Raw genomic sequence first — 43,124 nt, forward strand, 5'->3', positions numbered from 1 at the left:
CGTGCGCGTCCACGCCGATGACGACCCCGTCGTCGGCGACGGGCAGCGCCAGCAGACACCACCCCACCAGCCGGCCCCCTGCGGGCGGTACGAAAGGGGTTGGAGACATCCCCGCACACGCGGGAGCCAAGGAGGCTCTGCTCCTAACGGGGGCCATCCCCGCACACGCGGGAGAACTCAGCAGAGGCCGAGGGTACGGCCTGCGGCCCCGCCGGGACCAGACCGGAAGGCGTCACCGCTTCCCGTCGCGACGCATCAGGATCGTCAGCGTTGTCCGGGCGTCACGCCGGCGCTGCGGGTTGGGGAAGAGGACGGAGGCGGCTGCGACCGTCGCGACGGCGCCTGTGTAGGCGAGGCCGGTGGCGGCGGACAGAGTGGCGGCCTCCTGGAGCACGGACTCCAGGACGGTCAGCAGGACGGACATGCAGATCCCCCTCGGGGCAGTCGCCCGGTGGTCTTCTCCGCCGGGCGCGGTTCCACAGGTATCCGTCCTCCGGAGGGTGTCCGGCGATGTCCGGAGAGCCGGACCAGTCGTATGTGCGCAGGTCAGAAGGGTAGAAAAATGATTCCGGAGAAGTCTTCGGAGAACAGCGGACCGAGCGGACCGAGCGGACCGAGCGGACCGAGCGGACCGGACGTCGACCGGGGGTCAGTTTTCGGGGACGCCCTCGGGAGGCTCGACGCAGCGGCGGGCGGGCGCCGGGTGTTGACGCTCAAGAGTCTCGCCGCTCTCGGGGGCCACGGGGTGAGCACCTCCAGCCTCAGCGAGTGGCTGCGGGGCAAGACCGTGCCCACGCCGGAATACGTCAGCTACGTGCTGGACGAGCTGATCCCTCACTTGGAGGACCACGCGGTAGACCGTTCGCCGGGCTACCCTCGGATTCCCAAGGGCTACTGGCAGGCTTGGCTCCGCGAAGCCCGAAACGCAAGCAAGAGCAGACAGGGCGGCCCGGGCCTCCGCGTGAAGGCAACGTCGCAGGGGCGTCTGCTGGGCGGACTCTCCCAAGCCCTCCGGGACGTCCTTCCCCTCGAGTTGGTCGGGAGGGAAGAGGAACTGGCCGACCTGGCGGCCTTCGCCACCGCTCCCGAGGGTGCACCCGCCTACATGTGGTGGCAGGCGGGCCCCTGGGCAGGCAAGACCGCCCTGCTGGCCTGGTTCGCCGCCCGCTGCCTGCCCGACGGGGTCGACGTCGCGCACTACGTCATCGCCGGGCGCTTGGGCACAGATCGCCGCGAGGGCTTCGTACGGGAACAACGGAAGCAGCTGACCGCCGGGGCGGACGGAAAGCGGATCCCGGCGGTGGACCGCAAGCGACCGGACCTCTACCCGCTGTACGAAGTGGCGGCGCGTGCCAGTAGGGAACGCCACCGTCGTCTCTTGCTGATCGTCGACGGCCTCGACGAGGACGCTGATGCCGGCCCGGACGGTCCGGGAATCGCGGGTTTCCTGCCCAAGGACCCCCCACACGGCATGCGCGTCATCGTCACCGGGCGGCCCAACCCGCGCGCTCCGGTGAGCCTGGCGCCGGACCATCTCCTGAGGGAGCCCGGCATCGTCCGCCGGCTGACCGATTCGCCCGCGGCACAGGCCATCCGGGACATGGCCATGGCAGAACTGCGCACCCTGCTGGCCGACCGCGACACCGGCCAACGTCTGCTGGGCCTGCTCGTCGCGGCGAAGGGCGGTCTCACCGCGGACGATCTGGGCGAGCTCATCGGCATCATCCCTTTCGACGTGCAGAACAAGCTCCGCAGCGTGGTCGGCCGTTCCATGGCACCCACCCGTACCGATCTCCTTCCACTCGACGCGCAGGCCGAGGCGTATGCCGAGGCCGGCCGGCAGACGTACGTCCTGGCTCACCGCGAGCTCCATGACACTGCACAAGCAGCCTTGGGCAGGCGCTTCCTCGCGGGGTGCACCGAAGACCTGCATGCCTGGGCCCGCGAGTACCAGGACGCGGGCTGGCCCGAGGACACCCCGAACTACCTCCTCACCGGCTACACCCGCCTCGTACGCGAGAGCAACAACCCCGAGCGGCTCACGGCCCTGATCCTGGACCCGCACCGTCAACTGCGTCTCGTCCAGCGCTCCGGCTCCGAGATCGCCCTCGCCGACCTCGACTTGCTGGCCCTGCCCGGCGCGGACCGTACGCCCACGCCGGCCGCGGCCGCGGCCGCCGCGGCCGCCCGGGACAGGTTGCTGGCACACGTACGGCCGCTGCCCGATTCCGTTGTACGGACGATCGCCCGGCTCGGCGACGCCCGACGGGCCAGGGCCCTGGCCGGCGCCTCAGGGCACTCCGCCGCCAAGGCCCTGAACATGGCCGCCGTGTCCCGCGTACTGCGGGGCATGGGACACGAGCAGGCAGCCGATGCCGCCCTGGAAGCAGGGCAGTGGGCGCGTACGGCGCTGCGGGAGGCCGGCCGCCACGGCTACGCCGCCGACGAGGGGGAGGCTGCAGCCGCGCAGGCAGCGCTCGCCTTGCTCGAGACGGGCCGGTGCGAGGAAGGTCTTCAGCTGCTCCGCTCCACGCGCGGGGTGGGCGCGGCTCGCAACGATGCCTGGGCGCAGGCCGCCCGACTGCTGGCACCGGAGCACCCGGACGCCGCCGCGGAGCTCCTGGACGAACTGGAGCAGCAAGCCGAGGAGCTGGCCGGCGAAGATCCGACTGAAGAGTACGCCGCAGCCGCCGCCGTTCAGCTCTGGGAGACCGTTGCGTCCGCGGCCCCCGGCCGCGCCGACCGCCTCCAAGACCGTGTCCTGGAGCACGCACGTGAGGTCTGGGACGGGGCGCCCAGCCTGGAGAACGCCGCTGTCGTCGCCGCCGCGGCCTCATTCGTGGCGCAGGCCAGACCGACGGAGGCCGAGCAGCTCGCGGATGCGGCCTGCCGACACGTCGAGACGGTGCTGCGCGCGGGCGCCGGCCCGCTGTCGCTGCCGGACGCGTTCCACGTCGAGTTCGGGTTCCGGCACACGCTTACTCTGCTCTCCCGGGCACTCACCGATGTCGGGGCACCGCCGGAGAGGGCCGCATCCTTGCCGAAGCTCGCGGAGTGGGTACTTCCTGCAGAGCCGGAAGACCGACTGGGGCAACTCGGCGTCCGGGATGAGGACGAGGCCGTCTGGGAAGCCGGAAGGCTCGCTGACGAAGCCTTCCGCCTGGCCGACCGGGGCGCCGACCCTGAGGCCGAGGCCCGCCTTGGGGAGGCACTGGCTCTCCTGCCGATGGCCGGGCCGGGCATGAGCCGCAGTCCCGTGTGGCTTGCGGACCTGGCGGCAGCGCTCGTTCGTACCGGCGCGGCCGCGGATGCCGAGTCGCTGCTGGAACTGGTGCATGCTCCGGCCGAACAGGTGCGAGCGCACGCTGCCATGGCCGCGGCCTACGCGGACTCGAGCCTGTCGGCCGAGGCGCGCCGGCACGCGCAGAAGGCAGTCCGAGCGGCAGCCTCCACAACCGCTCCCAGCGGGATCTGGGCCTACGCCGCGCTGGCCCTGGCGTGCGCAGGCGAGGCGGAGTCTGCCGTGGACCTCATCCGGCAGCACGGGCAGCCGGCCGACGGCAGCCGGCGGCTGGCCTGGCAGAAGACCGATCGATGCGTCCGCATCGCCGTGGCCGCGGAACTCGCGACTCTCCACCCACATACGTCGGCTGAACTACTGCTCCCGCTATTGAAGCGCCTGCGCGCCGCTCGCAACGCGATCCGAAGCCGTGGGGTGCTGACCGGGCTGGCCGAGCTCCTCCCAGCCGCTACCCACCTCCCGCCGCCTGAACAGCGACTGCTCCTCGACGAGTTGAGGGCGGCACGCACAGAGATGACGCGAAGCGGCTCGCAGGAGCAGCCCGAAGAGATCCTGGTGCACGCCTTCCTACGCCTCGGCGACGGAGAAGACCCCGGCCGTCAGTTGGACTGGCTGAGTTGTGACATGGCAAGCCGCGGATCGGAGCACTTCCCTACTGCCGCCCTGGCGGTGCTCCACGCGGCGCTGGGCGACACCGACACCGCAGAACGAGTGGCCGCGCTGCCCGCCGCCCCACAGCACCGTGCCGCGGCGCTGACCGCGGTGGCATCTCATCTCGCCCGAGTCCCCGTCCGCCCGCTCATCGGCCCCGAGCCGGCCCAAACGGACTCCTTCACCCGCACGGTCCAGCACCTGGCTCTGCGCGCCACCTCGAACGCATCGCCCGACAGCGTGGCGGCCACCAGGCTTCTCCACCGCACCCTGGCCACTGCCGGCTGGTTCCACGCCTTGCCGGTCCTTGCCCGTCTCGCCCCTGAAGCGGTTGCCGCCGTCCGAGACACGGCGGTCGTCCACCTTCGCGCCACCGAAAGCACCCAAACCCACTGACCAGGGAGCCCGTCGGCAACCGGGGCGGGACCGTACCGACCGAGGGAGTGGAGCCTCCGCCGCGTTCATTTCTGACATGCGCGACAGAGGTGGCTCGGCGGCTGGGTGTCGGAGACGTCGCCATGAAACCGAACAACCAAGCCCGCCACCTCGCCCATGCGGTGCGTAAGCCCCTGCTCGAATGTGCAAGTCTGCCTGATGAGTTGTTCGCCCCGTTGATGGCTGCAGCCGTATATGACCCGGATCCCAGCTTCTGCCGCTGGTTTCGTGGAGCCGGCGGTCTACGCGTTCGGACGTCGCCGTGTGATGGCGGCATGGGCCGAGTATCTGCGGATCGGCACGGATGCTGAGCGAGCGGGTGCCGTGCGGGCCTGGTACAGCGCCCATGTGCCCTTGCGCACAGACCGGTCCCCAGCCTACGGACCCGGCGGGGTACGTGATCCCGCTCTGGACGAGTCACAGGACATCAAGACCGCGTGGCTGGAGGCATCCATGCGGGCGTTCGCCGAAGCCACTGACCTTCGGGTGTGCCACCGTGTCCTGCTGGGCCTGCCGACCTCCCGCGCGGCATACCCGCCATCCCTGCACAAACCAGTTGAAAGCGCACTCGCATCCGCCCGAGTCCATCCGACCTACACATCCGTCGATGGGCCGCAGCAGCAGACCGCGAGGGAGTCTGAGAGCCGATTCTTGCCCCTCCTGGCAGTCAGGACATCCCTTGACATGGCAGGTCAGCAAGCCTGCTCCCGCATCCGCGGGGATGGGACGACCTGAGCCAGATCATGGCCGCCCACCGGCCGGCACCGCCCCGGATACAGGGCTTTTCAGGTCTTCATGCGAGCGAAGACGTGCTCGACCCGGGCTCGGACCTGCTTGTGGGACTTGTGGTGCGCCAGTAGGCAACGACGAGCAGGGCACGGTCCGGCAGGGACAGGCTCCAGGGGCGCCTGCTGGAGTGCTCGCCCGCGCCCTCACGCCGCACCGCGGCTATCAATTTGTTGAAGCACCGAGGGCTCAGCCCGGTAAATGGGGCTGTCCACGCCGGCTGCGCAGCCGTGATCACAGCAGTCACGACTGGATGGTCCAAACACCGCAGCGTCACGGTGCCAGCGCGTTGGCCACCCGGTCCAGGCGATCGGCAGACAGCGCAAAGCTGTTGACGGGGTTGCGGAAAGAGTGCGCGCCATCGTTCGGAGAGTCCGTTCTCGGCTGACGTCCAGCGTGCAGGGCCGGTAGCCCCTTGATCCTCCAGGAGAACAGCGGCGAGGGGTTCGGGGTCTTCCACACTGGTGCGGGCGCGTAGCGCGTCCGCCAGGCGGGCAACGGCATCGTCGGGCACCCCGTCGTCCCCGAACGCCGGCAGTAGGAGCAGCAGGCGGGCGTGCGGATCTGTGGTGCTGCCGCCGGGAAGCGCGTTCTCCGCGGCCGCGACGAGCTCGGGCCAGGACAGGCCCGGTCCCATGAAGTGCCTGTCGTCGCGAGCGAGAAGCTCGGCGCGGTCCCAGTCAGGATGATGGAGGAGTAGTCGGTGCCGGTGTCGTCCGTGAAGGTGCGGTAGACCACGTGCAGACGGTGATCAGCGGCGAGTGGAACCGTGAAGGTCGATCGCCGCGTACGCGGGGCCCAAACGCTCCGAATCACGGTCGGGTCGCTACCCGCAGTCGCCGAGGACGATCCCGGACGCTGCCACCGAGTACGCGGCGTACAGCTGTATGAGTTCTATCGGGATCGTCAGGACGCTGAACCACGCTCCTATATAGGTGATTACCCCTGGCCACGTTTCACCGGGCCGGATGCCGTACCGATTGCGGATGTGCTTGGCGAGCAGTATGCACACGGCCACTGCCGTCAGCCCGAGGGCCAGCCCGGCCCACGCGGCGACGTATTCAGTCGTCGGGAAGGGTGTGTGCCGGCAGACTGCCTGCTGTCGCTCGGCCCACGCGCTCTCGATGTCCTCCGTGTGCAGGGAACCGGCCGCACCGCCGGCGGTCATGAGTGGCACCAGCAGTGCCGCGATCACCGTTCCGGGCGTGACGGCGGGCTTCCCCGCGGTGGTGGTGGCGACGGTCGTGTCGGATGAGGGTGAGGTGGCCATCAGTACCAATTCGGTTGAGGTCGGACGATCGCGGCGCCGTGGGCCTTTGACGATCGTGGCCGGGTCACTCGAGGGCGACGACCTCGCTGTCGGCGGGTGCCCGGAGTTGGGTGACCGTCTCGAAGTCGTAGTAGGTGACCTCGTACGGCTCGGGGCCGGTCTCGGTCCGCTTCAGCAGATACGGGCGGCCCTGCGCGGCGATGTAGTCCGTGGCCGTTCCGCCGTTCGAGCCCGGGTAGGTGAGCATGAAGGCGGGCTGCCCGTCGACGGTGGCGGAGCCCCCTCGGGTGATGTGGAGGGAGTTGTCCTCCACCATGGTCGCCGGGTTGGACAGCTGGCACACGTACGCGGTGGCTTTGGCCTCCGAGTGGGTGGCGTCCACCTTGAGCCAGCGGTCGGCCGCCCGCTCGACCAGCAACTCCTTCTCGGCCTTGGTCCCCTTGAAGGCAGCCCGCAATGCATCCGCGTCATGCTTGGCGTAGACGACCTTGGGCGTGGCATGGATGTCCGTCCTGCCGAGGCCTTCGCCCTTGATGGTGCCCGCGCAGTCCACGTTGGCGAAGGAGAGCTCGACGGAAACGATCGTGCCCTCGCTGGTCACCGTGCCCCGGGCCTTCTTGAACGTGGCCGTCCGTGTGTACTCGGAGGCGAGCAGCTGGATCTCCGCAGGCGTCTTGTCGGCGTAAGGCTCCGTGCCCGCCGCCGTCGTGGACGCCGACGGCGTACGGCTGCTGCCGCCCGCAGCCGGCTTGGCCGTGCCGCCGCCGCAGGCCGTGAGGGCGACGGCGGCGGCGAGGCACACGCCGATCGAACCGACGTGGGAACGCGTGGACAAGGTGACCCCCTTGAGTCATGTGCAGGTCAAAGGGGGCCACGGTACACGCAGCCGCAGCACGGCCTGCGACGCGACCGGCGTCCCTCGGCCGACAGCCGTGCCCCCAGGCCCCTTGCGGCGCCCGCCACCGCCGACCGGCGGTCACGCCGATTGCTCTTCGCGCGGCGCCGGAGAGCCTGTCGCCTCTTGCCCCCGAACTGCCCTGCCGTCGGCCCGAAGTGCGGCATGATGCACACACGGGCCCGAAATGCCCGACCCCGAGAAAGCGCACAGAAACGACGCTCTTCAAGCCAAGAGTGCCAGGTCGCCGACCCCGATCCCCGCATGCGCGGGGATGACCCCTCGTGGGCGAAGTTCTCCAGCCGCACGCCGTTCTGCTCGGCGCACCGCGGGGATGGCCTGTCAGGTCGATCGGGGATCGAAGAGGCGGTCGGTGCATGGAGCGGGGGCGGGTGGTTCGGGCGGTCAGAAGCGGCTGCTGTGGACCGGGCCCGTGGAGTTCACCGGGGCTCGGGAGCCGGAGGCCAGCCAGAGCGGGGCGATGGCCGTGACGAAGTCGCGGAAGGCGGCGTCCCCGTCGGCGGGGCCTTCCCCGTCGCCCGGATCCGCCGACGGGTCCGCGGTGACGATGTCCCGGGCGATCTCCGCCTCCGGCCGGCTGTCGGCCGGGCCGCGGCCCTCGGTGCCGAGCTGCTCGCCCCAGGGCTCGGAGCCGACCTGGCGCTGGAGCGTGCTGAAGTCCGCGGGAACGGCCGCCGGTTCGGTCCAGCGGCTCGCGTGTTCGTACAGCACCTGACCGGGGGCACGGTCACGGAGCCCCGCCAGGACCTCCGGGTCGTGGTCGCTCAGGTCGTACGCCACGACGAGGGTGTCCGGGCGGCCGGGAGCGTACGGCTCCACCGGCAGGCCGAGCACCTCGGCCGCGGCCAGCGCCAGGATCCGGTCGGAGCGGCCGGGCAGTGCGCTCACGGCCGTGGGGCGGTGCCCGGCGATGTCGAGGGCCGTCGCGAGCCGGTCCAGCCCGCGGCGGCAGGCCTCGTAGCTGTCGCTGAGGTAGGCGTAGCGGCCGGTCATGACCTCGAAGCCGTACGGGGAGAGCGTGCCGAGCAGGGTGCCGGTGAGGGCGAACTGCCAGCCGCGCAGGTCCGTCCGGTCGAGCGGCGCCGTGCGGGAGGCGGCCTCGGCGCGGCTCACCATCCCGCGGAGCCGGTCACGGGCCCAGACCCAGGTGCTGTCGGCGGGCTCGGGCAGCCGGGCGGTGCGGTCGCGGGCGGTGGCGAGGTCGCCGGCGAGGAGGGAGTTGTAGGCCAGCAGGTAGCCGCCGGGCCAGGGTTCCAGTACGGCCTCGTGCCGGAGCAGCGCTTCGGCGGCCTCGGCGTGGCGGTCCTCGGCCTCGAACGCGGCGACGAGCTCGCTCAGCACGGGGCGGGCGCCGGGGGAGAGGCGCAGTGCCTCGCGCAGCGCGGGGATCGCAGGAAAGGCGATGCCGCGCTCGATGCAGAGGTAGCCGAAGTCGTAGAGGCGCCGGGCGTCGCCGGGCCTGCGGGAGGCCTTCTTCGCGGCGCGGGCCAGGTCGTCGAAGCCGACGGCCTCGGCCAAGGCGCGGACCTCTGCGGTCAGGTCGCGCAGCGGCGCCGTGTCGGCGAGCGGGCGCAGGGAGCGGACGGCTCCGGGTATGTCGCCGGCGCTCAGCAGGCGGTGTACGTCGTCGAATGAGTTCGTCATCACCGGTGATCATGTAGGGGAGGGGAGCGGGCGGCAACGGGATTTTCCGAGCGCGGTGAGCGCCTCCCTCCCGACGTGCACCGTCCGACGTGCACCGTGCAACCTGTACCGCGGGCAGCCGGGTAGCCGGGCAGCGACAGTAGGCTTCCGACACATGCCCCTCCTCGCAGCGGACGACGACGCGTTGATCAAGGCGCTGCAGCTTCGCGCATGGAACCCCGGCCTGTGCTTCGACACGGCGGCGGTCCCGGTCGCGTGGATGGCCGAGCGGTACGGCGAGGAGGCGGAGCGCAGCATCGGATGACGCCTCCCCGGACTGCTCCGGCGTGTCCACACCGAGGTCGGCGACGGGGGATTCGGCCCCGACGGCGGGCTCGCGTCGCTGACCGAAGGCAACCGGGCTCCCGGGCACTTCCACGACTGGCCGTGGACGGTCGGCGAACACGCACGCAACCGGGCGACGGGCGTGCCGCCCTGATGGCTCTTCCTCGCCGCCGGCGGCTGCACGATGGAGTCGCTGGCCGCGGTCGGCGGTTGGGAGGTCGAGTGGGGTGAAGGCCCTCACGACGGTCTGCGCTAGGCATCGGCCTCGCTGCAGGGATGGTTGCGGACCTGGGCCGACGGCGGCAACGTATGGGACGAATTCCTCGGCCACGACGCCGACCAGGACGCCGACCAGGACGCCTCTACCCGCTGCAGGCCTGCCGGTCCGCCGCTGCCGACGCCTATGCTGCGGTGGTGATCAAGCCGAACAAGCCCATTGAACTCGTCATGTTCGACTGCGACGGCGTGTTGGTCGACAGTGAGCGCATCGCCGCGCGCGTACAGGTCTCCCTCGGCGCCGAGCTCGGCTGGCCGCTGACCGAGGATGAGGTCGTGGACCGCTTCATCGGACGCTCACACGCCGCCATCCGCGAGCAGGTCGCCGCGCGGCTCGGCGAGGACACGGCCGTGATCTGGTCGGAGCGGTTCGAGCAGCTCCACCGCGAGGCCGTCGATGCGGGGCTGGCGCCGGTCGATGGCCTGCCGGAAGCGCTCGACGCGCTCAGCCTGCCGACGTGCGTCGCCTCCAGCGGCTCCCACGACAAGATGCGGCACACCCTCGGCCGCACCGGCCTCTACGAACGCTTCGCCGGCCGCATCTTCAGCGCCACGGAGGTCTCCCGCGGCAAGCCCGCCCCCGACCTGTTCCTGTACGCCGCCCGGCAGATGGGTGTCGATCCCGCGGCCTGCGCGGTGGTCGAGGACAGCCGGCCCGGCGTCGCCGCCGCCCGCGCCGCCGGCATGCGCGCCTTCGGCTACGCGGGCGGGCTGACCCCGGCCGGACGCCTCGAAGGCCCCGACACCGTCGTCTTCCACGACATGCGCGACCTGCCGACGCTCCTCGCTGCGTCCTGATACCGGCGGCCCCGGCCTGGTCAGCCGACCGGCTGCCGGGTCTCCGCGCGCACCTTCAGCGTGGTCTCCGCGATCCGGTTGAGGTCCACCGAACCGGGGGCCTGCTGGGCGAGTTCGGCACTGACCACGGCGACGCTGGCGGCGGTGTTGTCGTCCGCCCAGGCGCACATGGGCAGCGTGACGGCGGTCCCGCCGCCCTGGCGGGACGTCAGCACCTGGCAGGACAGCGTGACGTCCGAGCCGAGGGGCCTGATGTCCCGGACGGGCACGGCCACCGTGGCACCTTCGCCCTCGGCCGCACCGGCCATCATCTTCTTCCGCGCCGTCGCGGGGTCCTTGAACTGGCCGTACATCCCGGAGAGGGCGATGACGCCGGCCTGCGTCGGCGACTCGGAGGTGTAGCGGGCGATGGCGGGGTGCGGGTTGCGGACCTTGGGGTCGTAGGTGCCGTCGACCAGTTGCCTGCCCTTGGTCTGCGACGCGTCCTCCTCCAGCTGGTACTGGCCGCCCAGCAGGGTCTTGGGTACTGCGATCTTGTACTTGGCCTCGGGGAACCCGGCCCCGCTCGCCCGGTTCGCGGCCGCGGTGACGTTCTTCAGCACCAGTACCCCGACCGCGACCGCCACGGCCGTGGCCAGGCCCACCCACACGGGCTTCCCGGCTCGGCGGCCCGGCGGCTGCGGCTGCCCCCAGCCGCCTTGCGCCGGGTACGGGCCCGGGTGGGGGTACGGCGGCTGCTGCGGAGGGTACGGGTGCGGCCCGGGCGGCGGACCGTAGGGCTGCGGGCCGGCGGACGGGTGGGGCTGCTGCGGGGGCCCGTACGGGCCGGGGGAGTAGGGAGGCGGTGTCGTGCTCATGCCCCGACGCTACGTCAGCCCCGGGCCCCGCCACCGCCCGGGGCCCGGACTGCGTCCGCGGTGCGTCAGCCACGCCGTACGAGCCCTGCGTGTCCGGGTATGTCGGTACAGTCACCAACACCAGGAAGCCGGTTTCCGGCATACCGGTGGAACCGGCGGGGGTGGAGATGGAGCGCGGGGCGCTGATCGCAGGCCGCTACGAGCTGGTCAAGCGGCTCGGCCGGGGCGGGATGGGCGAGGTGTGGGCGGCCCGGGACCAGGTCCTGCACCGCGACATCGCGCTCAAGCTGCTCGTCCTGGAGGAGGGGGCCTTACCCGAACTGGCCCAACGCTTCGAGCGCGAGGCGGTCGCGGCCGCGCAGATCAACCACCCGAACGTGGCCGCTCTGTACGACCGCGGCGTGCACGAGGACATGCTCTTCCTCGTCATGGAGAAGGTCGACGGCATCCCGCTCAACGACCTCATCCGCTCCCGGGCTCCGTTGCCGCCCGGCGACGCGCTCGCGATCGCCGAAGGGATCGCCCGTGCGCTGACGGCCGCCCACCGGGCGGGCGTCATCCACTACGACATCAAGCCGCACAACGTGATGCTCACGGCGGACCACGACGTGAAGGTCGTCGACTTCGGGATCGCCGGCTTCCTGCAGACCGCCTTCAGCGTCGCGCACTCCTCCCAGCTGACACCTGCCGGTTCCCCGCAGTACGGCGCCCCCGAGCAGTTCCTCTCCGTACGGGGCGATGAGCGCTCGGACCTCTACGGCCTGGGCAGCGTGCTGTTCGCCATGCTCACCGGCCGGCCGCCGTTCACCGGGCACAGCGCCCTGGCCGTCATCCGGCGCAAGTCCGATGTGGAAGCTCCCCGATTGGACGCCGTGCGGGCGGGCCTGCCGCCGGAGTTGACGGCGCTCATTGCCGAACTCCTGGACCGCGACCCGGCACGGCGGCCCCAGACGGCCCAGGACGTGAGCGAGCGGATCGGCCGGCTGAGGGCGGCGGAGGCCCTTGTCCCGCCCGGGCGGGATGCGGGCCGCGGAACGCACGCCGCGGCACGGCCGCCGTCCTCCGCCGTCCGGGAAGGGGACCGTGACGTGCTGCTGGCCCGGGCGGCCTGCGCCATGAGGGCCGTACTGCGCCGGCGATCACCGCTGCCCACGGTTCCGGCCGCTCGCAGCATTCCGACCGCGCCCTCCTCCGGTCCCTTCCTGATCTCCTGGAGCGGCCGGGAGCCGCTGTCCACGTACGCGGCCAGACCGGGCGCGCGGAAGACCGCCCGGGCCTGGGTGGGCGCGGTGCTGTCGACGGCAGCGGCGGTCTCCTGCTTCTCCATCCCTCCCCACCTGGGACTCACCGCCCCCGGCGAGAAGGGCCCGTGGCCCGTCGTCCAGGTTTTCGGGGGCAGCGTCTTCTCGGCGATGGCGCTCTTCCTGTGGCCCCTGGTGGTCGTGCACACGCGCCGTGCGGTGCGGCACGGCCTCGCACGGATGGTCAGGTCGGGATGGGAGTTGGAGGTGGGGCCCAGTGGCATCGCGACCGTCAATGCCAGCGTCGGCAGGACGGAGTTTCCCTGGAGCGTGGTCCATTTCGTCAGCATCAGCACGGTCCGCGGCTCCCTTCCCCACCGCCGGTACACCGCAGTCCACGTCAGTCAGTACCCGGGCAGCCGGCTGCCGGTGATCCTCAGGCCGGCGGGCTGGCCGTACACCGATCCCGACACCCTCCCCGTCGAGCCCCACCAGAGCACTCCCATCTGCGTCCTGGGACCGATGACGGAACGTCAGCGCAGGCAGCTCATGGAAGCGCTGGCGGAGTTCGGAGGTGACCGGTGGGTCTCCGGCTTCACCTTCGCGACCCTCCCGCTCGACTCGCTCGGTACCCGCTCCACTCCCACGCCTGGAACCCTGGTGCAGCAGAATCGGTGAAATGGGCCAAAACCCGAGCGGCTCCCCATATCATCGCAGCTCAGCGAGCCTGCTCCCCGCCTCCGCGGGGATGGCCCCGCCATCCGGCACGCCGACCCTGCGCGGCTCCGCTGCTCCCCGCACCCGCGGGGATGGTTCTCCCGGCAGGCCGAGGGGGTGGCTCGAGGCGAGCTGCTCCTGATCTGGTGGGCGACTGCTGGGGTGTCCTGTTCGGTGGGATTGTGGGGGTTTGTTCTTTGCTGGGGATTCCGGCGCGCTGTGCGTTGGCTGTGAAGTGGCGGAAGGAGGGGGTCCGGGGTATGGGAGGTGTTCCGACAAGTTCTATATTCGTACGAACCATCCATGCGCGGCCCTGCTGCGGTTGATCAGGAGGGGTACGACCGCGATGGTCGAGACCGACGGCGCTCCCGGCGCCCCCGCGGAATCCCGCTCTTCCCGCAAGGCGCGCAGGAAGGCGCAGAACCGCAAGCGCCTGGGCGTCGGCGCCGCCGTCATCGCCGCGGGCGGGGTCGCGGCCACCGCCGCCGCCCTCGCGTTCGGCGGCACCTCGGATGCCGACGCCGCGCGCGACGCCCGGCTCGCGGCCCCCGCCTCCTCGGGCGGCGCGGCCGGCAAGCCGGGGGCCGGTAAGGGCCCGAAGGAGAACTGGGACGGCAAGGTCGAGGTGATCGGCGACGGCTCCACCTCCTACACCGGACCCCAGCCGGGACAGCTCAAGCCCGAGAAGCTCAAGCCCGGCGAGAAGCCGCCGCAGTTCGTGGTCTTCTCCTGGGACGGCGCCCTGGAGGGCGACGACCACCTCTTCTCGCACTTCCGCCAGGTGGCCCGCGAGAGCAAGGCCCACATGACCTTCTTCCTCACCGGCATCTACCTCCTGCCGGACGACAAGAAGACGCTCTACCGCCCGCCGCAGCACAACCAGGGCGCGGCGGCCATCTCGTACCCGACCCCTGCGCACGTGAAGTCCACGCTCGGGCAGCTGCGCGGCGCCTGGACCGACGGCAACGAGATCGGGTCCCACTTCAACGGGCACTTCTGCGGCCCCAAGGGTGGCGGGGACTGGAGCCCCGAGGAGTGGAAGAGCGAGATCGACCAGACGTACGCGTTCATGAAGAAGTGGAAGACCAACACCGGGTTCACCAAGGAGGCGCCCCTGCCCTTCGACCCGGACCGGGAGGTGGTCGGGGGGCGCGCGCCCTGCCTGGAGGGCCAGAAGAACCTCATCACCGCGATCAAGCCGTACGGCTGGCGCTACGACGCGAGCTCCTCGGGCGACTTCCAGATGTGGCCGTCCAAGCAGAACGACATATGGAACTTTCCGCTCCAGCTCGTCCCGTTGCAGGGCAAAGAGGTGCAGGTCCTCTCCATGGACTTCAACTTCCTCTACAACCAGTCCGGCGACAGCACCCAGGGCGACCCGGCGAAGTTCTCGGCCTGGCAGACCCAGACGCGGATGTCGTACATGAACGGCTTCAACCGCGTCTACAACGGCAGCCGGGCCCCGATGTTCATCGGCAACCACTTCGAGGACTGGAACGGCGGCATCTACATGAAGGCCGTCGAGGACGTGATGCGGGACGTCTGCCCGCGCCAGGACGTGCGCTGCGTGTCCTTCCGGGAGCTGTCGGACTGGCTCGACGCCCAGGACCCGAAGGTCCTGGCCCAGCTGCGCATGCTCGACCCCGCGCAGGCGCCGGACTGGAACGTCCTGATCAAGTAGCCCGCCCGGGCGGGTGGCGGGCCTGGCGGGCGGGGGCCGGCCGGGCCCCGGACCGCTTGGCCGGGCCCCGGCCCCGGCCCGCCCCGGCACCCGCCCGCCCTACTTGACCGCCTTGATGTAGTCCGCCCACAGGTCCACCGCCCGCGTGCTCCCGGGCGTCCCCTGCGGGTCCCCGCCCAGCCCGGTCAGCGGCAGCGGGATCAGGTCCGTCAGCGACATCCGGTAGACGACCACGGCCGTGGACTCCTGCTCGGTGCTGGCCACGAACCAGCCCGCCGCGTTCGCCGCCGTCGTTCCGGTCTTGCCCGCGGCGCCCGGGTGGGCCTTGGCCGCCGTCTTCGCCGAGCCCTCGGTGAGGGTCGCCCGCAGCGCGTCCGTCACCGCGCGGGCCGTCTTCGCCGACATCGCCCGCGTCGGCTTCGGCCCGTCCAGCGGCACCGCGGCGCCGCCGCGGGTGACCGAGCGCACCGAGTAGGGGTCGGTGTGCATGCCGTCCGCGGCGAAGGTCTGGTAGGCCGTGGCCATCCGGATCGCGCTGGGCGTGGAGTTCTCCCCGAGCGCGAACGTGGGGATCCGCGGCCCGAGACTCGCCCCGAGCAGCCCGGACCGCTCGGCGTAGGACTCCACCCGGTCGAGGCCCACGTCGAGGCCGAGCTGCAGCATCGGGGTGTTGATCGAGTCCGCCACGGCCTGGCGCAGGGTGACCTGGCCCCAGTTGCGGCCCCCGTCGTTGCGCCCCTTGACCACCTTGCCGCTGCGGTCCCAGTACGGGCCCTCGGGCGTCTGCACGGTCACCTGGTCGTTGCCGTCGTACGGACTGGACGGGGAGACGGGCGTACGGGCCTTGCCGCGCGTGCGCAGCACCCCGTCCTCGAGCGCGGCGGCGTACACGAGCGGGGTGAAAGCCGTCCCGGCGGGGATGGTCGTCGCATTCGACTCGTTGAAGCCCTGCTTGAGGTAGTCGGGCCCGCCGTACACGGCGAGGAGCCGCCCGTCGGGGGCGATGCTCGCCGCGCCGATCTTCGCGTACTTGTCCGTGTCGGGACGCTTCTCGGCGTCGAAGTCCTTCTGCGCCGCCTGGACAGCGGCGGTCAGGGCGGTCATGCGGGCCGGGTCGAAGGTGGTGTAGATCTGGTAGCCGCCGAGGTCGAACTCCTTCTCGTTGATGTGCCCGGCCTTGATCGTGTACTGCTTCGCCAGCTCCACCAGGTAGCCGGTCTGTGCGCCCGGCATGCCGGCCAGGGACTGGCTCGAGGGCTCCGGGAACGTCGTGTACGTGGCCCGCTCGGCCTTCGACAGCTGCCCCGTCTCCACCATGCGGTCCAGGATCCAGCTCCAGCGCTCCACGGCCCGGTCGTGGTTCTCCTTGCTGAGGGTGGGGTCGAACAGGCCGGCGCCCTTGAGGAGGGAGGCCAGGAAGGCGCCCTCGCTGGCGTTGAGCTGCGAGACGTCCTTGCCGTAGTACGCCTGGGAGGCGCGCTGGATGCCGTACGTGCCGCGCCCGAACCAGCTGGTGTTGAGGTAGTCCTGGAGGATCTGCTCCTTGCTCGTCCGGTTGTCCAGCTTCAGGGCGAGCAGGATCTCGGTGAACTTCCGGGAGAGGGTCCGGTCCTGGTTCAGGTAGGCGTTCTTCACGTACTGCTGCGTGATGGTGGAGCCGCCCTGGGTCTCGCCGCCCGTCACCGCGGCCCGCACCGCGCGCAGGAAGCCGGAGGGGGAGACTCCGGGGTCCGAGTAGAAGCTGGCGTTCTCGGCCGCGAGGACGGCTCCCTGGACCTTGGGGGGCACCTTGTCCAGGGGCATCTCCTGCCGGCTGACCCAGCCCGTGCGGGCCATCGTCGAGCCGTCGGCCCAGTAGTACACGTTGTCCTGCTGTGTGGCGAAAGAGTTGAGATCGTCGGGTATATCCGTCACGGCGTACGCGATCGTGACGAAGCCCGTCATGCCGATGAGCGCGTACACGCAGGCGCCCAGCCACTGGCGCCACGAAGGAACCCACCGGCGCCAGCCGCTGCGGCCCGGCCTCGGGTACGCGGGCCGCAGGCGGCGCAGCTGCGGACGCACGGCGGCGAGGGCCGGCGCCAGGGCCGAGAGGGCCGACGCGAGCGCCGTTCGGAGCGCCGGGGGGAGTCCCCAGCGCCGACCGGAATCCTTACGGGGCCGGCGGCGCGTGCCGGACGCCCTGCGGCGGCCCGACGGGGCGCCGTCGCCGCCCTCCGGGGTCACCTGACCGCCGCGTGACCGTCCCGTTCCGGACGTATCCTGCCTGCCCACTGCGAATGCCCCTCTGCCGTGCTTTTCCCGCACACCCTAGATGCACAAGCTGTGGGCCGTGACGGGTGGTGGGTCGCTTCGCGCCGGACCCGTCCGCGGCCGCGACCGGCGCCGGCCCGGCGGCGAAGCGGAGGCCGTCGGCGGCGTGCGCGGGGCGACTGCGGCCCGAGCGTAATCGCCGAAGCGGAACGCAAAGAAAACGTCGCCTACTTGTGCGAAGATTCCGTCCCCCGGTTCGTGTGGACCGGGTGACAAGGGGAAAAGTAGTGATACCAAAGAGGTTCAGGCTCGCCGCTGGTGCGGCCCTGACCGTAGCCCTGGTGTCGGGCAGCCTGTTCGCCTACTCCGCTACCGCGGAGCCCGGGCCCCACGACGCCGACCGCGCCACCGCCGACGCCTTCGGCCGCATAGCCGACGACGTGCTGTCGCAGCGCACCGACGCCCTCGTCGAAGACCAGGCAGGCCACCGCAATTCGGGGCATTCGGGGCATAACTCCTCGAAGGCGCGTCTGTCGGACCAGCTGAAGAAGGACGAGGCCGCGGCGATCCAGTCGCTGAAGTCCCGCAAGACGCGGCTGGCGGAGCTCGGCGAGGCCTACACCGATGCCGACACCACCGTCGCCGTGGACAAGGCCACGGTGGCCGGCGGCAAGGCGACCGTCCAGGTCACCGAGCACACCACGCTCACCTACAAGAAGGTGCGCGGGGACGAGCCGGCCAACACGGACTTCAAGACGAAGTACGAGCTGACGCTCACCAGCAAGAAGGGCGGGGCCTGGGAGCTGACCTCGATCAAGTCCCAGGACAGCGGTGTCGTCGCGGTCAACGAGCCCGTGGCGGCGGCGGTGGCGACCGTCAACGACGACGGCAACCAGTACCCGGACGGCACGCCCGCCTCCACCAAGTACCCCGCCCCGGCCAAGCCCAAGGCCATGACCGGCGGTGCCTACGACTACGCCGCCATGGCGAAGTACGCGGAGAAGTACTGGAGCAGCTACAACCCGGCGTACCGGAAGTTCAGCGGCGCCGGCGGCGACTGCACCAACTTCATCAGCCAGGCGCTGAACGCGGGCGGCTGGAAGCCGGTTCCCGGCTCCTCCTCGGACTACCGCAACTGGTGGTACGACAGCACCCGTCAGTCCGACTCCTGGGTCGGCGCGAACGAGTGGGCCTGGTTCACGCTGTCCAACCAGCGGGCCGCCAACCTGGCGAACGTCTACCAGGCGGACGTCGGTGACATCGTGCAGGTGGACTTCAACAAGGACGGGTCCAAGGACCACTCCATGATGGTGACGTACCGCAGCGGCGCCGGCATGCCGTACCTCACCTACCACTCCACCAACACGTACCGGAAGTCGCTCGCGAGCATCATCGCGTCCTACCCGAACGCGCGCTACTTCGCGTACCGCACCTGACCGGTGCCGTCCGGCCCCTCCTGCCGCGGAGCCATCCGGCAGGAGGGGCCTTCGCCGTATTCGGCGCCAACTGCCCGCGCCCCTCAGCCGGATACCAGCTCCGCGGCGAGGCGGCGGGCCTCTGCCAGCCAGGCCGCGCGCTGCGCTTCAGAGGAGTCGGTGACGGTACGGAAGACCCGGCGCCGGACGTCGGCCGCTCCGACGTAGGGCAGCACGCACGCCGACCAGATGCGCTCCAGCGGATCCCCGAACTCGCCCGCCTCGCGTTCGGCGGGAGTGTCGGAGGTGTTCAGCACCAGGGCCCGGCCGGCCCGCAGCAGCCCGGCGGGTTCCCCGTCGGCCGTGCCGAGCTTGTAGGCCACGCCCGGCACCAGTACCCGCTGGATCCAGCCCGCCAGGACCGCCGGGGGCATGCCCCACCAGTTGGGGTGGACGAACACCAGGGCGTCCAGCCCGGCCACCTCCCGGCGGTGCACCGCCACCTGCCCGTCGGCCGCGGCGCCCGCGTCCTCGACCGTCCCGGTCTCCGCGGCGGTCAGAGCGGGCGGGAACCCCTCCGCGCACAGATCGTGCGCGACGACCTCGCAGCCGTGCGCCGCCAGTTCCTCCGTCACGGCCGCGAACAACGCGTGGTTGAAACTCCCCGCCCTGGGATGTGCCAGGTACGCGCCGACCCTCATCCGCTTCCCGCTCATCCGCTTCCCCCTCTTCCGCGGCCCACCGCCCGGCGGCGCGGGCCGGTTCCTGCGCGCCCGCGCCTCCTTGACGCGCGGGGCGGTCCTGGGCGAGCGTACGCGCAGGCGCCCGGCGAGCGGAGGTCACCCGTGGGCGAGAACAAGCGGCGCATGCTGGCCGGCGACTGGTACCTCCCGGACGATCCCGAGCTCGCCGCCGAGACCCTGCGCCGCACCGAGCTCTGCGCGCAGTACAACGCCCCGGGACCGCTCTCGCCCGAGGAGCGGGACGCCCTCCTGCGGCAGCTGCTCGGCTCGGTGGGCGAGGGGGTCCGGATCCGGCCGCCCTTCCATTGCGATTTCGGCCGGTACATCCGGATCGGCGCCGGTACGTTCGTCAACTTCAACGCGGTCTTCCTCGACACCGCCCCGATCACTGTCGGCGCGGACGTCCAGATCGGACCGAACGTCCAGCTGCTGACGCCCGTGCACGCCCTCGACCCCGGGCTCAGGCGGGCCGGCTGGGAGCGCGGCCTGCCGGTGACCGTGGGGGACAACGTCTGGCTGGGCGGCGGTGTCATCGTCTGCCCCGGCGTCACCATCGGCGAGGACACCGTGGTCGGTGCCGGATCGGTGGTCGTCAAGGACCTCCCGCCCGGAGTGCTGGCCGTCGGGAACCCCGCCCGGACCGTCCGCGCCCTCGGCCCCGACGAGTCGGGGCCGGGCCGCCCGGCGCGGGGCGGTGCGGCACCGGGACCCTGACGGCTTGCGGGGGCGCGGCGCCTGTCCCCTTGCGGGGGCGCGGCGCCTGTCCCATAGTCCGAGGTATGGACGCGCGCGAGGCCGCGCTCCGGCAGGCGTACGACCACGCCCTGCGCTGGCTGGCCAGCCTGTCCGACCGCCCGGTCCCCGCCCGCGCTGCGGTCGACGAGATCGTACGCGCGCTCGGCACCCGACTGCCCGACGGCCCGAGCGCCCCCGCCGAGGTCGTCGACCTGCTGGCCACCGCCTGCGAACCCGGGCTCACCGCCTTTCCCAGCGGCCGCTTCCACGGGTTCGTGGTCGGCGGCACGGAACCGGCCGCGCTGGCCGCGGACTGGCTGGTCAGCGCCTGGGACCAGAACTGCGTGATGCGCGCCGCCTCGCCGGCCTACTCGGCCGTGGAGGACATAGCCGGCGCCTGGCTGCTCGACCTGCTCGGCCTGCCCGGCGGCAGCGCCGTCGGCTTCACCACGGGCGCGACGATGGCGAACTTCACCTGCCTCGCCGCCGGACGCGACGCGGTGCTGGCCCGCGCCGGCTGGAACGCCGCCCGCGACGGGCTCGCCGGTGCGCCGGCCGTGCGCGCCGTCGCGGGCCGGGACCGGCACATGGCCATCGACCTGGCGCTGCGCTACCTGGGCCTCGGCGCACCGGAGACGGTGCCGGCGGACGACCAGGGCCGCATCGAACCGGCGGCCCTGCGGCGCACCCTCGCGGCCGGGGCCGGGCGCGGCCCCACGCTGGTGGTCCTCCAGGCGGGGGAGATCCACACCGGGGCCTTCGACCCCTTCGCCGAGGCCATCAGCGCCGCGCGCGAGGCGGGCGCGTGGGTGCACGTCGACGGCGCCTTCGGTCTCTGGGCAGCCGCCTCCCCGGCCCTCGCCGGCCTGGTGGCCGGCTGCGCGGACGCCGACTCGTGGGCCACCGACGCCCACAAGACCCTGAACGTCCCCTACGACTGCGGGCTCGCGATCGTGCGCGACGCGGCCGCGGTCCGGGCGGCGATGGGCCTGCGCGGCGACTACCTCATCCAGGCCGACGAGGGCGACCCCATCGACAAGGTGCCCGAGCTCTCCCGGCGCGGCAGGGCCTTCACCGTGTGGGCCGCGCTGCGGTCCCTCGGCCGTTCGGGCGTGGCAGACCTGGTGGAGCGGCTGTGCCGGCACGCCCGTACCTTCGCCGCCGGCATCGCGGAGATCGACGGCGCCACGGTCCTGGGCGACGTCGTCTTCACCCAGGTGTGCGCCGAGTTCGGCAGCGAGGTCCGCACGGAGCGGGTACTGGCCCGGCTGCTGGAGGACGGCACCACGTGGATCAGCGGCTCCACGTGGCAGGGCCGGCGCGTCATGCGGATCTCGGTGAGCAACTGGTCGACGACGGACGAGGACGTCCGGCGGGCGCTCGACGCGATCCGGCGTGCCGCGGCCGTCTGAAGCGCGCAGGAGTCGGATGCCGCCGAGCGGGTAGGCGCGGGCCGTAGGAGAGGGGGCCGGTTCACGGAAGGACGTGCGCCATGCTGGTGCTGGGTTTGCTGCTCTTGGGGGTGACCGGGGCCTTCATCGGGCTGCTGGTCGCGGACAACACCGACGGCCCGGTGTACCACGCGACGATCCTCGGGCAGGGGATCGCCACCGTGAACAGCCTGGCCGTCTTCCTCGCCGGGATCGCGCTGACGCTGATCCTCGGCCTCTCCATCGCCATGATCATGGCAGGTGCCGCCCGGGCGCGCCGGCGTAGGCAACTCCTGCGGGGCGGCCGCCGGCCGGGGCCCGAACCGTACGAGGCGCACGGACGCGGCGACCTGCACGATGAGCGGCCGGACGCACCGGCGGAGCCGCGGAACGAGGGCGACACGGACGAGGCGGCAGCCGGGAGCCGGCGCTCCCGCAGGCGCCTGCGCTTCGGGCACTGAGGCGCCGGACGGAGGACGGAGGGCTTGCGATGGGGACCGCCGAGGTGACCGCCGCGCTGCTGCGCGAGCACGGGCGGACCTACGCCGACGAAGCCGGGATCACCCTGCGCGACAAGCCCGCCCCGCTGTACCAGCTCCTGGTGCTCACGGTCCTGTGCTCCATCCGGATCAGGGCGGAGACGGCCACCGCCGCCGCCCGGGAGCTGTTCGCGGCCGGACTGCGCACGCCCCGGGCGATGGCCGGATCCCGCTGGCAGGACCGCGTGGACGCCCTCGGGCGGGCGCACTACGTCCGGTACGACGAGAGCACCGCCACCGCCCTCGGCGAGGGCGCCGAGCTGGTGCTCGACCACTTCCACGGCGACCTGCGAAGACTCCGCGAGGCCGCTGCCGGCGACACCGCCCAGCTGCGCGCGCTCGTGCAGGAGGTGCCGAGGATCGGGCCGGTGGGCGCGGACATCTTCTGCCGGGAGGCCCAGGCCGTGTGGCCGGAGCTGCGCCCGTTCTTCGACGAGCGCTCCTGCGCGACCGCCGCCGACCTCGGGCTCCCGCACACGCCGGAAGGCCTCGGGAAGCTGGTACCGCCGAAGGACCACGCCCGGCTGGCGGCGGCCCTCGTACGGGTGAGCCTTTCCAAGGAGGCGGCGCAGGCCCTGAGGGACGGGCTTCAGACTGCGGGCACGTAGGGCCCGACTCGCGTGGCCGCCGCTTCCGCCGACACGATCAATGCGCGGAGGGACGGGTGATCGAGGGCGGCGGCCGCGCCCCGCCTCCGGCGCACCTCGGCATACAGGGACGATGCGAGGAGATCCTCTCGCGCGGCTCGCCACTGACTCGCGGAAGCGTGTTCCGGAGCCAGTTGCACCGCGCCCTCGAGGAAGTCCAGGAACAGGGGTTCGTCCATGTGCTCATGGCACGCCCTCATCCCGCGCAGGTGTACCGCGAGCGCGTAATGCGGTTCTCCGAGCCGCTCGAGGAGGTATGCCAACTGCTTCAGCTGGCGGAGGAAGGTGGCGGGTTCGTCAGACGGAACGTCCGACTGCGTCACGAAAGCCGCAAGGCCGGTCGCGAGTCGTCGCGCGTCTTCCGACCGCCGCAGGCTGGTCGCGGCAGCGATCCGGTGCAGGAGGAACGCGATCTCCCCGGACGTCGTCGCAGGTCCAGCCCGGGCCACCGACTGGAGTGCGTCCTCTGCTCGGCCGGAGCGGAGGAGGGCGATGATCTCACCTTCGACGATGTACTGGTACGTCTCCGGCGGTGCCGCCTCACGAAGGGCGACCGTTGAGGACAGTATGCGGTCCGGGTCACCGGATCGCAGATGGGCCTTCAGCTGGTCCAGCACGAAGACGTTCCAGAGGACTTCGGGCAGGTCCGGTTCGGCAGCCACCAGCGGCTGCCACATCTCGGCGTGAATGCGGCACGGGCCGAGACGCGCGGGTTCCCGGTCGCGCACATGCTCGGCGAGGCGGAAGTGGGGAAGGGATTCTTCGATTCTCCCGGTCAGTACGCGGAGCCGCCCGAGGTTGATCCACGGCTGCACGGCGCTTCCCAGAACGGATACGTCTCCTGATTCCGATGCCAACCGTGCCAGCCAGGCCAACTGGGTGCGGCAGAGTCGCTCGGCGGAACCGAGGTCGCCGGCGTTGGCCAACACGAGAGCGGCCAGGTTCATATGTGCCGCGGCCGATTTCACGTGACTTCGGTTCCATCCGTCACGACCGATGGACTCCAGGCCGGAGGAAAGGTCACCCGCCCAGACGTCGAGGGGCGTCCGGAGCTGACGCTCACAGTCGGTCATGAAGTCGACGTTGACCGTACCGTCCTGCTGGCGACGTGTTCTGTCCATGTACACCTACGTGTCCGATACGAGCCGGGTGGGGCCGAGCTGAAGGGGCGCGCTTCCCGTTCCGGGGAGCCCGTCCGCAGGACAGCTCAGGACATCCCAATCGCGGCTTTCCCATCCGCGCAGCCAGGTGCGGAAACGGTGGTTGTCGATGTCCACCGTGCCGTCCGGATTGATCTTCCCCACGGCGTTCCGCGGGTCGGTCAGTGCGACGGTGCACTTTCCGACGATGCCGTTGGCGCGGATCATCAGCGAGTTGGGGCGGGAGGCGTAGCAGACCTCGGGCGTCGGATGGATGGGGAGTCTGCTTCCCTCGGGCGAAACGATCCCCTCCAGATTCTCCAGGATGGCCGGCCAGCTGTCGTGACTGATCACTTCCATTTCTCCGTCACGCGGACCGCCGAGTCGCTCCACTGGCTTGAGGAGGACGGAGAACCGCGAGTCACCCAGGAAAACCTCCCGGATTTCGGTCAAGAAGTCCGGCATCGAGTGCACATTGGCCGGGGTCACGTGCACCCGGAGCACGACACCGACCGGTAGATCGCTGTCGCGGATCGCCAACAGGTTCTCCCAGATCCGGTGAAAAGATCCAGCACCGTTTGCCTGCACGCGCGTCCGGTCATGCAGGGGCTGCGGTCCGTCGAGCGACACCTGGTGTTCGCTGATCCCCAGCCGACTCAAGTGCTCCGCAGTCGAACGGTCGAGCAAATAGGCGTTGGTCGTCATGTCGGCCGAATACGTCAGGTCCGGCATCATGGCCGCGCGCTCGATGATATGAGTGGAGATGTCCTCGATCACCGGCAGGGCCAACAGTGGCTCTCCGCCGAACCACGAGACGGAGAGGGAGCGCAGGCCGTCGATGCGCCGGTCGATCAGGCGCTTGACGCCCTCGACGACCTGAGGCCCCATCCTGCCGATCGAGAAGTCTTCGTAGCAGTACGTGCATCTGAAGTTGCATTTCTCCGTGGGCAGCAGAATGAGGTGCAGGCTGTCATCGCGCAGCGAAGAAGTGAGCTCGTCTGCAAAGAGCTTCGCGCTTTTGCTGTGGGATTTCCTGCTGCTGTTCACTGCACTCCCTCTTCGCGTGGGTGCATCGGAAATGCCGTCGCGCTGAGAACCGGTACTCGCGTCCGGGTCTCAGCGCTCAGGCCCGAGATGGCCCCGAGTTCGACGTCACTTCGGACGGCACCGCGAACCGTTGGGCCTGCATCCCTGGTTGCATGACCTATTGGTCGGGCCCGCCTTGGCCGTATCGCTGACGGCCTCCGAGATCCTCCTGGCGACCTCCGGATTCTCTACGGAGACTCGGCCTTCCTCGTCGACGCTGATGTCCTCGGCGGTCAGTCCGGCCAAGGCCTCCGAAAGGCTCTTGTCGGCCACGTCTCTCTCCTTCCGACGTCGGAGCTACAGCCAAAACGCTAGGTCGGCTCCACACGGCCGGCGACGCGGATTGGGCCGTCGGGGTCGTCCCTCCGCTGGGGTTCTTGCACCGCGACGACAACTCCTAGCCGTTGGGTGCCAGCAATGCGGTCGTGCACGCCTCCGTGAGGTCCTCGGCGTGTGGGGGCAGGGGCGTGCCGGCGCGCAGGTGGCGGCGGACCACGGACAGCGGCAGGTCGATCAGGGCCAGGGCCACCCGGTCCCGGCCCTGCGCGTCCCCGGCCGGAACCCCGAGGGCCCCGGCGAGGCCGGCCAGGGAGGCGAACACCCGGGCGTTGCCCGCGTCCGCGCGGCGCCGGTGCTCCTCGGACCAGTCGGCGCGGCCGAAGTCCGCCGCGCCGTAGAGGAGGAGCGCGGCTTCCTCAGGATGCTCCCGGCTCCAGGTCACCACATACCGGGCGGCCGAGCAGGCGGCCCGCCGGGGCTCGGCGTCGCCGTCGAGGACGGCGAAATAGCCCTCCTGGAAGCGCTCCACGGTCCGCAGCCACACCTCGGCGAGGAGCGCCGGGCGGCCGGCGAAGCGGTGGTAGACCGAACCGCTCGGCGCGCCGACGGCCTTGGCGACCGCCGACATGGTCACGGCGGCCGGTCCGCCGGCGGCGGTGAGGCGCACGGCGGCGTCGAGGAGGAGATCGGAATCGAAGCGGGGTGGTCTCGCCATGAAACAGAGAGTACCCTCCAATTTATTGGAGAGAGCTCTCCAAAACTCGGGAAGCGGAAGGGAGGACGCATGGGCGTCCACAACGTGCACGAGCGCCTGCTGCCCGCGACGGAGGACGAGGTCGGGGCCCTCCTCGACGGCCTCGCGAGCGGGGACGGCGACCGGCTGTGGCCGGGCGGGGCCTGGGCCCCCATGGAGTTCGACCGACCGCTGGCCGTCGGCGCGGCGGGCGGGCACGGGCCGGTGCGCTACACCGTGGCCGGGTACGCGCCGGGACGCTGGATCCGCTTCGCCTTCACCGGGCCGCGGGGCTTCCACGGCTTCCACGAACTGGCCGTACTGCCCGCCGGCCCGGAGCACACCGTGCTCCACCACACCCTCACCATGACCACCGGTGGCCCGGCCCGCCTCACCTGGCCGCTGCTCTGGCGCCCGATGCACGACGCCCTCCTGGAGGACGCCCTCGACCGCGCGGAACTCTCCTGCACCGGCACGGTGTCCCGACCGGCCCGCTGGTCACCGTACGTCCGCCTGCTGCGCGCGCTGGGCCGGCGCGTCCTGCGCACCCGACGCCGGCCGGCCACCGGGCCCGCGGCTGCGTAGGTTCAGAAGGTCTCGTTCAGGGAGTCCGCCGGGCGGCTGCGCGCCGCCCGCGTCGCCGGCAGGGCCGCGGCCGCCACCGCGCCCAGGACCGCCCCGAGGACCAGCGCGGACAGCGCGGGCAGGGGCGGCAGGTGGGCGATGCCCGCACCGATCCCGCTCGAGGCGCCCTGCCGGTCCACGAGCCAGCGACCGGACAGCGCTCCCGCCGCCGTGCCCACCACGGCGGCCACGAGCGCGGTGAGCCCCGCGGCCGTCACGATCACCGCCCCGATCTGCCGGGGTGTCAGCCCGATCGCCTTCAGCGCGAGCAGGTCCCGGCCCCGCTCGCGTACGCCGGTGCCGATCAGCGTCAGCAGCTCGGTCAGCCCGATCAGCGCCAGCACCCCGATCAGGGCGGCGATCACCGCGCGGGCGGGCTCCAGCCGGTCCGCCGGATTGGGCGTCTCCCGGATCTCCAGCGCGCCGCCCGCCGCCCCGGCAAGCCTGCTGCTGACGGCCCGCGGGTCCGCGCCCTCGCGCAGCTCCACGGCGTGGAAGCCGGTCCGCAGCTGCGGATCGCCCTCGCGCAGTGCGTCGAGCGTCGTGGTGATGACGCGGCCGCCGGACTCGGGTTCGATGGTGCGGCCGACGAGGTGCAGGATCTGGGGGCGTCCCTCGACGGTCATCCGCACCCAGTCCCCGACCCGGACCCCGAGCAGATCCAGCAGCCCCTGCCCGGCCACGGCCTCGTCGGGCCCCTCGACCGCGCGCCCCTCCACCACCGCGGAGGGGTACGGGCGCCCGGCCGTGCCCAGCCCGCGGAGGGCGATGGTGCCGGTCTGGCCCGGTACGAGCGCCGCCGTCTCCGCGCCCGGATGGACCGCGGCCACGCCAGGGACCGCCGCAAGGGTCTTCTCCAGCTCCGCGTCCGAAGGCCCGGCCGGCTGCTCCGCCCGTACGGTCAGTGCCGCGGGCAGCCCCATGGCGGCGGGCCGGCTGCGGAACTGGTCCAGCGTCGACCACGACACGAGCGCGACGGTGATGAGCGCCAGCGGCAGGGCCAGCCGGAGCACCGCAGCCGGCGTCCTGCCGCGGCGGTGGAACGCGGCACGCCACCCCAGGACGAGGGCGGGGGAGATCCGCATCCCGAGGGCCCGCCTGCCGAGCGCGGTCAGCGGCGCGGCGGACGGCAGCGCCGCCCGGGCCACCGGCACCGGTGGGACGCGTCCGGCCCGCCAGGCGGCGAGCCCGGTGGCCGCCGCGATCAGCAGCAGCGCCCCGCAGGGGACGCCGACCATCAGCGCACCGTGGCCGGGCAGGCCCTGCCACAGCGCCGCCGCCTCCCCGATCCGCCCCGGTATCCGCGAGCCCAGCAGGGCGATCGCGGCGGTGCCGAGGGCCACGCCGAGGAGCGCGAAGGCCAGGTGCTGTACGAGGAAGCCGCGCACGACCTGGCCGGGCGTGAAGCCGATGGCCTTGAGGACGGCGATGTCCCTCAGCTGGCCGCGGACGCGGGCGGCGATCGCGCCGGATGCGGCGAGAGCCGCCGCGAGGAGCGCCCCGAGCCCGAACACGGCGAACATCTGCCCCAGGAGCCGGTCGTCGCCGCCGGCCTCGGCCCGCGCCTGCCGCCACGTGGTGACCCGGGCGACCCGGTCGGCACCGAGGACGGTCACGGCCCGCTGCACGAGGTAGTCGGTGTCCTGCGGATCGGCCAGGCGCAGCCCCACGCTCTGGCCGGTGTCCCCGTGGGCGATCGCGTCGAGGGCGGCGGCGGGCACCCAGCCGATGCCCGGGGCGCCGCCCGGCTGGTAGCGGGGCTCGGCCGCCTCCGCGATGCCGCTCACCCGCAGGGCGTGCAGGGCGCCGTCCGGCCCGGTGACGTGCACCGTGTCGCCCGGCTCGGCCCACAGCGCCCCGGCGACGGAACGTTCCAGCACCACGGTTCCGGCCTCGGGGGCCCCGCCGTCGCCCGGGCCGAGCCAGCTGCCCGCGGTGAGGAGCGGCCGCCCCGTCTGCGGAGGCTCGGCCGAGGCGGCGCGCAGCGTCACCCCGGCCCGCGCCCCGCGCGATTCGACGGTGGCCGCCGCCGTACGGAAGGGCCCGGAGACGGCGGTGACCCCGTCCAGGCCGGCCAGGGCGTCCGTGTGCGCCCCGCCGCGGGTGTGCAGCCAGATGTGCGCACCCCGGGACTGGTTGAAGATCCGCTGCCACGGGTGTGCGGCGTAGCTGAACAGGGCGCCGGCCAGCAGGAGCGAGGCGATGATCCCGGCGCTGGCCAGGACGACGAAGAGGGCTTCGCCGCGGTGCGCGCGGAAGTCGGCGTGCGCCCAGCGCAGCGTGGCCCGCACGGTCAGTCCTTCAGTTCCAGTACGCCGGACACGCCGCCGGCCGCCCCGCGCCGCCCGTCGCCCCGCCGCCCGCTGCCGGTCCGTCCCTCACCGGTCCGCCCGCTGCCGGTACGCCCGTCGCCGAGCGGCCGGTCGCCGAGCGGTGCGTCGTCGGCGATGCGCCCGTCGAAGAAGCTGATGACGCGGTCGGCGGCGCTGGCCATCCGGGCGTCATGGGTGACCATCACGATCGTCTGGCCGCGCTGGTGGAACCGCGAGAGCAGCCGCAGCACCTCGCGGGTGCCCTTGCTGTCGAGACTGCCGGCCGGCTCGTCGGCGAGCAGCAGGGCCGGATGGTTGACCAGCGCCCGCGCGAGCGCGACCCGCTGCTGCTCCCCGCCCGACAGCTCCCCGGGCATCGCCCGCTCGCGCCCCTCCAGGCCGAGTTCGGAGAGGAGTTCGCTGCGGGAGTCGCGGGCGGCCCTCGGGGAGGCGCCGGCGAGCAGGGCGGGCAGTTCCACGTTGTCGGCGACGGTGAGGTTCGAGACCAGGTTGAAGAACTGGAAGACGACGCCGATGCTGCGGCGCCGCAGCACCGCCCACCGCGCCTCGCTGTACCCGTCGACCCGCTGCCCGTCGAGCCACAGCTCCCCGCCGTCGGGCCGCTGGAGCCCCCCGAGCAGGTGCAGCAGCGTGGACTTGCCGGCCCCCGACGGCCCGGTGACGGCGACGAACTCGCCCGGCCGGACGGTCAGGTCGACCCCGCGCACGGCGTGCACCGGCCCGCCCTCGCCGTGGTGCGTCTTGGTCAGGCCCTCGGTGCGCACGACGGGCACGACGGGCGCCCCGGGCACGGCAGGAGCGGCGGCGGTGGTGGCGGCGTCGCTCATTCCAGCTCCTCCTGGCAGCGTTCCAGCCAGTCGAGGTCGGCCTGCAGGTGCAGCATGGCGCCCTCGATCAGCAGTTGGGAGATCTTGTTGTCGCGGTCCTCGGCCGCGGCCAGCTTCGACAGGTCCCGCATGGTGTTCAGGTACTGCCGCCGCTGCTTGTTGATCAGAGCGATCGGGTCGGCCAGACCCGACTGCGGCGCGAGGGCGAGCTTCATGAAGAACTCGTCCCGTACCCGCGGCTCCTCGGCGGTGTCCTCGAACCAGGCCAGCACGGCCTCGCGGCCGGCGTCCGTCAGCCGGTACGTGCGCTTGTTGGGCCGGCCCGACTGCTCGACGTCCTCGCCCTCGATCAGACCGCTCTTCTCCAGCCGGCCGAGGGTGACGTAGATCTGCCCGACGTTCGGCTGAGGGTACGCGGCCCCCAGGAGCTTCTCAAGGTCCTGCTTCAGCTCGTAACCATGGGCCGGGCCACGGGTGAGGAGTGCCAGGAGCGGCAGCCGCACTCGCTCCCCCTTCCTTCCCGCTCCGTAGTCAACCGTTCACCGGGCAGGGGCCGAGTCGCAGCGCCGTCCGGCCTTCCCACCTGGACCTCTAGTATCGCCCATGCCTAACGGGTATATATAGGCCCCAATGTTTCAGGGCCTCATGTTCGGCGGCCGGGTCGGCGCGCGGCCGGATCGTGCACGGGAGGAACCTATGCGGTGGATGCGTGCCGCGGGAAGAGCTCTCCTGGTCGCGGCGGTGGTGCTGGCGGGCCACGCCGGCTTCGGCGTCCGCGCCGACTCGGGAGCGGCCGACTCCGGGGCGGCCGCCTCCGCGGCGCGCGGCCCCATGACGCTCGTGACGGCCGGCGATCTCACCGGCTACCTCTCCCCCCTGCTCGACGACTGGAACCGGGGCCACCCCGGGGAGCGCGTCACCCTCGTCGAACTGCCCGAGTCGGCCGACGAGACCCGGGCCCAGATGATCAGCGAACTGCGCTCGGGCAGCCACCGCTTCGACGTGCTCAACATCGACGTGGCCTGGACCCCGGAGTTCGCCGCGGCCGGCTGGATCGCCCCGCTGGAGCGGAGGCGCTTCCCGCTGGACGCCTTCCTGCCGCCCGTGGTCGACACAGCGACCTTCGACGGCCGCCTGTACGCGGTCCCGTACGTCACCAACGCGGGCCTGCTCTACTACCGCAAGGACATCCTGGACCGGGAGGGCGAGGCGCCGCCGCGCACGTGGGCCGAACTGGCCCGCCAGGCCCGCACGCTCGCTCCCAAGTACGGGATGGACGGCTACGCCGGCCAGTTCCTGCCGTACGAAGGGCTCACCGTCAACGTCACCGAGGCCGTGCACTCGGCGGGCGGCTCCGTCCTGCGGGACGACGGCGCGCACGTGGCCGTGGACTCCGACGCCGCGCGCGCCGGCCTGCGCTTCCTCGCGGACGGCGTGCGCGACGGCTGGATCCCCCGCGAGGCGCTCGGCTACAAGGAGGAGGAGTCCCGGCGGGCGTTCCAGGAGGGCCGGCTGCTCTTCCTGCGGAACTGGCCCTACGTGTACGCCGATGCCGGCGCCGAGGGGTCCGAGGTGGCGGGGAGGTTCGGCGCCGTGCCCCTGCCCGGCCCGGACGGGCCCGGTGCCAGCGTGCTCGGCGGCTCCAACCTCGCGGTCAGCAGCCACGCCCGCCATCCCGCGTCGGCGGCCGATCTGATCGCCTACCTCACGAGCGAACCCGTCCAGCGGCAGGTCCTCACCCGGGGCGCGCTGCCGCCGGTGCGCGCCGCACTGTACGAGGACCCCGAGCTGGTCCGCGCCCACCCGTACCTGCCCACGCTGCGCCAGAGCGTGCTGTCGGCGGTGCCCCGCCCCAAGAGCCCGCGCTACGACCAGGTGAGCCTCGCCGTGCAGGCCGTGGCGCAGGACCTGCTGGCCGGGCGCCAGACGCCCGAGCAGGCGGTGGCGCGACTCACGCGCGAGCTCGCAGCCATCTCCCGCAAGGGCTGACCACACCGCTTTCGCCTCCTCCCGCCCCGGCACGCCCGAAGGGCCTCTACTTACATGTTAAGTAGAGGCCCTTTGCTTTGCATGGGGACGTCTCGGTACAAACCACCCCAGCTTTGGGCTGTTTCCAGGCACATCGTTGACACCTTCCAGTCACCCCTACTTAACATGCATGCATAACAGCGCACCTGACAGCGCACCTGATCAGGGCGCTCTCGCATTCAGCAGAAACAGGTCGACGCGAGATGCTCAGCACCCTTCCGGCCGACATCGGCCACCCCTCCCGCAACGCCACCACCCCTGACCCCTGGTGGCGCGACGCGGTGATCTACCAGGTCTACGTCCGCAGCTTCCTCGACAGCACCGGGGACGGCATCGGCGACCTGGCCGGCGTACGGGCCGGGCTCCCCTACCTCCGGAAGCTCGGTGTCGACGGCATCTGGCTCAGCCCCTTCTACCCCTCCCCGCAGCACGACCACGGCTACGACGTCGCCGACTACTGCGACGTCGACCCCGTATACGGCGACCTCGCCGAGTTCGACCGGCTGGTGGCCGACGCCCGCCGCCTCGGGCTCAAGCTGCTGCTCGACATCGTCCCCAACCACTGCTCCAGCGAGCACCCGTGGTTCCGCGAGGCGCTCGCCGCGGAGCCGGGCAGCGCCCCCCGCTCCCGGTTCCACTTCGCCCCCGGCCGCGGCCCGGACGGCGCGGAGCCGCCCAACAACTGGCGCGCCATGTTCGGCGGGCCCGCCTGGAGCCGGACCACCGGCCCCGACGGCGCCCCCGGCGAGTGGTACCTGCACCTCTTCACGCCCGAGCAGCCCGACCTGAACTGGCGCGACCCGGCCGTCGGCGACGCGTTCGAACAGGTGCTGCGCTTCTGGCTGGACCGCGGTGTCGACGGCTTCCGCATCGACGTCGCCGCCGGCCTGTTCAAGCACCCCGACCTGCCCGACTCCGACGACCCCGGCGCCGACGAACGGGCCCGTGACGCCGTCAACCAGCTCGCCTGGAACCAGCCCGAGGTGCACGGCGTGTGGCGCCGCTGGCGCGCGGTCTGCGAGGAGTACACCGCCCGCGACGGCCACGAGCGGCTGCTGGTCGGCGAGGTGTCCGTACCGACCGCACGCGAGCACGCCGAGTACGTCCGCCCCGACGAACTGCACCAGGCGTTCTTCTTCGACCTGCTCAGCGCGCCCTGGGACGCGGACGCCTTCCGCTCCACGATCACCGAGGCGATCCGCGACATCGCCGGCACCGGCTCCACCGTCACCTGGGTCCTCAACAACCACGACCAGGTCCGCACCGTCACCCGCTACGCGGGCGAGCCCGGCGTGGAGGGCAGCGGACTGGGCGCCGCCCGCGCCCGCGCCGCGGCCCTGCTGATGCTCGCCCTGCCCGGCGCCGCGTACGTCTACCAGGGCGAGGAGCTCGGCCTCCCCGAGGTCCTCGACCTGCCCGACGAGGTCCTCACCGACCCGATCTTCCACCGCACGGGCAGCCGCAAGCACATCCGTGACGGCTGCCGCGTGCCGCTGCCCTGGTCCGGGCACGCCTCCCCGTTCGGCTTCAGCCAGGGCGCGGGCGGCGCCATGCCGTGGCTGCCGCAGCCCGCCTGGTTCGCCGAGCACGCCACCGACCGCGCCGTCGCCGACACCCGCTCCTTCTGGCACCTCTACCGCGAGGGCCTCCAGCTGCGGCGCAGCCTGCCGCAGCTCGGCGACGGCACCCTGCGCTGGCTGGAAGCGCCCCCGCAGGTCCTCGCCATCGCCCGCGGCGAAGGCCTGGTCTGCGCCGTGAACTTCGGCACGGAGCCCGCACCCGCCCCGGTCGCCGGGCTCCCGCTGCTCGCCAGCGGGCCCTGCCCGGACGGTGTGCTGCCGCCGGCCACCGCCGCCTGGTGGACGGCGGACTGCCCGACCCCCTGAACCCGCCCCCGCCGGCGCGGTCCCTGCCAAGCCCCTCCGCCGCCGGTTCGCAGCTCCCGACCTCCTCGAAAGGGAACCCCTCATGCGACGACCCAGCACCACGCCCCGACGCACCGCGGCCGCCACGTCCGCAGCCCTCCTCCTCGCCCTCGCCGCCACCGCCTGCGGCGGCGGTACGACCGGACCCGCATCCGGCGGCGAACTCAGCGGCCAGACCGTGACCGTCGCCGGCGTCTGGACCGGCAGCGAGCAGAAGAACTTCAAGAAGGTCCTGGACGCCTTCACCGCGAAGACCGGCGCCAAGACGGTCTTCGTCCCCTCCGGCGACAACGTCTCCACCTTCGTCGGCAGCAAGATCGAGGGCGGCAATGCGCCCGACGTCGTGATGGTCCCCCAGGTGGGCGTCCTGCAGCAGTTCGCCAAGGCGGGCTGGCTCCAGCCCCTGTCCGACGGGGCCGCCACCACGGCCGGGTCCACCCTCGCCCCCGTGTGGAAGAACTACGGCACCGTCGACGGCACCTACTACGGCCTGTACTTCAAGGCCGCCCACAAGTCCACCGTCTGGTACGCCCCCGAGGCCTTCGCCCAGGCCGGCGTCGGCGAGCCCAAGAGCTACGCCGACCTGCTGAAGGCGGGCCGCACCCTCGCCGACTCCGGCCGCCCGGCCTTCGCGATAGCCGGCGAGGACGGCTGGACCCTCACCGACTGGTTCGAGAACATCTACCTCTCCCAGGCCGGACCGGAGAAGTACGACCAGCTCGCCCAGCACAAGCTCAAGTGGACCGACGACAGCGTCGTCAAGGCGCTGACCACCCTCGGCGAGCTGTTCAAGGACAAGCAGCTCGTCGCCGGCGGCGCCGAGACGGCCCTGCAGACCGACTTCCCCTCCTCCGTCCAGCGGGTCTTCGGCCCCGAGCCCAAGGCGGGCATGGTCTACGAGGGAGACTTCGTCGGCGGCGTCGCCAAGGACCAGTTCGGCAAGACGCCCGGCAAGGACGCCAAGTTCTTCCCGTTCCCGGCCGTCGACGGCGGCAAGGCCCCGGTCGTCAGCGGCGGCGACGCGGCCGTCGTCCTCAAGCAGGGCAAGAACACCAAGGCGGGCATGAAGCTGCTCGAATTCCTCGCGAGCCCCGAGGCGGCCGAGGTCTGGGCCGGCGCGGGCGGCTTCCTGTCCCCGAACACCAAGGTCGACCTCTCCGCGTACGGCGACGACACCGCCCGCGCCACCGCGCAGTCACTCGTCGCGGCCGGCGACTCGGTCCGCTTCGACATGTCCGACCAGGCCCCGGCCGCCTTCGGCGGCACCAAGGGCGCGGGGGAGTGGAAGCTCCTGCAGGACTTCCTGCGCGACCCCTCGGACCCGCAGGGCACGGCCGCCAAGCTCGAGGCCGAGGCCGCCAAGGCCTACGGCAACTGAGGCGGCCCACCATGGCTGACACCGCCACCGCCACCCTGACCGCCCGGGCCGCGGCGGACCCGCGGCGCCGGGCCCTGAGGAGGAAACGCCGCCTCGCGGTCGTCTTCGTCCTGCCGGCCCTGCTGCTGCTCGGTGCGCTCGTCGTCTACCCGGTCGTGTTCTCCATCGGCCGCAGCCTCTTCGACGCCAGCGGCGACCGGTTCGTCGGAGCCGGCAACTACGCGGCGATCGTCCGCGACCCGGCCACCCTCAAGGCGATCCGCAACAGCACTCTCTGGGTCGTCGTCGCCCCGACCCTCCTGACCGGCCTCGGGCTGCTGCTCGCCGTGCTCACCGAGAAGGTGCGCTGGGCGACCGCCTTCAAGCTGGTGCTCTTCCTGCCGATGGCCGTGTCGTTTCTCGCCGCGGGCATCATCTTCCGGCTCGCCTACGAGCAGAACCCGGACCGGGGCGTGCTCAACGCGGCGGTCGTCGCAGTCCACGACGCCTTCCACGACTCCGCCGCCTACCCGACAGCACGCGCCCGTGAACACCACGGGCTGGCGGGCCGGCCGGGAGGCCCGTACAGCACCGAACGCACCGTCCGCCCCGGCGGGTCGGTGAGCCTCGGCCTCGTCGGGGTGGCCCCCGAGGCCGTCCCGGCCGACGCCCGGGCCGCGGCCGCGCCGACGCCCGGCGCGGGCTCGATCACCGGCCTCGTCTACCTGGACTTCGCCCCCGGCGGCGCCGGCACCCCCGGCACGGTCGACCCGGGCGAGAAGGGCCTGCCCGGCATGACCGTCGAGGCCGTACGGGACGGGCGGGTCGCCGCGACCGCCACCGCCGCCGACGACGGATCGTTCCGCCTCACCGGACTGGCCGACGGCGAGTACACCGTCCGGCTGCCCGCCGCCAACTTCGCGGCCCCCTACCGGGGCGTGGACTGGCTCGGCCCGGCGCTGGTGACACCGGCCATCATCGGCGCGTACCTGTGGGTGTGGACCGGCTTCGCGATGGTCCTGATCGGCGCCGGCCTCTCGGCCATCCCGCGCGACGCGCTGGAGGCCGCCCGGATGGACGGCGCCAGCGAGGGCCAGATCTTCCGCAAGATCACCGTTCCGCTGCTGGCACCGGTGCTCACGGTCGTCTTCGTGACCCTGGTGATCAACGTGATGAAGGTCTTCGACCTCGTCTACATCATCGCGCCCGGACCGGTCCAGGAAGAGGCGAACGTCCTGGCCACCCGCATGTGGCTGGTCTCCTTCGGCGGCGGCAACGACCAGGGGCTGGGCAGTGCGCTCAGCGTGGTTCTCCTCCTGCTGGTGGTCCCCGCCATGGTCTTCAACATCCGGCGCTTCCGAAGGAGCGGAGCATGAGCAGCCACACCACCGTCGAGCGCGGACGGCCTCCGCGCACGGGGGCGACCAGGCCCGCCGGCCCGGGCGCGCCGGCCGTCCCTTCGCCGCCCGGACCGCGCCGCCCGCCCCGGCTGCGGCGCCTGCTCGGCAGCTCGGCCGTCCAGGCCGTACTGATCCTGGTCGCCCTGGTATGGATCACCCCTCTGGCAGGGCTGTTCCTGTCCTCGATGCGCTCCGAGCGGGACAACGCCTCCGCAGGCTGGTGGACCGCGCTTACCGACCCCTCCCGGTTGTCCCTCGACAACTACGGTGCACTGCTGAAGGATTCGGGCATCGCGGCGGCCTTCGGCAACACCGTCCTGATCTCGGTGCCCGCCACCGTCCTCGTCGTCGGCATCGCGGCACTCGCCGGATACGCCTTCGCCTGGCTGGAGTTCCCCGGCCGGGACGGCATCTTCCTGGTCGTGGTCGGGCTGCTCGTCGTCCCCGTGCAGATCGGGTTGCTGCCCGTGGCCAAACTGTTCGGCGCGATCGGGCTGTTCGGCACGATTCCGGGCGTGGTCCTCTTCCACGTCGCGTACGGTCTGCCGTTCGCCGTGTTCCTGCTGCGCAACTACTTCGCCGAGATACCGCGCGAAATGCTCGAGGCCGCCCGGATGGACGGCGGCAGCGAATGGCGGATCTTCTCCCGGCTCGTCCTGCCGCTCGGCCGGCCGGCCATCGCGAGCCTGGCCATCTTCCAGTTCCTCTGGGTCTGGAACGACATGCTCGTCGCGCTGCTCTTCGCGGACAGCGGCTCCCAGCCGCTCACGGTCGCCCTGCAGTCCCAGATCCGGCAGTTCGGCAGCAACATCGGCGTCCTCGCACCGGGGGCGTTCCTGTCCCTGGTGGTCCCGCTGATCGTCTTCTTCGCCTTCCAGCGCCACTTCGTCCAGGGCGTGATGGCCGGCTCGGTGAAGTGACTCAGGAGCGGGCGCGGGAGGCGAAGGCGGTGCACAGGAGTGCGATGCTCCGCTCGAACTTCTCGTCCTCGCTCCACCGGGGCAGCGTGGTCATGATCAGCGGGAAGCGTGCGCACAGCTCGGCGTGGAGCTCGGCCGAGACGGCGGGAACCCGGTGCTGCGTGCTCTCCTGCAGGACGAAGCCGGTGACGTGGCTCAGCAGCGTGTCGGCCGCGACCGCGCTGTCCTCGGGGGACAGGCCCGCGGTGTGGAAGGTCTCCAGGAGGCGTTCCATCAGCGACAGCCCGCCGGTGCTGAGCGCCTTCGGGCTGTCGGCCAGGAGGAGCGCGCCGCCCGGGTGTTCGCGGATGGTCCGGCGAAGGGCCGTGGCCTGCGCCGCGAGGGACTGCTGCCAGGTGGCGCCGGGCGGGAGGGCGTCCAGGGCGGCGGTGCCCGCGGCGTGGGCCCGGTGGCAGACGCGGTCGGCCATCAGGGTCAGGAGTTCGTCCTTGTTGCGCACGTGGTAGTAGAGGCTGCCCGCGTGGGCGTCCAGCCGCTCCGCCACCTGTCGCATGGACAGTCCGTGGTAGCCGGCCTGGGCGAAGACGGCCATGCCCGCGTCGACGATCCGCTCCTTGGTGAGCTTCATGGGAAAACCGTACCAGGGTTTTGAACGCCGTTTGAAAATGCGTGCTAACCTCGGCCCATCACTTTCGAACAGTGTTGGAAACGGGGGACCCGGGGATGGGCCAGCTGGTGTTCGGCATGACCACCGCCGCGCTGATGGTGCTGATGGTCAAGGTCGGTGTGGCCGCGGCGGGCGGGGGCGACTCCTTGCGCCGCGGCCCCCTCCCGTGGTCCGCCGTCGTCCTGACCGCCCTGGCAGTCGGTGGGGTGGCCCTGCAGTTGTCCTGGCCCGGCGCGATGGCGGCGCTGGACCACGACCCCGCCAAGACCGGCTGGTGGAGGGTGCTCACCTCGGTCTTCATGCAGAACGGCGGCGCCTTCGGGGCCCTGTGGAACGTGGCGACGCTCGCGCTGGTGGCCGTGCTCGCCCACCGGGTGTGGGGCGGCGGGCCCACCCTCGGCCTCTTCCTGGCCGGGGTGCTGCTGCCGGAGCACCTCGACCCGCTGCTCGGCATCGGTTCCGGCGCGGACGGCGCCACCGACCCGCGCAACTTCGCCGGCAGCTCCGGGGCCACGTACTTCCTCGCCGCGACCCTCGCCGGCCGGCTCGTGGCCGGCTCCGGCAGCGCGAAGGAGCGGGCCCTCGCGGCCGCCGTCCCGGCGCTCGGCCTCGCCATGTGGGCTGCTCAGGACAACGGTCACGGCCTGGTCGCCGGGTACGGGTTCGCCCTCGGGGCCCTCCTGTGCGCGGCCCTCTCCAGGGCGCCGCGCAAGGCCGCCGCCTGACCCAGCGGCAGGGCTTCGACTTCAAAAGTTGAAGCGCTGACGTCTTGGCAACGTTGCCATCTCGATAAGAATCCACTCCTTGACGTTGCTCAGAGTGCCCAGTTGACTGCGTCCACCTCGGCCGCACGGACACGGCCCCGTCAGGGAGGTTTATCTCATGAACACGCACATATGCCGTCGGGCCGCCGTCGCCGCCGCTGCTTCCGTCGCCCTCGCCGTTTCCCTCACGGCGTGCGGCGACTCGGACGAAGGCGATGGCAGACCCGGCGGCTCCGCTAAGGGCTACGCGGTCAAGATCGGTCTCCTGCTGCCGGAGAACCAGACCGCACGCTACGAGAAGTTCGACAAGCCGCTGATCGAGAAGGAAGTCGCCAAGCTCACGCGCGGCAGGGGCGAAGTGGTCTATGCCAACGCCAAGCAGAACGCGGCCACCCAGAGCGCCCAGGTCGACGCGATGATCACCAACAAGGTGAACGCCCTCATCATCGACGCCGTCGACTCCAAGGCCATCGCCGAATCCGTCAAGAAGGCCAAGGCCGCCGGAATCCCGGTCATCGCCTACGACCGCCTGGCCGAGGGCCCGATCGACGCGTACACCTCCTTCGACAACGAGGACGTCGGCAGGGTCCAGGGCAAGGCGCTCCTCGACGCGCTGGGCGACAAGGCCAAGGACGGCCAGATCGTCATGATGAACGGCTCGGTCACCGACCCGAACGCCAAGGGGTTCAAGACCGGCGCCCACTCCGTCCTCGACGGCAAGGTGACCGTCGGCCGGGAGTACGACACCGTCGAATGGAAGCCGGAGAACGCCCACACCAACATGACGGCCGCCCTCACGGCGCTCGGCAAGGGCAAGATCGTCGGCGTCTACTCCGCCAACGACGGCATGGCCGGCGGCATCATCACCGCCCTCAAGGCGGCCGGCGTCTCCCCCCTGCCCCCGGTCACCGGCCAGGACGCCGAACTGGCCGCCGTGCAGCGCATCGTCGCGGGCGAACAGTTCATGACCGTCTACAAGCGGTACGCGCCCGAGGCCGCCGCCGCGGCGGAGATGGCCGTCAACCTCGCCGTCGGAGAGAAGATCGACGGGATCGTCAACCAGCTCGTCGACAGCCCGACCAGCAGGGACGTGCGCTCGGTCCTCGTCCCCGGAACGGCGCTGACCAGGGACAACGTCAGGTCCACCGTGGTCGTCGACGGAGTCTGGACCGTCTCCGAGATCTGCACCGAGAAGCTCCGTGCCGCCTGCGCGGAGATCGGCCTGACGTAAGGGCGGCCTGACGTAGGGGTGGCCTCCCCGGCCGGACCCGCCTCCCCGGCCGGACCCGCCTCGGCCGGACCCGCCTTCCGGCCGGTCCGGCCGCCGTGAGAGGGTCGGCCGGGTCCCGCAGGCCCAACCGGGCGGGGACCGGGGCCGGAAGGAGACAGGGTGGCAGGCGGTACGACCACGGCAGTGGTGCTGGTGGCGGACGACGACGCCGCCATCCGGCGCTCGCTGGAGCGCGGCCTGCGCCTCAGCGGCTTCACCGTGCTCCTCGCCGAGGACGGGCCCACCGCCCTCGCCGCCCTCGCCGCCCGCCCCCCGGACGTCCTCGTCCTGGACGTCTCCATGCCCGGCCTCACCGGCACGGAGGTCTGCCGCACCCTGCGCGAGCGCGGCGACGAGACCCCGGTCCTGATGCTGTCGGCCCTGGACGAACTGGCCGACCGCGTCGCCGGGCTCCAGGCCGGCGCCGACGACTACCTCGTCAAACCCTTCGCCCTGGAGGAGCTGGTGCTCCGCCTGCACGCCCTGCTGCGGCGCAACCCGGCACGCAGCGACCGGGACGTGCTGCGCGCCGGACCACTGGAGATGGACCAGGCCACCCGCCGGGTCCGCAACGCCGGGACCGAGGTCCACCTCACCCGGCGCGAGTTCGAACTGCTCGCCACCATGGTGCGCAACGCCGACATCGTCCTGACCCGCGACCAGCTCCTGGACCGGGTGTGGGGCTACGACTTCGAAGTGCGCACCGACGCAGTCGACACCTTCGTCAGCTACCTGCGCCGCAAGCTGGAGGACGGCGGACGCCCCCGGCTGATCCACACCGTCCGCGGGGTCGGCTTCGTCCTGCGGGTGCCCGACGGCCGGGACGCCCCGTGAAACTCGCCACCCGCATCGCGCTCTCGGTCACCGTGGTCATGCCCCTGCTGGTCCTGGCCGCGGGCCTCCTCGTACTCGGCCTCGTCAGCCGCGACCTGCGCCAGCAGCAGGACGCACGGCTGCACGACCGGGCCTCCGCGGTCCTGCCCGACGTACGCGCCCTGCTCACCGCCGACCACAACGGCCGGACCAAAGCGGAGCAGAACCAGCACCGCAAGGTGCTCGGCGACGCCCTCGACACCGGGATCCGCGTCCGCAGCGGCGACGGTGCGATCGTCCTGGAAGGCGGACCGCAGCCCGCCGAGGCCGTGAAGCTGCCGGACCAGACCCCCGACGGCCCCGTCACGGTCCGCGCCAAGGGCCGTGCCTGGCGGGTGCTGAGCATGCCGGTGACCGGAGCCGCCCCCGGCAACCTGTGGCTCTACACCCCGGCCTCGGCCACCGACCCGCAGCTGGCCGTCGTACGCCGCCGCGTGCTTCTGGTGGCCCTCCTGGCCGCCCCGGTCTCAGGGCTCCTCGCGTACGGGCTGGCCCGACGGGCCACCGTCTCCGTACGCAGGCTGAGCCGCCGGGCCGCCGAACTCGACCCGGCGGCGGGGGCGGCCGCCTTCGCGGGCGCTCCCGTGAAGATCGCCGAGGTGGACGAGCTGTCCGCGGCGATCGGCCAGCTCCTCGCCCGCTACGACGAGCAGGCGGCCCGTACCGCCCAGGCGCTGGACACCGCCCGCTCCTTCTCCTCCGCCGCCTCGCACGAGCTGCGCACGCCGCTGATGAGCATGCAGACCGACCTGGACGTCCTGGCCGCCCACCCCGACCTCCCTCCCGAGGAACGCGCCGAGGTGGTCCGCGACCTGCGCAGCGACCACGCCCGGCTCCTCGAACTGCTGACCGCACTGCGGATGCTGGCCCTCGGCGACCTGGTGGAAGTCTCCGCGTTTGCCCCGCTCGACCTCGCCGAGCTGGTGGACGCGGCCGTCGGCGAGACCTCCCGCCGACACGGCGAGGCGCACTTGGACGCGGAGCTGCCGGCGGAACTCCGGGTCTTCGGCTGGGACTCAGGGCTGAAGATCATGCTGGCCAATCTGCTGCGCAACGCGGTGGTGCACGGCCACCGGCCCGGCGAGCCGCCCCGGATCACGGTCCGGCTGCGGGCCCGGGGCGGCTGCGCCGTGCTCACCGTCGACGACGAGGGGCCGGGCGTGCCGCCGGCCGAACGCGAGGCCGTCTTCCGGCGCTTCCACCACCGGCCCGGCAGCCCCGGCTCCGGCCTCGGGCTCACCCTGGTCGCCCAGCAGGCCGCCCTGCACCACGGCACCGTCACCCTCGGCGACGCGCCCGGCGGAAGGGGCGCGCGCTTCGAGGTGCGCCTGCCCCTGGCCTCCGCTGACGAGCCGACCCTGAGGCTTCCCGTGCGCCGCGACTGGATCTCCCGCGACCACTGAACGGGCCGCGGTCCGGCGCCGGTCCGGCACCCCTGGAGGGCGGATCGTGGGGTCACAAGGAATCCACAAAAACGCTCCCTAGCGTCGTGCCCGGCCGGCAGCGCTCACGCACCGGCCCGTCGCACCGAAGGGGATACCACCATGCTCCCGAACCGTAGGACCGCCGCCGCGATCGGCGCCGTCGCCCTGGCCGGAGCCCTGCTGTCGGCCGGCCCCGCGCAGGCCGACGCCTCCAAGCCGAGCCCCGCCTCCTCGGCGAAGTCCGCCCCGAAGGGCGACGGCGCGAAGGCGATCTGCAAGCACCTGCCGAAGACCGAGGCCCGCATCAGCGCCGCCCTCACCCGGCTGAACGGGGACGCCACCGTCCCGGGCTCGATCGCCCGGCTCCAGCAGCGCGTCGCCGAGGCCAAGAGCGCCGGCCACGCCGAGATCGACACGTACCTGAACGACCGCCTGACCTTCCGCAAGAGCCTGCTGCCGACGCTGACCAAGCGCCAGGAGGACCTGAAGGCCGTCTCCACCTGGTGCGCCGCCCAGGGGTCCAAGTGAGCGCCGGCCGCCGCGGCACCGCCGCCGTCGCCGCAGCCCTGGCCCTGGGCGCGGCCCTGCTGCTGACCGGCTGCGGGGGCGGCGCGGACCACCCCAAGGCGGAGCAGTCGGCGTCCGTGGACGGCCAGGCCCAGGACATGCAGGCGAAGCTGGACGCCGCCGAGAGCGCCGCCGCGCAGGCGGACGCGGACGCCTCGCAGAACAACTGACCGGCCGACCCGGTTCGTACGGCCACGGCCACGGCCACGGCCACCACGACGACGGCCCGCCCGGCATCCCCGGGCGGGC

Annotated in this window: 37 protein-coding genes and 1 pseudogene; 22 read left to right on the top strand and 16 right to left on the bottom strand. The window is 72.2% G+C overall.

Annotation, left to right across the window (positions count from 1 at the left end; all coding sequences use genetic code 11):
• Positions 1 to 232: 232 nt before the first annotated feature.
• Positions 233 to 424, bottom strand: a complete 192-nt coding sequence (locus tag ABZ924_RS25925) for a hypothetical protein (RefSeq protein WP_361914339.1) — start codon at positions 422 to 424, stop codon at positions 233 to 235.
• Positions 425 to 745: 321 nt separating this feature from the next.
• Between ABZ924_RS25925 and ABZ924_RS25930 the strand changes: the two genes are divergently transcribed.
• Positions 746 to 4,348, top strand: coding sequence for a hypothetical protein (locus ABZ924_RS25930; RefSeq protein WP_361914342.1), 3,603 nt, complete (start codon positions 746 to 748; stop codon positions 4,346 to 4,348).
• An 886-nt stretch (positions 4,349 to 5,234) separates the two neighbouring features.
• Here ABZ924_RS25930 and ABZ924_RS25935 read toward each other — a convergent pair.
• From ABZ924_RS25935 to ABZ924_RS25950, 4 genes and pseudogenes are all read right to left on the bottom strand, one after another.
• A pseudogene (locus ABZ924_RS25935) lies at positions 5,235 to 5,420 on the bottom strand (IS5/IS1182 family transposase); the annotation flags it as partial.
• Positions 5,421 to 5,999: 579 nt separating this feature from the next.
• Positions 6,000 to 6,443, bottom strand: a complete 444-nt coding sequence (locus tag ABZ924_RS25940) for a hypothetical protein (protein ID WP_361914344.1) — start codon at positions 6,441 to 6,443, stop codon at positions 6,000 to 6,002.
• Positions 6,444 to 6,507: 64 nt separating this feature from the next.
• Complete coding sequence (locus tag ABZ924_RS25945) at positions 6,508 to 7,278, bottom strand: hypothetical protein (protein ID WP_361914347.1); 771 nt, start codon at positions 7,276 to 7,278, stop codon at positions 6,508 to 6,510.
• Positions 7,279 to 7,743: 465 nt separating this feature from the next.
• Positions 7,744 to 9,003, bottom strand: coding sequence for a hypothetical protein (locus ABZ924_RS25950; protein WP_361914350.1), 1,260 nt, complete (start codon positions 9,001 to 9,003; stop codon positions 7,744 to 7,746).
• A 154-nt stretch (positions 9,004 to 9,157) separates the two neighbouring features.
• Here ABZ924_RS25950 and ABZ924_RS25955 point away from each other — a divergent pair, with 154 nt between their 5' ends.
• Both ABZ924_RS25955 and ABZ924_RS25960 read left to right on the top strand, forming a co-directional pair.
• Complete coding sequence (locus ABZ924_RS25955; RefSeq protein ID WP_361914353.1) at positions 9,158 to 9,307, top strand: hypothetical protein; 150 nt, start codon at positions 9,158 to 9,160, stop codon at positions 9,305 to 9,307.
• A 467-nt stretch (positions 9,308 to 9,774) separates the two neighbouring features.
• Entirely contained in the window at positions 9,775 to 10,401 is a 627-nt protein-coding gene (locus tag ABZ924_RS25960; protein ID WP_361914432.1) for an HAD-IA family hydrolase, read from the top strand.
• A gap of 20 nt (positions 10,402 to 10,421) precedes the next feature.
• Here ABZ924_RS25960 and ABZ924_RS25965 read toward each other — a convergent pair whose 3' ends face one another.
• On the bottom strand, positions 10,422 to 11,258 hold the full coding sequence (locus ABZ924_RS25965) for a hypothetical protein (RefSeq protein ID WP_361914356.1): 837 nt from the start codon (positions 11,256 to 11,258) through the stop codon (positions 10,422 to 10,424).
• Positions 11,259 to 11,425: 167 nt separating this feature from the next.
• On the opposite strand from ABZ924_RS25965, the gene ABZ924_RS25970 reads away from it, so the two are divergent.
• Positions 11,426 to 13,177 carry a serine/threonine-protein kinase gene (locus tag ABZ924_RS25970; RefSeq protein WP_361914435.1) on the top strand — a complete coding sequence of 584 codons (1,752 nt, stop codon included), beginning with the start codon at positions 11,426 to 11,428 and terminating at the stop codon, positions 13,175 to 13,177.
• A gap of 472 nt (positions 13,178 to 13,649) precedes the next feature.
• Positions 13,650 to 14,897: a hypothetical protein gene (locus tag ABZ924_RS25975; RefSeq protein ID WP_361914438.1), complete on the top strand. Its 1,248-nt coding sequence runs from the start codon at positions 13,650 to 13,652 to the stop codon at positions 14,895 to 14,897.
• A gap of 99 nt (positions 14,898 to 14,996) precedes the next feature.
• On the opposite strand, the gene ABZ924_RS25980 is transcribed toward ABZ924_RS25975, so the two are convergent.
• Positions 14,997 to 16,841, bottom strand: coding sequence for a transglycosylase domain-containing protein (locus ABZ924_RS25980; protein WP_361914441.1), 1,845 nt, complete (start codon positions 16,839 to 16,841; stop codon positions 14,997 to 14,999).
• Positions 16,842 to 17,491: 650 nt separating this feature from the next.
• On the opposite strand from ABZ924_RS25980, the gene ABZ924_RS25985 reads away from it, so the two are divergent.
• On the top strand, positions 17,492 to 18,586 hold the full coding sequence (locus tag ABZ924_RS25985) for an amidase domain-containing protein (protein WP_361914359.1): 1,095 nt from the start codon (positions 17,492 to 17,494) through the stop codon (positions 18,584 to 18,586).
• A gap of 83 nt (positions 18,587 to 18,669) precedes the next feature.
• Here the strand turns inward: ABZ924_RS25985 and ABZ924_RS25990 are convergent, their stop codons facing one another.
• Positions 18,670 to 19,281 carry an NAD(P)H-dependent oxidoreductase gene (locus ABZ924_RS25990; RefSeq protein WP_361914362.1) on the bottom strand — a complete coding sequence of 204 codons (612 nt, stop codon included), beginning with the start codon at positions 19,279 to 19,281 and terminating at the stop codon, positions 18,670 to 18,672.
• Positions 19,282 to 19,410: 129 nt separating this feature from the next.
• Here ABZ924_RS25990 and ABZ924_RS25995 point away from each other — a divergent pair, with 129 nt between their 5' ends.
• The 4 genes from ABZ924_RS25995 (at position 19,411) to ABZ924_RS26010 (ending at position 22,620) form a co-directional block, all read left to right on the top strand.
• Positions 19,411 to 20,022 carry a sugar O-acetyltransferase gene (locus tag ABZ924_RS25995; RefSeq protein WP_361914365.1) on the top strand — a complete coding sequence of 204 codons (612 nt, stop codon included), beginning with the start codon at positions 19,411 to 19,413 and terminating at the stop codon, positions 20,020 to 20,022.
• Between the two features lie 65 nt (positions 20,023 to 20,087).
• Positions 20,088 to 21,455, top strand: coding sequence for a pyridoxal-dependent decarboxylase (locus tag ABZ924_RS26000; protein WP_361914368.1), 1,368 nt, complete (start codon positions 20,088 to 20,090; stop codon positions 21,453 to 21,455).
• Positions 21,456 to 21,535: 80 nt separating this feature from the next.
• A complete protein-coding gene (locus ABZ924_RS26005) occupies positions 21,536 to 21,934 on the top strand; it encodes a hypothetical protein (protein WP_361914371.1) in 399 nt (132 codons plus the stop codon).
• Positions 21,935 to 21,963: 29 nt separating this feature from the next.
• Complete coding sequence (locus ABZ924_RS26010) at positions 21,964 to 22,620, top strand: endonuclease (RefSeq protein WP_361914374.1); 657 nt, start codon at positions 21,964 to 21,966, stop codon at positions 22,618 to 22,620.
• On the opposite strand, the gene ABZ924_RS26015 is transcribed toward ABZ924_RS26010, so the two are convergent.
• From ABZ924_RS26015 to ABZ924_RS26030, 4 genes are all read right to left on the bottom strand, one after another.
• On the bottom strand, positions 22,602 to 23,780 hold the full coding sequence (locus ABZ924_RS26015; RefSeq protein ID WP_361914377.1) for a hypothetical protein: 1,179 nt from the start codon (positions 23,778 to 23,780) through the stop codon (positions 22,602 to 22,604). The two genes, ABZ924_RS26010 and ABZ924_RS26015, sit on opposite strands and share 19 nt — an antisense overlap.
• A 6-nt stretch (positions 23,781 to 23,786) precedes the next feature.
• Positions 23,787 to 24,845 (bottom strand): radical SAM protein, encoded by a 1,059-nt coding sequence (locus tag ABZ924_RS26020; protein WP_361914379.1) that lies wholly within the window; start codon positions 24,843 to 24,845, stop codon positions 23,787 to 23,789.
• Positions 24,846 to 24,950: 105 nt separating this feature from the next.
• On the bottom strand, positions 24,951 to 25,157 hold the full coding sequence (locus ABZ924_RS26025) for a hypothetical protein (RefSeq protein ID WP_361914382.1): 207 nt from the start codon (positions 25,155 to 25,157) through the stop codon (positions 24,951 to 24,953).
• A 124-nt stretch (positions 25,158 to 25,281) separates the two neighbouring features.
• Positions 25,282 to 25,878 carry a TetR/AcrR family transcriptional regulator gene (locus ABZ924_RS26030; RefSeq protein ID WP_361914385.1) on the bottom strand — a complete coding sequence of 199 codons (597 nt, stop codon included), beginning with the start codon at positions 25,876 to 25,878 and terminating at the stop codon, positions 25,282 to 25,284.
• A 69-nt stretch (positions 25,879 to 25,947) separates the two neighbouring features.
• On the opposite strand from ABZ924_RS26030, the gene ABZ924_RS26035 reads away from it, so the two are divergent.
• Entirely contained in the window at positions 25,948 to 26,481 is a 534-nt protein-coding gene (locus tag ABZ924_RS26035) for an SRPBCC family protein (RefSeq protein WP_361914388.1), read from the top strand.
• 2 nt (positions 26,482 to 26,483) lie between these two features.
• Here ABZ924_RS26035 and ABZ924_RS26040 read toward each other — a convergent pair whose 3' ends face one another.
• From ABZ924_RS26040 to ABZ924_RS26050, 3 genes are read right to left on the bottom strand one after another with little or no spacing between them, the layout of a single operon-like run.
• Positions 26,484 to 28,811: an FtsX-like permease family protein gene (locus tag ABZ924_RS26040; protein ID WP_361914391.1), complete on the bottom strand. Its 2,328-nt coding sequence runs from the start codon at positions 28,809 to 28,811 to the stop codon at positions 26,484 to 26,486.
• A gap of 2 nt (positions 28,812 to 28,813) precedes the next feature.
• On the bottom strand, positions 28,814 to 29,680 hold the full coding sequence (locus tag ABZ924_RS26045; RefSeq protein ID WP_361914394.1) for an ABC transporter ATP-binding protein: 867 nt from the start codon (positions 29,678 to 29,680) through the stop codon (positions 28,814 to 28,816).
• On the bottom strand, positions 29,677 to 30,183 hold the full coding sequence (locus tag ABZ924_RS26050) for a PadR family transcriptional regulator (protein ID WP_361914397.1): 507 nt from the start codon (positions 30,181 to 30,183) through the stop codon (positions 29,677 to 29,679). Before ABZ924_RS26050 ends, ABZ924_RS26045 begins: the two co-directional genes overlap by 4 nt.
• Positions 30,184 to 30,376: 193 nt before the next feature.
• Between ABZ924_RS26050 and ABZ924_RS26055 the strand changes: the two genes are divergently transcribed.
• From ABZ924_RS26055 to ABZ924_RS26075, 5 genes are all read left to right on the top strand, one after another.
• Positions 30,377 to 31,669, top strand: a complete 1,293-nt coding sequence (locus ABZ924_RS26055; RefSeq protein WP_361914400.1) for an ABC transporter substrate-binding protein — start codon at positions 30,377 to 30,379, stop codon at positions 31,667 to 31,669.
• A gap of 242 nt (positions 31,670 to 31,911) precedes the next feature.
• Complete coding sequence (locus ABZ924_RS26060; protein ID WP_361914402.1) at positions 31,912 to 33,594, top strand: glycoside hydrolase family 13 protein; 1,683 nt, start codon at positions 31,912 to 31,914, stop codon at positions 33,592 to 33,594.
• Between the two features lie 82 nt (positions 33,595 to 33,676).
• Positions 33,677 to 35,011, top strand: coding sequence for an ABC transporter substrate-binding protein (locus ABZ924_RS26065; RefSeq protein WP_361914405.1), 1,335 nt, complete (start codon positions 33,677 to 33,679; stop codon positions 35,009 to 35,011).
• 11 nt (positions 35,012 to 35,022) lie between these two features.
• A complete protein-coding gene (locus ABZ924_RS26070; RefSeq protein ID WP_361914407.1) occupies positions 35,023 to 36,366 on the top strand; it encodes an ABC transporter permease subunit in 1,344 nt (447 codons plus the stop codon).
• Complete coding sequence (locus ABZ924_RS26075; RefSeq protein ID WP_361914410.1) at positions 36,363 to 37,310, top strand: carbohydrate ABC transporter permease; 948 nt, start codon at positions 36,363 to 36,365, stop codon at positions 37,308 to 37,310. The genes ABZ924_RS26070 and ABZ924_RS26075 overlap by 4 nt, the downstream gene beginning before the upstream one ends.
• Before the next feature lies 1 nt (position 37,311).
• Here ABZ924_RS26075 and ABZ924_RS26080 read toward each other — a convergent pair whose 3' ends face one another.
• Complete coding sequence (locus tag ABZ924_RS26080; RefSeq protein ID WP_361914413.1) at positions 37,312 to 37,938, bottom strand: TetR/AcrR family transcriptional regulator C-terminal domain-containing protein; 627 nt, start codon at positions 37,936 to 37,938, stop codon at positions 37,312 to 37,314.
• A gap of 95 nt (positions 37,939 to 38,033) precedes the next feature.
• Here ABZ924_RS26080 and ABZ924_RS26085 point away from each other — a divergent pair, with 95 nt between their 5' ends.
• The 6 genes from ABZ924_RS26085 to ABZ924_RS26110 all read left to right on the top strand — a co-directional run bounded on the left by ABZ924_RS26085 (position 38,034) and on the right by ABZ924_RS26110 (position 43,045).
• Positions 38,034 to 38,702 (top strand): hypothetical protein, encoded by a 669-nt coding sequence (locus ABZ924_RS26085; RefSeq protein ID WP_361914416.1) that lies wholly within the window; start codon positions 38,034 to 38,036, stop codon positions 38,700 to 38,702.
• A gap of 157 nt (positions 38,703 to 38,859) precedes the next feature.
• Entirely contained in the window at positions 38,860 to 39,972 is a 1,113-nt protein-coding gene (locus ABZ924_RS26090; RefSeq protein ID WP_361914418.1) for a substrate-binding domain-containing protein, read from the top strand.
• Positions 39,973 to 40,131: 159 nt separating this feature from the next.
• Positions 40,132 to 40,845 carry a response regulator transcription factor gene (locus tag ABZ924_RS26095; RefSeq protein WP_361914421.1) on the top strand — a complete coding sequence of 238 codons (714 nt, stop codon included), beginning with the start codon at positions 40,132 to 40,134 and terminating at the stop codon, positions 40,843 to 40,845.
• A complete protein-coding gene (locus ABZ924_RS26100) occupies positions 40,842 to 42,287 on the top strand; it encodes a HAMP domain-containing sensor histidine kinase (protein ID WP_361914424.1) in 1,446 nt (481 codons plus the stop codon). The genes ABZ924_RS26095 and ABZ924_RS26100 overlap by 4 nt, the downstream gene beginning before the upstream one ends.
• A gap of 141 nt (positions 42,288 to 42,428) precedes the next feature.
• On the top strand, positions 42,429 to 42,836 hold the full coding sequence (locus ABZ924_RS26105) for a hypothetical protein (RefSeq protein ID WP_361914426.1): 408 nt from the start codon (positions 42,429 to 42,431) through the stop codon (positions 42,834 to 42,836).
• Entirely contained in the window at positions 42,833 to 43,045 is a 213-nt protein-coding gene (locus ABZ924_RS26110; protein ID WP_361914429.1) for a hypothetical protein, read from the top strand. Before ABZ924_RS26105 ends, ABZ924_RS26110 begins: the two co-directional genes overlap by 4 nt.
• The last annotated feature ends 79 nt before the right edge of the window (positions 43,046 to 43,124 follow it).

Source organism: Streptomyces sp. NPDC046876, from assembly GCF_040645035.1.
Taxonomy (GTDB): Bacteria; Actinomycetota; Actinomycetes; order Streptomycetales; family Streptomycetaceae; genus Streptomyces.

Excerpts from the sequence above, each read along its gene's own strand:
- ABZ924_RS25925 (WP_361914339.1), bottom strand. The coding sequence starts at position 424 with ATGTCCGTCCTGCTGACCGTCCTGGAGTCCGTGCTCCAGGAGGCCGCC.
- ABZ924_RS25940 (WP_361914344.1), bottom strand. The coding sequence starts at position 6,443 with ATGGCCACCTCACCCTCATCCGACACGACCGTCGCCACCACCACCGCG.
- ABZ924_RS25950 (WP_361914350.1), bottom strand. The coding sequence starts at position 9,003 with ATGACGAACTCATTCGACGACGTACACCGCCTGCTGAGCGCCGGCGAC.
- ABZ924_RS25955 (WP_361914353.1), top strand. The coding sequence starts at position 9,158 with ATGCCCCTCCTCGCAGCGGACGACGACGCGTTGATCAAGGCGCTGCAG.
- ABZ924_RS25960 (WP_361914432.1), top strand. The coding sequence starts at position 9,775 with ATGTTCGACTGCGACGGCGTGTTGGTCGACAGTGAGCGCATCGCCGCG.
- ABZ924_RS25965 (WP_361914356.1), bottom strand. The coding sequence starts at position 11,258 with ATGAGCACGACACCGCCTCCCTACTCCCCCGGCCCGTACGGGCCCCCG.
- ABZ924_RS25970 (WP_361914435.1), top strand. The coding sequence starts at position 11,426 with ATGGAGCGCGGGGCGCTGATCGCAGGCCGCTACGAGCTGGTCAAGCGG.
- ABZ924_RS25980 (WP_361914441.1), bottom strand. The coding sequence starts at position 16,841 with ATGACGGGCTTCGTCACGATCGCGTACGCCGTGACGGATATACCCGAC.
- ABZ924_RS25990 (WP_361914362.1), bottom strand. The coding sequence starts at position 19,281 with ATGAGCGGGAAGCGGATGAGGGTCGGCGCGTACCTGGCACATCCCAGG.
- ABZ924_RS26000 (WP_361914368.1), top strand. The coding sequence starts at position 20,088 with ATGGACGCGCGCGAGGCCGCGCTCCGGCAGGCGTACGACCACGCCCTG.
- ABZ924_RS26005 (WP_361914371.1), top strand. The coding sequence starts at position 21,536 with ATGCTGGTGCTGGGTTTGCTGCTCTTGGGGGTGACCGGGGCCTTCATC.
- ABZ924_RS26010 (WP_361914374.1), top strand. The coding sequence starts at position 21,964 with ATGGGGACCGCCGAGGTGACCGCCGCGCTGCTGCGCGAGCACGGGCGG.
- ABZ924_RS26015 (WP_361914377.1), bottom strand. The coding sequence starts at position 23,780 with ATGGACAGAACACGTCGCCAGCAGGACGGTACGGTCAACGTCGACTTC.
- ABZ924_RS26030 (WP_361914385.1), bottom strand. The coding sequence starts at position 25,878 with ATGGCGAGACCACCCCGCTTCGATTCCGATCTCCTCCTCGACGCCGCC.
- ABZ924_RS26035 (WP_361914388.1), top strand. The coding sequence starts at position 25,948 with ATGGGCGTCCACAACGTGCACGAGCGCCTGCTGCCCGCGACGGAGGAC.
- ABZ924_RS26045 (WP_361914394.1), bottom strand. The coding sequence starts at position 29,680 with ATGAGCGACGCCGCCACCACCGCCGCCGCTCCTGCCGTGCCCGGGGCG.
- ABZ924_RS26055 (WP_361914400.1), top strand. The coding sequence starts at position 30,377 with ATGCGGTGGATGCGTGCCGCGGGAAGAGCTCTCCTGGTCGCGGCGGTG.
- ABZ924_RS26060 (WP_361914402.1), top strand. The coding sequence starts at position 31,912 with ATGCTCAGCACCCTTCCGGCCGACATCGGCCACCCCTCCCGCAACGCC.
- ABZ924_RS26065 (WP_361914405.1), top strand. The coding sequence starts at position 33,677 with ATGCGACGACCCAGCACCACGCCCCGACGCACCGCGGCCGCCACGTCC.
- ABZ924_RS26070 (WP_361914407.1), top strand. The coding sequence starts at position 35,023 with ATGGCTGACACCGCCACCGCCACCCTGACCGCCCGGGCCGCGGCGGAC.
- ABZ924_RS26075 (WP_361914410.1), top strand. The coding sequence starts at position 36,363 with ATGAGCAGCCACACCACCGTCGAGCGCGGACGGCCTCCGCGCACGGGG.
- ABZ924_RS26080 (WP_361914413.1), bottom strand. The coding sequence starts at position 37,938 with ATGAAGCTCACCAAGGAGCGGATCGTCGACGCGGGCATGGCCGTCTTC.
- ABZ924_RS26085 (WP_361914416.1), top strand. The coding sequence starts at position 38,034 with ATGGGCCAGCTGGTGTTCGGCATGACCACCGCCGCGCTGATGGTGCTG.
- ABZ924_RS26090 (WP_361914418.1), top strand. The coding sequence starts at position 38,860 with ATGAACACGCACATATGCCGTCGGGCCGCCGTCGCCGCCGCTGCTTCC.
- ABZ924_RS26105 (WP_361914426.1), top strand. The coding sequence starts at position 42,429 with ATGCTCCCGAACCGTAGGACCGCCGCCGCGATCGGCGCCGTCGCCCTG.